We start from the raw sequence: 57,671 nt of genomic DNA on the forward strand, positions 1-57,671 counted from the left end.
TCGCCCGCCGCAGGGCGGCTATGAGCGGTCACGAATACTGCGCGTCCAGCGCATCCCATTCGGGCTTGTCGACGAGCCGCTGCCGTTCAGCGAAGCCGATCACCAGGTTGTCCTCCTCGGTGACCCGGCCGCGGTCACGCAACGCGGTGAGCGCGTTCTGCATGCCGAAGACCGCGCCCTGCAGGGCGGCGTTGGCGTAGAGCACGATCCCGTAGCCGACCTCCGCGAGTTCCGCCGCCGACACCATCGGCGTCTTGCCGCCGATGACGAGGTTGGCGATCAGCGGCTGGTCGACCAGGCCTGGCAGGCGGATGACCTGCTCACGGTCGGTGAGCGCCTCGATGAAGAGGATGTCGGCGCCCGCTTCGCCGAACGCGCGTGCGCGCTCCACCGCTGCCTCGAAGCCGTACACCGCTGCCGCGTCGGTGCGGGCCATGATCAGCAACTTGTCGTCCTGCCGGGCATCGACCGCGGCCTTGATCTTGTTGACCGCCTCCTGGGTGTCGATGACCGCCTTGCCGTCGAAGTGCCCGCACCGTTTCGGGCTCACCTGGTCCTCGAACTGGATGCAGTCGGCGCCGGCACGCTCCAGCACCCGGACCGTGTGCCGCACGTTCAGCGCGTTGCCGAAACCGGTGTCGGCGTCGACCAGCAGCGGCAGGTCCACCGCGTCACGAATGCGTGCCGTGTGGTCGGCGATCTCGGCCAGGCCCATGAAGCCTTGGTCGGGCAGGCCAAGTGACATGTTCGTCACGCCCGCGCCGGTGATGTATGACGCCCGGAAGCCGAGGTCCTGGATCACCTTCGCGGACAACGGGTTGAACGAACCCGGCACGACGACTCCGGCGCGCTCGTCGACGAGCGCGCGAAGCTGTTGCTTGGTCGATGCCGGCATCACTTCTCCTTCGGCCCGAAGTCGTTGTCAGCGGTCACATACAGGTCGACATACTCGTGGACCGGCATCGCGACGAGGCGGTCGTGGTCCAGCGAGATGTCGGCGATCTCCTGCTGCCGGCCCTCGTCGAAGCGACGGGCTAGGTTGCGCCGGAACTTCGCCTCCAGCAGCGGCAGGCCCTCCTCGCGGCGACGCCGGTGCCCGATCGGGTATTCGACGACCTCCTCGTCCAGCGCGGTGCCGTCGGTGAACTTCACGGTGAGCGCGTTGGCGATGCTGCGCTTCTCCGGGTCGTGGTAGTCCTTGGTGAACTGCGGGTCCTCGACACAGTGGATCTTGGCGCGCAGCGAGTCGATCCGCGGGTCGGCGGCGACACCGTCCTCGTAGTCGGCGGCAGTCAGCCGGCCGAAGATCAGCGGCACGGCCACCATGTACTGGATGCAGTGGTCGCGGTCCGCCGGATTGTTCAGCGGGCCCTGCTTGTCGATGATCCGGATGCACGCCTCGTGCGTGCGGATGGTGACGTCCTCGATGTCGTCGATCGTCTTGCCCGCGGCGGCGATCCGGTCGCGCAGCGTGTGCGCGGCCTCGACCGCGGTCTGGCTGTGGAACTCCGCCGGGTAGCTGATCTTGAAGAGCACGTTCTCGGCGACATAGGAACCGTAGGGCCGCTGGAAGGTGAACGGCTTGCCACCGAAGCTGACGTCGTAGAAGCCCCACGTCGGCGCGGTGAGCACCGTCGGGTAGCCCATCTCACCGGTCTGGGCGATCAGGGCGAGCTTGACCGCGCGGCTGCACGCGTCCCCGGCGGCCCAGCTCTTGCGGCTGCCGGCGTTGGGTGCGTGCCGGTAGGTGCGCAGCGACTGCCCGTCCACGAACGCCTGCGAGACGGCCGCGAGGGTCTGGTCCCGGGTGAGGCCGAGCAGGGTCGACACGACGGCGGTGCTGGCGACCTTCACCAGGATGACGTGGTCGAGACCGACTGCGTTGAAAGAGTTTTCGAGTGCGATGACGCCCTGGATCTCGTGCGCTTTCACGATGCCTTCGATGACCGCCTGCATGGTGAGCGGCTCCTCGCCACGGGCCACGCGCTCGCGGGAGATCCAGTCGGCGACGGTGAGGATGGCGCCTGAGTTGTCGCTCGGGTGACCCCACTCGGCGGCCAGCCAGGTGTCGTTGAAGTCGAGCCAGCGCACCAGGGCACCGTTGTCGAACGCCGCCTGCACCGGGTCGAGCACGTAGTTGGTGCCGATGACGCGGGCGCCGTTCGGCACGACCGTGCCGGGCACGATCGGGCCGAGCAGCTTTGTCGCTGCAGGGTATTCGAGCGCTTCGAGGCCGCAGCCGAGCGCGTCGATCAGGATGTTGCGCGCGGTGGTCAGAGCCAGCTCGGAGTCGATCCGGTAGTCGCGCACGTAGTCGACGATGTCGACGAGGACGTCGTCCCAGGCACGGCCGCCGGTCGCGGACTTCGTGGTGGTGTCAGTTTCATTACTGGACAAGGTGTTTCGCCATTCGTGTGGGTGGGTGGAGTGAAGTGCTGGTATGACGCGAGACGACGACCAGCCCGGTTGCGGCGCGCTGCGAGCCTGCGAGCAGAAGCCGCGGCCGGGTTGCGAGGAGTCGAGCCAGGATCGACTCAGCGCTCGTCGAGGGGGACGAACTGCTGGTTCTCCGGGCCGATGTAGGTGGCGCTCGGGCGGATGATCTTGTTGTCGGCGCGCTGCTCCAGCACGTGCGCCGCCCAGCCGGTGGTGCGGGCGATCACGAAGAGCGGGGTGAACATGTCGGTCGGCACGCCCATCGCCTTGTAGCTGACGGCACTGAACCAGTCGGCGTTCGGGAACATCTTCTTGGCGTCGTCCATGACCGACTCGATGCGCTCGGCGACGGCGAAGAGGTTCTCGTCGCCGGTGCCCTCGGTCAGTTCCTTGGCGACCTGCTTGATGATCTTGTTGCGCGGGTCGGAGATCGTGTAGACGGGGTGCCCGAAGCCGATGACGACTTCCTTGTTCTCCACGCGCCGGCGGATGTCGGCTTCGGCCTCGTCCGGGCTGGCGTAGCGCTGTTGGATGGTCAGGGCGACCTCGTTCGCGCCGCCGTGCTTCGGGCCGCGCAGGGCGCCGATCGCGCCGGTGATCGCGGAATACATGTCCGAGCCGGTGCCGGCGATGACGCGCGCGGTGAAGGTCGAGGCGTTGAACTCGTGCTCGGCATACAGGTTGAGGGAGATGTTCATGGCGCGTACCTGCTCCGCGCTCGGCTCGGTGCCGTGCAGCAGGTGCAGGAAGTGGGCGCCGATCGAGTCGTCGTCGGTCTCCACGTCGATGGCGCGGCCGTTGTGCGACCAGTGGTACCAGTAGAGGAGCATCGAGCCGAGGCTGGCGATCAGCCGGTCGGCGATGTCGCGGGCGTCGGCGTCGCCCCGGTCTTCCTTCTCGGGCAGTGCGCTGCCGAGCACGGACACGCCGGTGCGCATCACGTCCATCGGGTGGCTGGCCGCGGGCAGGGCTTCCAGGGCATCGCGCACGGCGAGTGGCAGGCCGCGCTTGGCCTTCAGGTTTGCCTTGTACGCCGTCAGCTCCGCCGCCGTCGGAAGCTTTCCGTGGATCAGCAGGTAGGCGACCTCTTCGAAGGACGCGCCTTCGGCGAGATCGTTGATGTCGTAACCGCGGTAGTGCAGATCGTTGCCGTTCTGACCGACGGTGCACAGTGCGGTGTTGCCCGCGGGCGTTCCCGAGAGGGCGACGGACTTCTTCACCTTCGGCTTGTTGTCGGTTTCACTCATTGCGGCTCCTTGGTGGATCGAAAAGTGGGATGTTCACAACATAAGCAATGATCGGTTGCCGCTGAAGCCGCAGGACTGTGCGAATTTCGGACAGTTTGCGGTGCTGGTTTGCGAAGTTTGCGAAGATTGCCGGGTGGCAGCAGGAGAGTACGCCGGGTTCGTGGTGCGCCGGGCCCGCGAGGAGGCCGGTATGACGGGCGCGGCGCTGGCGCGGCGCTGCGCGATCTCGCCGAGTTATCTCAGCCAGATCGAGCACAACGCGCGGGTGCTGACTCCTGCAGTGCGGGCGCGCATCGCCCGCGAGCTGGGAGTGGAGGCGCAGCAGCTGACGGTCGACCCCAAGGCGCGCACCGCGGCGGCGCTGGTGGACAGCTTTGCCGAACATGCGGAGCTGGCGGCGCTGTCGCTGGCGGAGGTGCACCTGGTCGCCGACCAGTTGCCCGGCGTCGCGTCGGCGTTGCTGAAGCTCGCGAACGGACGGCACGCGGACCGGGAGCGGATCGAGGCGCTGGAGGTCCGTCTCGGCGGCGACCGTGGTGAGGACATCGGTCCACAGATGCCGTTCGAGGCGGTGCGCGACTTCATCGCGATGCACCGCAACTACTTCGACACGCTGGACCGGGGCGCGGAGGAACTGGCCGATGCGCTGTCGCTGCGTCCCCGCAGTCGTTACGAGCAACTGCGAAACTACCTGCGGTCGTTGAAGGTCGAGGTAGTCGAAGGATCCCGCACGGCGGTCGGCGGTCAGCGGCGCTACGACCCCCAGGCGCGGATGGTGCATGTGGCCACCGAGTTGCGTCCGGCTCAGAAGGCGTTCCAGCTCGCCGGGCAGATCGCGTTGCTGACGATGAACGAGCAGATCTCGGCATACCTGCGCACTTCGCCATACACCGACGACGTCACGACCCGGCTGACGCGCATCGGCCTGGCGAACTACTTCGCCGGCGCATTGCTGCTCCCGTACGGCGAGGTCCTCGCGGCCGCGCGCCGGGTCCGCTACGACTTGGAGATCCTTTCCGCGGAGTTCGACGTCGGCTTCGAGACGGTCTGCCATCGGCTGAATACTCTTCAGCGGCCTGATAATTCGGGCATCCCGTTCGCGCTGGTGCGCGTGGACCGGGCCGGCAACATCTCCAAGCGGCAGTCTGCGACACCGTTCCATTTCTCGCGCACGGGCGGCACCTGCCCGCTGTGGACGGTGTATGACGCGTTCACCCGCCCGGGGCAGGTCCTGCGGCAGATCGCGGAGATGCCCGACGGCCGCGCTCACCTATGGGTCGCCCGGACGGTGACCAGCGGTGCGGTCGGCTTCCGAGCGCCGGAGAAGACCTTCGCCGTCGGGTTGGGCTGTGACCTCTCCTACGCTCCGCAGACGGTGTATGCCGCGGGCCTCGACCTGGAGGACCGCACCCTGCGCGCGAAGATCGGGATGGGCTGCCGGGTGTGCGAGCGCCCCGCGTGCCCGCAGCGTGCCGTGCCGTTCGCGGGGCGAACCTTGCAGGTCGACGAGAACCGCGGCCAGCTCTATCCCTACATGCACGAGCCGGACGAGGAGTGACGCGTCCCGCGATCATCCGCCGGACTCCGGAAGACCGTCCCAGGTCGCCGAGCGGACAGTAGTTGTCGCGAGCCGCGCGCCCTCGTGACAACTACTGTCCTTTCGATGACGGGTCAGAAGGAGACGGCGTCGCGCTGGAGGGGGCCGGTCATGCAGTGGCCTCCGCCGCGGCCACGGCCGAGTTCCGCGCCACGTCACCCGGGCGACCGTGAACGCACGCCTCGACAAGATCACCGAGTCGGGTGTCATCGTCGGCTTCACGGTGCGGGTGCGCGACCCTGCAGGCGTCACCGCCGTGCGGGCGATCATGCTCGTGGGCGTCGAAGGCCGGAACACTCGCGAGGTGCTCCGCAGCCTGCGCGGCATCCCCGAGATCGCGGCGCTGCACACCACCAACGGCCACTGGGATGTCGTGTCCGAGCTGAGTCGCGAGAATCGTGCCGCGCTCGATCGGGCGCTCAGTATCGTGCGCGGCATCTCGGGTATCCGCGCCAGCGAAACCAGCATCCTGCTCAGCACCGCCACGTCGTGAGACCGCTACCGCAGGTGCTGTAGCCAGTCGTTGTAGGCGCGCAACTCGGCGTCGCCGGTCCTGGACTCGGTGCGGTCGTGCCGCTGTGCCGCGTTCTTGCTGCTGGCCGCCCACGCGACAGCGAGAGCCAGGACGAGCGCCAGGTTGGGCAGCTCCGTGAAACCCCAGGCGAGGCCGCCACCGAGCTGCTGGTCGTGCACCGGCGAGATGTGCCAGTTCGCCGGTGGGTGGGCGAAGGTACGGGTGAGCAGTGTCGTCATACCCATGACCACGACACCGAAGAAGGCGTGGAACGGCACGGGGAGGAAGGCTTCCAGCAGCCGGATCGCCGGGCCTTGCCGGTGTGGCGACGGGTCCAGGCCGAGGATCGGCCAGAACAGCAAGTAGCCGATCAGCACGAAGTGCACCAGCATCAGGTCGTGGCCGATCCAATTGCCCATCAGCCAGTCGAACACGGGGGTGAAGTAGAGCCCGTAGAGCGTGAGCACGAACACCGGGAGGGTGAAGGCCGGGGAGGTGACGACGGCCGCGAAACGGCTGTTGAGCAGGCGGACCAGGTGGCGATGGGTCCGGGAGCGAGCCGGTATGGCGCGCAGCGCGAGGGTCGTCGGCCGGCCGAGCAGGAGCGGCAGCGGAGTCACCATGTTCAGCGTCATGTGCTGCGCCATGTGCACGCTGAACAGTTCCATCCCATAGCCGTTGACTCCGGTGGCGACCATCAGGATGAACGACACGATCCCGACGGCGAACCAGATGACTCGGCCGACCGGCCACTTGTCGCCGCGTCGCCACAGCCGGACGACGCCCCACCCGTAGAGGAGGGCGGCCACCAGAGCCAGCATCAGCAGGATCGGGATCGGCTGCGGATGCCACTCCGCCAGTCGCGCCGGCGTGGGCGGCGCTGACGGCATCCACATCGGCCCGGTCATGTGGAACATCGGGTGAGTGTGAGGGTCGTTCATTGCTGCAGCGACCCGATGACGGTCTCGGCCGGCGCCTCAACGACGCCGGTGATGTTCGCGGAGTCGGGCTGTCGATCCATGCACCCGAGATTTCCACGGATAGCTGAGTCGTACCTGTCCGGCCACCGATTCGGTAGCGAGGGTGCGACGATGGAGCCGTGAACGCCTCGCCCGCGGTGACCATCCTGGACGGCGGCTTGTCCACCGCTCTGGAACAGCAGGGCGCGCAACTCGGCGGTGCACTGTGGACCGCGCGGCTGCTGTGTGACGCTCCCGAGCATATTGCGCGGGCGCACCGCGCCTTCTTCCGCGCGGGCGCACAGGTCGCGACGGCCGCGACATACCAGGCCAGCGAGAGCGGATTCCGGACCGCCGGGTACGACGCGGAGCAGGCGCGGCGGCTGATCACCCGGGGCGTCCGGCTGGCCGTCGAGGCGCGGGACGAATTCGCGACGGAGGTGCCGGGGCTCTTGGTGGCAGCGTCCGTCGGACCGTATGGCGCGGTGCGCGGCGACGGCTCGGAGTATCGGGGACGATATGGCGTCTCCCGCGCCCAGTTGCGCGACTTCCACGGTCCGCGACTCGAACTGCTTGCCGCCGCTGGCCCGGACCTGTTCGCGGTCGAGACGATTCCGGACGTCGACGAGGCTGTGGTCCTGGTCGAGTTGCTGGGCGAGATCGGCATACCGGCCTGGTTCTCCTACTCGGTGCGTGGCGAGCGGACGTGTGCCGGCCAGCCCCTGGCCGAGGCGTATGCCGCGCTGGCGGGCTGCGCGCCGTTGATCGCAGCCGGGGTCAACTGCTCGGACCAGCGCGACGTCCTCGCGGCGGTCGAGGCTGCGGTGGCGGCGACCGGGTTGCAGGCAGTCGCCTACCCCAATCACGGTGGCGTCTGGGACGACGTCACCAAGACGTGGTCCGGCGCCGCTGCCCTCGACTTCGGCCTGGTCGACGCCTGGATCGCTGCCGGCGCGAGATTCGTCGGCGGCTGCTGCGGGCTTGGCCCGTCGAACATCCAGGCGCTGGCGCAGGGTCTGTCGGGCCGGCCGTAACCCTCGACGGTCGAAGGTTGCGTATGCCGGGAGGCGTCATACGTGACGCAAACCTCGACAGTCGAAGGTTGCGTATGTCGCGGGGTCGTTAGGTTGATGCCATTCGAACGCTTTCGAGAAGGGCATCGGTCAGTGGTGGATCGCGCGGAGAACACGGACTGGCTGCTCGAGCGCCCCGAGATCGACCCCGCTCTCGCCCTGGCGATCGCGCGAGTCTCCTTCGGGATCACCGGCGAGCTGACGGAGCTGGGCAGTCAGCAGGACCGCAACTTCCTAGTGACTCCTGCGGATGGACCCCGGATCCTGCTCAAGGTGAACCATCCGTCCGTCTCCGGCACGACGATTTCCCTGCAGCGCGCGGTGTCGGACCGGCTGCGCGATCGCGGCATCGCCACTCCTCGGATCCTCTCGACGGAGCACGGCGCCCGAAGCGTGGCGATCGAGGGTCCCTGGCCGGCGCCAGCGATTGCGTGCGCCTTCGAAGTGGTCGAGGGACAGACGCTGGTCGAAGCCGGAGCGATCGACGGCGCGTTGGCCGAGGAACTCGGTGCGCTCGCCAGCCGCGTCGTCGGGGCCTTCAGCGACCTGGACCACGAAGGCGCTGACCGGGCGCTTCAGTGGGACCTGACGCGCGCCGGTGAGGTGGTCGCCTCGCTGGTGAGCGACCTGCCCGGCAAACGGCGACGTGCCTGCATGGATGCGACGAAGGACGCGATGGACCATCTGGCGGCGCTCGGCGACAGCCTGCCGCGGCAGATCATCCACGGCGATCTGACCAGCGACAACGTCATGCGCGACGGCGACGGGACGCACTGGGTGATCGACCTGGGTGACGCCATCCGATCGTGGCGCGTGGCGGAACTCGCGGTGCTGGCAGCCGATGTGCTCGGACGGACCGGCGATCTGGCGATGGTCAGCCGGGTCGTGCGCGGTTTCGTGGCCCAGACCGCGCTGACCGAGGACGAGCTCGACGCCGTCTGGCCGCTGGTCGTGCTGCGGGGCGCGGTGCTCGCGGTCAGTGGGTGGAGCCAGCTGCGCATCGACCCAGGCAACGCGTACGCACGCGAGCGGATCGAGCACGAGTGGGAGGTTTTCCGGCGAGCGGTCGAATACGACCGGCACGAAGTGACCGCTCAGCTGCGACTCGCCGCCGGTCGGCCGCACCGCCGCGGACTGACCTACGCGCCGGTCCTGGCAGCCGCCGCAGAGGTCGTCGACCTCGGAGTGTGCAGCGCACTGTTGGACCGTGGCCGGTGGACGGCGCCCTCGGCCGAAACGGAACTCGCGCGGGACGCCCTCGCCCGCGCGTCCGTTGCGGCAACGCGGTTCGGGGAAACCCGGTTGACCAGGGTGTCCACGGGCGTCGGATCTCCTGCCCCGACGCGTGCCCGGTGCGTCGAATTGTGGACCCGCCCTGGTATGACGGTGCACGCTCCGTATGCGGCAGCGATCCGGTCCGGCGACGGATGCGTCGAGTTGACCGACTGCGGCGTCATATTGCGGATCGAAGGCGTCGACCCACGTGGTGGCCTGGGGGAGAGCGTCTCGCACGGTGAGGTCATCGGCCGGGTCGCGGTCGCCGGCTCCGGGCTGGGGCGGCTCAGGGTGTCGCGGCGCATGGGGTCGGCCGAAACCGGTCCGTTGTTCGCGCTCCCGGACGGGGAGTACGAGATCGAGGGAGCGGCCGATCCGTCCGTTCTCGTCGGCGTTCCGGCGGTGCCGGACCCGAGCCGGCAACTGCTGCGCGAACGCCGGCGCCGGGACCGTGCAATGGGTGGCGCCGCGGAGCGCTACTACGCCGACCCGCCGCAGATCGAACGTGGCTGGGGCGCCTTGCTGATCGACAGTCAGGGCCGCGCCTATCTCGACCTGGTCAACAACGTGACCGCGATCGGCCACTCGCACCCGCGGCTGGCGGAGGCCGTGAGCCGGCAGTTGCACCTGCTGAACACGAACTCGCGGTTCCTCTACCGGGCTTACGCCGATTTCACCGAGAGGCTGCTCGAGCACTCACCGGACCCCGCGCTCGACACGGTGATTCCGGTCAACAGCGGCTCGGAGGCGATCGATCTGGCGATCAAGCTCGTGCAGGTCGCCACGGGTCGGCGCGACGTGATCGCCGTGCGTGAGGCCTATCACGGCTGGACCATGGCTGCCGACTCGGTCAGCACCTCGGCGTTCGACAACCCGTCCGCGCTCGCGTCACGCCCGGACTGGGTCCATCTCGTGGATGCGCCCAACTCCTACCGTGGCCCGCATCGCGGCCCGGCCTCCGGGCCCGACTACGCACGCCAGGTCGCCGCGCTCTGCGACCGCCTCGCCGACGCCGGCCGCGCGCCAGCCGCATTCATCTGTGAACCCGTGCTGGGCAACGCCGGGGGCGTCATACCTCCGCGCGGTTATCTGGACGGCGCGTATCCCGCGGTCCGCGCGCACGGCGGGCTGGCGATCGCCGACGAGGTGCAGGTCGGGTATGGCCGGTTGGGCAGCGCGTTCTGGGGGTCGACGATGCAGGGTGTGGTGCCGGACGTCATCGCGGTCGCGAAGGCCGCGGGCAACGCCTTTCCGCTGGGTGCGGTCATCACTCGGCGGGAGATCGTCGATGCGTTGCGCAGGGAGGGCATGTTCTTCTCCTCCGCGGCCGGGGCACCGGCCGGCGCCGTCGCCGGGGCGACCGTGCTGGATGTGATTCGCGACGAGGGGCTACAGCAGAATGCCGCGTGCGTGGGCGCGCACCTCGCTGCCGGGTTGGATCGGCTGGCCGCCATACATCCGCTGCTCGGGACGGTGCACGGGTGCGGGCTGTATCAGGGGATCGAGCTCGTGCGCGACCACGAAACGCTCGAACCGGCGACGACGGAGACCGCGTGGATCTGCGAGCGGCTGCTCGGTCACGGGGTCATCGTGCAGCCCACGTCGGAGCGGCAGAACGTGCTGAAGGTGAAGCCGCCGCTGACCCTCACGATCGACGAGGCGGACATGTTCCTCGCTGCGCTCGACGCCACGTTGTCAGAGTTGCGCGACGCGACTGGGTGAATTCGCGCGCTGGTGACCCGGATCGCGCGTCGGGGCGCTGGTGAGCGCCCCTCGGGTGCGCCGAGTGGGCAGTCGTTGCTGCGAGCCTCGCGCTCTCGTGACGTCTACTGCCCACTCGGCGATTACGGCGATCTCGAAGAGAGCAACGGGGAAGGAAGGACGTCACGCAGCAGCCTCACGAGAGATCGAGGTTAGGTTGGTGGGATGCGAGCGGCTGTGCTGTCGGATGTTCATGGCAACGCCATCGCCTTGAGCGCTGTTGTCGAGGCTGCCCAGCGCGTGTGCGCAGAAGCTTTCTGGATCGTCGGCGACCTTGTGGCGAACGGCCCTCAACCGGTCGAGACGATCGCGATCGCAAAATCGCTTCCGAATCTGGCCATCGTGCGTGGCAACACCGATCGATACGTCCTGACCGGAGACTTGTCGGGGATGATTCCGCCGATAGATCAGCCTCGAACACCCGAGGAAGTCGAGGTGCTGGTGGCTGCGGCTTCGGCACATGCCTGGACGCGGGGTTGCCTCACGGCTGCGGGCCATTACGACTGGTTCGCGGCGTTGCCGCTCGAGGTCCGACGCTGTCTGCCGGACGGCACACGAGTGTTGCTGGTTCATGCCTCGCCGGGTCGTGATGACGGTCCCGGCCTGACGGTCGACACATCCGATCTCGATCTAGCGAAGCAAGGCTGGAACGACTGCGAGGCGGACCTGATCTTCGTGGGGCATACGCATATGCCGGCCGATCGCAGTTCGGGCAGTGTGCGCATGGTCAATGTCGGGAGCGTGAGTTTGCCGCCCCAGCCGCGTGGCGCCTGCTGGGTTCTGCTGGATGCTGACGAGTCCGGCTATTCCTTGACATGGCACGAGACCGACTATGACCGTGATGCAGTGCGAAGTGCCCTTGCCGGGTCACACCACCCGACCCCGGAATGGCTCGCTGGAAAGCTGAAGTTGGACGCGCCAACGCCCGTGCGTGGGTAGGTCGACCGGGTAATCGTTGAGGAGAGCCGGGCACAGGTTCCTGGCGTCGTCGCTGGGTGAGCTGCGGTGCCAGCGCGGCACTGGTGGATCCGATCGGTCGAGGCGCTCGCTGGCGGACCCGACCAGTCTTGGAGCGCCCGACGCCCGCATCGTTCACTCGTCGACTGCGGCCAGTCAGCGGTGGAGCATGTCGCTGTAACGATCCTTCCAATACCGGGCTTCTGACGCTCGTGCGCATAGGCCAGAATCACCGGTCTTCCGTCACTAAGGAAGTAGACGACGCGGAAGTGGAAGCGCGCCGTGCCCTTGCTGCGGACCATCGGCTCTCGGTTCCAGCCGGAAATCGCGGCCACCCATCCGGGCACTGCTCGATCGACTCGAGTGCGCTGGCGACCTCGTCGAACAACGCATGGCCGAGTCCGGGCTCGATCTGTTCGAACCGCTCCGCTGCGGCGAGCAGCTCGGCGCTCGCCTCGGGATGCTCTGGGTGTCTGTCGGTCACTGCCCAGACGCAGGGTACTTGGCAGCGAACCTGGCACGCGTGCTTTCGAACGACCCCAACTTGACGCGGCCACCGAGCACTTCGTTGAGACGACGGTCAACCTCGGCGTACCAGGCGGCATCGGCGTCTGTCGGCGAGACCTCGGTGGGGCCGTCGTGGAGGCTCAGTAACCCAGCGTGGATGACAGCAGCACGCTCGTCCGGAGAGAGCGCAAGCAGCGCCCGCTCAACTTCTGCGACTCCTAATGCCATACGCCGAGACTACGGCGATGCGCCGACAACGCCCGTAGAGCTCCGGAGACCTGAAGCGATTCGCGGTGGGTCGTGCCGGACCTGAGCTTCGGTCGCTGGTGACCGAGCCCACCCGGGCTTCCCAGGTTTGCGGCGAGTGGACAGTAGCTGCGGCGAGCCGGACGGCTCTCGCGAAATCTACTGTCCAGTCGGTGGGGAGCTCGCCGTGCTCAACGGCGCTTGGAGGCCGCGACTGCTGTACGGCGACTCCCAGGGTTGCCCAGCGAACTGATCGTCGCCATCTCGGCGGCCGTCATGCCCTGAGCGTCCTGGCTGGGCACGGAGCCGATCGGCGAGTATGTCCGGATGGATCCGGATGCCTTCGCCCTGTGGTCACCGACGGGATAGCGGCCACCAGGTCTCGCAATCACTTCACGACAAGCTCGGCTCCGGCCCGTCCACGGTGAATGGGCACCGCCGGCCGATGCCGAGTCGCAGCAGCTCTACGTCGCCCGCTTGGACCGTGCGTAGCAAGTGCCCATCCTGCTTCGGGAACTGCTTTGCGCCTCAGCTGTCCGGGACCACGATGACCCATCGGCCGTCGTCGCTGAGCCAGCGATCCAGGCGCAAGCCGGCCTCGTGCAGATCAGCGGTGAGCTGATGGTCGCTGAGCGGACAGGTCACGTAGGACTGTTGCCAGCGACGATCGCCGAAGATGTATGTCGCGACGGCCGAGACCAGTCCGGGATCCGGCCCAGGCCCAAGGCTCGTGTCGCAGGTGATGCCTGCGCCCAAGTCGGATCTGCCGGTGGCCGTCTGTGTCCACTCCGGTGTGAATCGTTGGAGGATGACGGCGCCGTCGCCTGCGACATGGTGCCGGCAGGTTGCCAGCAATCGTTGCCGTGCTGCGGTGTCGGGCACGTTCACCAGGTGCGACGCCAGCAGCACGACGTCGAAGGTTTCGTCCAGGCGGAGCTCTTCGATTGTTGAGAGGACGGCCGTGGCGCCGTGCACGTGGCCGAGCATCTCCGCCGACTCGTCGACCGCTGTCACGTGGTGCCCGGCCCGAACGAGGGGATGAGTCAGCCGTCCCGCGCCTGCGCCGAGGTCGAGCACAGTGCACCCGGGAGGGAGCGCTGAGCTGAGAAGCGCTGGGATTTCGCCGGGCGGCAATGCGGCCCACAACTCGACCGGGCAGCCGTCGGCGGTGATCGCTCCTGATCCGTTGCCGGTGACGTGCGGGTGGCGTCGTTCGTCTGCCATGTCGTGGTCAACCTCCGGCATAGGTGATGCAGTTCCGAACACCACGATCCATCCGATGGCCAGACTGAGTTTCGTGATCCGGACACTGACGCTCGGTAGGGCAGAAAGCGTCGGGTACCTCGGGTGCGAGCGCAAGCAACTCCCGCTCAACCTCGGGGACGTCTCACGCCATACGCCGAATCCACGACGAGGACATCGGGACCGTGTGATCCGGGTAGCAGCCAGCGGCCGTTGCGGCAGACTCTGAGCATGAGTCAGGACACGATGGCGGCTGCGAAGAATCACCTGCACCAGTGCCTTACCTGGGCGCGCGAGGAGGTCTTGCCGAAACTCGATGGGCTCGATGAGTACGACGTACGACGGCCGATGACGCCCACCGGCACCAACCTGTTGGGGCTGGTCAAGCACCTCGCGTTCTACGAGGCGTCGTATTTCGGCTTCGTCTTCGACCGGCCGTATCCCGAGCCGATTCCCGACGTGGACGAGAGCTTCCAGAATCGAGATTCGATGTGGGTGCGGCCGGAGGAGTCTCGTGACCAGGTGATCGACGACTACCGCAGCGCATGTCGCCACGCCGACCGCACGATCGAGGCGCTCGACGGCGATGCGGTGGGCCACGTGCCCTGGTGGGGACCGGACGCCATACCGCTGTTCAATGTGATGGCTCACATGCTGGGTGAAACGCGCCAGCACCTGGGGCATATGGACTTGATCCGGGAACAGCTCGATGGGTGTGTCGGATATGACGTATCGCCGTTATCCGATCGGCAACAAGTCGAATTCGCGGCGCAATGGCGTCGCACGGAGGAAGCTGCTCGGATCGCCGGCGGCCGTCCTGCGGTGCACGAGAATCCTCAGGTATGACGACAGGACCGCGCCAGGGTTGATCACGCTGGGCGTCGGCCGATAGCCAGCAGGTGCTGGCTCAGGTCCCGCAAGCCGGCAACATTCCCGAAGTGGCGCGCGAGAAGCATTGCCGCGGCGCGCAATTCATCGTCGTGAGTGCGCGCGACCTCCAGCGCCATACCGCCGGGGCCTTCCAGGCCATGCACCTCCACGTCCACCAACCCGCCGTCAGTGAGTTCCTCGGCCAGTTCCTCGGAGAGATGGAAGTGTCCCCCGGGAAACCCGTGTCCCAGGTGATCGGTGGCACCCGTCTCGAGCAGGTGCAGCCAATCAGCCGGGTATGGCGACCGCTGGACTTGCTCGGTTGCGACAGCGATCACGCTGCTGAACACGTGTGCCATTGTGCGTGAGATGGCCGCTGCGAAAACATGGCCGCCGGGCCGGACGACGCGCACCGCTTCGCGCAGTGCGCGTACGCGGTCGCCGCGGTCGATGAGGTGATAGAGCGGTCCGAGCAAGAGCACAGCGTCGGAAGTCGCGTCCTTCAAAGGCAGGTCGCGGGCATCGCCTACGAGCGCCGTGAATGTGCCGATCGCTGCTGCGGCGGCCACGTGTGACGGCACCGGGTCGATCAGCGTTACCGAGTCACCGCGAGCTGCCAGCGGAGCTGCGTGTATGCCGGTTGCGCCGCCTACGTCGATGATGCGTGAGCCAGGCGGAACGCGCTGTGTAATCAGCTCTTGAGTCCGCTCGAACTCCAGGACGCCCTGGTCGGATCGGCCGACCAGGCGGTCGTTCTCGTCGAACTGCTCGCCGTAGTAATCCATGATTCTGTCGTCGAGGGCGGACTGCAGGGATTCGTGGTCGGGCATGTCGTCATGATGCCGACGACATCACACTGAGTCGAGCGCATTGCCGACGTTCGATCTGCGATGCGAAGGGGGTGAGGCACTTCTGGCCGGCGTCTCGTCACGGTCTCTCGTAGGACGTGACGGTCCTCGGAGACGACGCCGGTCGGTCCTTGCGGGCCGACGATCGCGCGCTCCACGGCCCGACAGTTGCTGTGAGGTGCGCGCTCCAGTTTGTGGAACGTCTATCGGACCATCCCCAGGTGACGATTTGACCTTCGGGTGGGCCGAAGTCGGAACCTAGTCGGCATGGGAGATGACGAGGGCCTCACGGTCGGGCAATTCGCAAAGCTGACCGGATTGACGGCACACGCTCTGCGGCATTACGACGAAGTGCGTCTGCTCCAGCCCCGGGCCGTTGATCCGGTAACCGGGTATCGCCGGTACGGCCCCGACCAGATCGCGACCGCGCGATTGATCAAAGATCTTCGGTGGCTGGACATGCCGATCGTCCACGTCCGCGAGGTGATCGCCGATCCACAATCGACCGCCGCCCGGGCGGCGCTCACGTCCCACGCCGACAGCTTGCGCCGACAACACGAGCACCTGTCAAGGCAACTACGCCAAACCACCCGGTACGCCACTCAAGGAGTCGACATGCCAGCCCTCACCACCAGCCTCACGCCGGTTCAGATCAAGATCGCAGTGCAGGACCCCGAAGCAGCGCGCACCTTCTATAGCAACGCGTTCGGCCTGACAGAGAGCACGATCCGGCACACCGATGATGCCGACTACGCGGGTTATCAATTCGGCGACTACGGCCAGCCCGGCTTCTTCCTGATCTTCTTCCTCGGCCCGGCCGCCTTCGACCAGCCCGGACGCAGCACGCTGGGTTTCACCGTGCCGGACCTCGACGCCGCCCATCGCCAAGCGCTCAGTGCGGGAGCCACCGAAGCGGTCGGCATCAACACACCCCAAGGCATGCCACGTAACAGCGCAGTCACCGATCCCGACGGCAACTGGATCTGGCTCTACCAGGGCTGACGACGCCGCGTCTCGATCACCGATCGTCTATCGAGACTGCGACGCCTTGTCGAGCCGGGCCAATGACGGCCAATGACGATCTCCGCTCGAAGGGGTTCATGTGTCGTGCTGGATCGCGTGCCGTTCGGCCCGGCGCGCCTTGCCGAGTCGAGCTCGGTCCGGATTCGTTGCCCAAAAGTCGATGGCGTCCTGACCAGCCGCGAACCAACTGGGCTGCTCGTCTTGTAGCCGAGAGATCGTGTGCCCGGCACTGCGTTCTTCGGAAGGCAGGGTCACCCTTCATATCCCTCCGCGAGCGGGCCAGGTCACGAGGCTTCCCACCGTGTACGTGCACCGCCGCCAAAGCGCATGCCTTCGAAATCATCATCGAGCCCCCGATGAAGGACCCGGACCTTCATGCAGGAGGAAATCAGCGACATCGCAGACCCGCACGAACTCGTCATCAGTGCAGGCCAGAACCCAGTCAGTCACGGTGGGCTCATGAAACCGGCAGAGGGCTGCGGCCACGAGCTGTCGAGGGCTCCAGAACACATACCAAACATACGACGCGTGAAGCCCGTCGAGCTCTGAAACCGCTCCTCTCGATCGGGCGGAGCACCCACCACACGATCGGTCTTCGGGACGTGGTCCGTATGCCTGTCAAAGGCGGCGTTTGGCAGACCATTCCGCGTCCTTCCACAGCACCGGCATCGCGCCCACTGCGGCGAACTTCAAACCGGGGTCGTTCGATTGCACGAGGCAGACGATCCTGTTGCCGATGAGGAGTGCGCGGTGCATTGGCGTCGCGTGGAGGAGGCTGCGCCGCGGATCGCCGGCGGCCGTCCCGCGTTTCCGCAGAGATGACGACAGGACCGCGCCAGGGTTGATCACGCTGGGCGTCGGCCGATAGCTGACAGGTGCTGGCTCAGACCCGCAGCCGGGCAGCATCCTGGAGCCGTTAAAGTCCGATCATGAGCACAGGACAGCTCGGCACCGGCAGCGCGGAAATGGACCACCAGTACGGCACCCCGGAGCGCTTGCAGACCAGGGCAAGCTTCTGGGCGCCGAGCCCTCCAGGCGAGTCGCCCCAGGACGTCGCGATCAAGGTCCTGAGAGAGGCGAACGTCCACAAGGTCCTCGAGATCGGTTGCGGTCGTGGCGATTTCGCAAGCCGCATGCGAGATGAACTCGGCGCCGACGTGCTCGCGACCGACCGGTCCGAGGCGATGGTGGAGGCGACGAGGAGCCGCGGGCTCGTTGCTCAAGTCATCGACGCGACTGAATTGCCTTACGAGGACGCCAGTTTCGACGCTGTGGTGGCGATGTGGATGCTCTATCACGTGCCGGACCTTGACCGGACGCTCGGCGAGGTCCGCCGCGTCCTCACCCCCGGCGGGGTCTTCGTGTCGGTCACCAATGGGCGTGAGCACACCGCCGACCTCCTCCGGGAGGTCGGGCTCCCTCTCGCCGAAACGCAGTTCATGACCGAGAACGGCGAAGAGGTGCTGCGCCGGCATTTCGACGATGTCGCCCGGACGATCGCCAACGGCAAGGCGGTTGCCGATCACGCGACCGCTCGCGCTTACCTCTCGACGTTCGTGCCCGAAGTGGCCGACCAACTGCCCGTGTATGACGGCGAGCGCACCTTTACCGGTAGCAGTGCGGTGTTCGTCGCCCGCTGAGCAAGGAGCGTTTGTGGCGACAGTTCAGGGTGCGCCGGGGGGTGCGCAAGACGACCGGGGGAGCGACGCACAATGATGAGATTTGGGGCTAGTGCTGGAGCCGGTGACAGGAGTCGAACCCGCGACATCTTCATTACAAGTGAAGCGCTCTACCAACTGAGCTACACCGGCATACCCGCGGATGCCGCGAGCCGCCTCATGCTACCGGCGGGGTGGGCGTAGCGCCGAATCCGCGTCCGGCCGCCATACGGGCACGACGCCGGGCCGTTGGTCCCTGTGCTCCACGTCGGGGGAGTGTTCACTGATCAAGGCAGCTCCGTCCGGAGCTGCCGCCAATCACCAGCACTCACCCGGAAGGCGCTCCCGTGCCACGCCGCACTCATCGACCCGACCCTCGTCGCGCTGGCGCCGCCGGCGTATGACGACCTGGGAACCCGAGGTCGACCGGTCGCGTATACGGACCGCCGAACCGGGCGCCGACAGCGGTGGCGGCGCTGCTCGTCGCGACAGCACTCGCTGGCTTCCGGCGGCGCCAGATCGACTGACGCGGCGGTCAGTCCTGCCCGACGACGGCGAGGGTATGGCGCGCGATCGCCAGCTCCTCGTTCGTCGGGACGACCAGCACGGTCACCGCGGAGTCGTCGGTCGAGATCCGCCGGGCCCCACGCTCGGCGCATTCGTTGCGGGCCGAATCCAGCCGAATGCCAAGGAATTCCAGACCCGCGACCGCCCGCGACCGCACCGGCGCACTGTTCTCGCCGACGCCCGCGGTGAAGGTGAGCACGTCGAGTCCGCCGAGCACGGCGGCATAGGCACCGACATACTTCCGCAGCCGGTGCCCGACCACGTCGAGCGCCAGCAATGCCGCCTCGTCGCCGCTTTCGGCAGCCGCGCAGACGTCGCGCATGTCGCTGCGGCCGGTCAGCCCGAGCAGCCCGGAACGCCTGCTGATCAGGTGGTCCAGCGCATCGACGTCGTAGTCACCAGTGCGGGCGAGCTGCAGCAGGATGCCCGGATCCAGGTCGCCGGCGCGGGTGCCCATCACCAGTCCTTCGAGGGGCGTCATACCCATCGAGGTGTCGACCGGCCGGCCGCCGGCGATCGCCGACGCGGACGCACCGTTGCCGAGATGCAGCACGATCTGACGCAGCTCGGCGAGGTCTCGCCCGAGGAACCGAGCAGCCTGCGCGGAGACGAATTCGTTTGAGGTGCCGTGGAATCCGTATCGCTGGATGCCCGCGTCGGCGGCGACCTGACGGTCGATCGCATAGGTCGCTGCCGTTTCCGGCAGGTCGGCGAAGAAGCCGGTGTCGAACACTGCGACCTGCGGTGTCCCGGGGAACTCCTCGATCGCCGCGCGGATCCCCGCCACGTTGGCCGGGTTGTGCAGCGGGGCAAGCGCGGACACCGACGCGATCTGCGCGATGACTCGGTCATCGATGCGCACAGGGCGGGTGAGGTCCCGGCCGCCGTGCACCACCCGATGACCGATCGCAACCGGAGGCTCGCCGTCGAGGTCGAAGCCGAGGTGTGCGAGCTGATCGCGGAGTATGCCGAGTGCCGTTGCGACAGCGGGGGTTTGGGCGTGGCCAGCGCTGTCCACTCGGCCATCGGCGGTGCGGTCGCCCACCGTTACCCGGAACGTCGCGTCGTCGCTGCCGAGCCGTTCGACCAGGGCCTGCGCCTCGACGACGCCGCTGTCGGCGCGGACCACTTGCAGCTTGAGCGACGAGGATCCGGCGTTGAGCACGAGAACCCGGTCGGTCACGCGTTCTCCGGTCCGCTGACCACGTCGAGTTCGCCGTGCCCGGACGGGTCTTCGTGGGGGCGGTCCGGCTGGATCGGCAGTACGACGACGGGGCACACCGCCATCCGCGAGCAGTAGTCGCTCGTCGACCCCAATGCGGTGTGCCGCATCGAGCCGACGCTGTGACTGCCCACCACGAGCAGGCTCGCGTCCTCCGACCTACGGACGAGAACGTCTGCGGGAGAGCCGTTTTCGACCTGTCCAGAGATCAGCGGCTCAGGTGTCACGCAGGCGGTGACGTCGCGCAGGACTCGCTGCTGCAGCTCCTGTGCCGCGGCAGCATCCGACGGGCCGGTAGGCGAGTCCGGCTGCCACACCGTGACGGCCTCGATCGCGCAGCCACGCAACCGGGCCTCGTCGATCGCCCACCGGATCGCCCGCAGCGACGTGGGGGAGCCGTCGACGCCGACCAGGATGATGTCCTTGTCGTGCGTTGCGGTCGTCATGACACGCTCCCTTCAAGTTCAGTGTCTGCGGCATTCCACGTCCAATCCTGCACCTCGGGCAGATCCTCGCCGTGTGCGCGGGTCCACTCCTTGGCGCGCCGCCGGGCGTCGACCATCTGCTGCCGGAGTTCGGCCGCACGGGAACCGAGCGAGGGCACCCGGTCGATCACATCCATCACCAGGTGGAAGCGATCCATGTCGTTCATCATCACCATGTCGAACGGCGTCGTGGTGGTGCCCGCCTCGCGGTAGCCACGCACGTGCAGGTTGTCGTGATTGGTGCGCCGGTAGGTGAGCCGGTGGATCAGCCAGGGGTAGCCGTGGTAGGCGAAGACCACCGGCCGGTCGGTGGTGAAGAGGGCGTCGAAGTCGCGGCCGGTGAGTCCGTGCGGGTGCTGTGTCTCGTCCTGCAGCCGCATCAGGTCGACGACGTTGATCATGCGGATCCGCAACTGTGGCAAGTGCTTTCGCAGGATCAAGATGGCCGCCAGAACTTCCAGCGTGGGGACGTCACCGGCGGCTGCGAGGACCACGTCGGGGTCGCCCTCGTCGTTCGACGCCCAGTCCCAGATGCCCAGTCCGCGGGCGCAGTGATCATCTGCCTGGTCCCCGGTGAGCCAGTCGAACTCGGGCTGCTTTCCGGCGACCACGACATTGATGTAGTGGCGGCTCTCCAGGCAGTGCTTCATCGTGGACAGCAGGGTATTGGTGTCCGGCGGCAGGTAGACCCGGACGATCTCGGACTTCTTGTTGACCACGTGATCGATGAATCCCGGGTCTTGGTGCGAGAAACCGTTGTGGTCCTGGCGCCATACATGCGAGGTCAGCAGGTAGTTCAGCGACGACACCGGCGGCCGCCAGTCGATGCTGCGCGTGGTGTGCAACCACTTCGCGTGCTGGTTGACCATGGAGTCGACGATGTGGATGAACGCCTCGTAACACGAGAACAATCCGTGCCGGCCGGTGAGCAGATAGCCCTCCAGCCAGCCCTGGCAGGTGTGCTCGGAGAGCATCTCGACCACGCGCCCGGTGTGCGCGAGGTGTTCGTCGATCGGCCGGATCTCCGCGCCGAAGACCTTGTCCGTCACCTGGTAAACCGCGTCCAGCCGGTTCGACGCCGTCTCGTCCGGCCCGAAGAGGCGGAACGAGTCCGGGTTGTCGCGGACGACATCGATCAGCATGCGGCCGAACTCGCGAGTGGCCTCGTGGACGGTAGCGCCGGGCGACGGGACGCTCACGGCATACGAACGGAAATCCTTGATGCGCAACGGTTTACGGAGTAACCCACCGTTGGCGTGGGGATTGGCGCTCATTCGCCGGGTCCCGATCGGCGCCAGCGCCGCGATCTCCTCGCGCACCCGCCCGTCCTCGTCGAAAAGCTCGCGGGGCCGGTAGGACTCCATCCACTCCTGCAACTGCCGGCGGTGGGTGTCGTTGTCGCGCGTGCCGGCCAGCGGCACCTGGTGCGCGCGCCAGGTCCCCTCGACCGGGACGCCGTCGACTTCACGCGGCCCGGTCCAGCCCTTCGGGGTGACCAGCAGGATCATCGGCCAGGTGGGCCGGTGGTATGGCGCGCCGCTGCGCGCCTCCTGCTGGATCGCGGTGATCAGGTCGTGGGCCCGATCCATCGCTGCAGCCATCTGCTGATGCACGTCGAACGGGTCGTCGCCTTCCACGACGATGACCTCGTGCCCGAATCCCTCCAGCAGCTTGGTCAGCTCTTCACGCGAAATCCTCGCTGGCACAGTGGGGTTGGCGATCTTGAAGCCATTGAGGTGCAATATCGGCAGGACCGCGCCGTCGTGCACCGGGTCGACGAACTTGTTGGCGTGCCACGAGGTCGCCAGCGGTCCGGTCTCGAACTCTCCGTCGCCGACGACGGCGGCGACCACCAGGTCAGGGTTGTCCATCGCGGCGCCGTAGGCGTGCGACAGCACGTACCCGAGTTCGCCTCCTTCGTGGATCGACCCGGGTGTTTCCGGAGCGACGTGGCTCGGGATGCCGCCGGGGAAGGAGAACTGGCGGAACAGCGACCGCATCCCGTCGCGGTCCCGGCTGATCCGGGGGTAGACCTCGCTGTAGGTGCCGTCCAGGTATGCCGAGGCGACCGCGGCGGGACCGCCGTGACCGGGCCCGGCGAGGAAGATCGCGTTGACGTCGCGTTCGCGGATCAGTCTGTTGAGGTGTGCATAGATCAGGTTCAGGCCGGGCGTGGTGCCCCAGTGGCCGAGTAGCCGTGGCTTGATGTCGTCGCGGCGCAGCTCGCGTTCAAGCAGCGGGTTGTCCATGAGGTAGATCTGGCCGACAGCGAGATAGTTGGCCGCACGGAACCAGGAGTCGATGCCGGAGATTTCGTCAGCGGTCAGCGTCATACGACGAGTCTCTACCCGCGAGACGGCCCGCGCCAGGGACCATGGTCACCCCGGTGCGCTTGAATGTATGACGTGACGATGCACGCAGACGACTACCAGGCAAGCCGCGGCCGCTACGACTCGATGAGCTACCGCCGTTGCGGCACAAGCGGATTGGACCTGCCGGCGATTTCGCTAGGCCTCTGGCACAACTTCGGCGACGACGTCCCGCTCGACCGGCAGCGCGCCATCCTGCGTCGCGCCTTCGATTGCGGCGTGACGCACTTCGACCTGGCCAACAACTACGGCCCGCCATACGGCTCGGCGGAGCGCAACTTCGGCGCCATCTTCGCGCAGGACTTCCGGCGCTACCGCGACGAGCTCATCCTGTCGACGAAGGCCGGCTACGACATGTGGCCGGGTCCCTACGGCCAGGGTGGCGGCTCCCGGAAATACCTGCTCGCTTCGCTGGACCAGTCCCTGCAGCGCATGGGCGTCGATTACGTCGACATCTTCTACAGTCACCGGTTCGACGAGACGACGCCGTTGGAGGAGACGCTCGGCGCCCTCGACACCGCGGTCCGGCAGGGCAAGGCACTGTATGTCGGGATCTCGTCATACAGCGGGCAGCGCACGCGGGAGGCCATCGAGATCCTGCGCAGGCTCGGCACTCCGCTGCTGATCCACCAGCCGTCCTACTCGATGCTGAACCGCTGGGTCGAGGATGACCTGCTCGACGTGCTGGGCGTGAACGGCGTTGGCTGCATTGCGTTTTCACCGTTGGCTCAGGGGATGCTCACCGACAAGTACCTCAAGGGCGTGCCGGAGGGTTCGCGCGCCGCGCAGGGCAAGTCCCTGGACCCGAAGCTGCTCACGGAGGACGCGCTCAAGCACGTTCGGGCGCTCAACCGGATCGCGAAGACCCGCGGACAATCGCTGGCCCAGCTCGCGCTCGCGTGGGTGCTGCGCGACGCGCGCGTCACCTCCGCGTTGATCGGTGCCTCCAGCGTGCAGCAACTCGAGGGCAGCCTCGGCGCCCTCGACAACCTCGACTTCGCCGACGACGAGTTGAAGAAGATCGACCGCCACGCCGTCGAGGCGGGCATCAACTTGTGGGCGAGGTCGTCCGCGGGCTGACCGCCGAGGCGGCGTGGCACGTCATACCCGGCCGTAACCCTCGACGGTCGAAGGTTGCGTACACCGGGGGCGCCATACCGCCGCGCCCGCTACGCCCGCCGAAGGACCGCTGGACCGATCCTGAGTGTCAGCCGTGCACATCGCCGAATCCCTTGACACCCAAATGTTGAAGTGCTTGCATTCCTTTGGTCGAAAGTGAACGAATTTGTTTGATTCTCGACACTTCAACTCCTTGGGCAGCAATGCCGTTCATCGGAAGGCCACATCATGGTCGAGTCAGCAGACACTCCTTCGAACACTGGACCCGGCGCCCAGGGCATCGCCCGACGCCTCGGCCTCGGTGCCCCGGTCACCCGGCGCGGCGCGCTCGCGGGCGCGGCGGCGATCGCCGGCGCCGGCTTCCTCAGCGCGTGCGGGACAAAGGGCAGCGGCGGCGGAGGAAAGAGTGCCGCCCCGACCGGCGCCGACAAGAAGTCCGGCGGCGGCAACTCGGTCACCTTCGGGTCCAACTACTCCGACCCGGCCCCGAAAGAGGCGTTCGCGTCGCTGATCTCCGCCGCGGAGGCCAAGACCGGGGTCAAGGTGACGATCAACACCGTCGACCACAACACCTTCCAGAACAACATCAATTCCTACCTGCAAGGCACCCCGAACGACCTGTTCACCTGGTTCGCCGGATACCGGCTGCAGACCTTCGCCTCCAAGGGTCTGATCGACCAGATCGACGACGTCTGGGACACGATCGGCAGCGGCTTCCCCGACCCGATCAAGGCCCTGTCCAAGGGTGCCGACGGGCATTACTACCTGGTGCCGATCTACAACTACCCCTGGGTCGTCTTCCAGAACATGACGGTCTTCGACAAGCACGGCTACGAGGTCCCGAAGGACTGGGACTCGCTGATCACGTTGTGCAAGAAGATCAAGGGCGACGGGCTCATTCCGTTCGCGTTCGCGCAGAAGGACGGCTGGCCCGCGCTGGGCACGTTCGACATCCTCAACCTGCGGATCAACGGCTTCGAGTTCCACATGCAGCTGTGCCAGCACAAGGTGCCGTGGACCGACTCACGCCTCACCGCGGTCTTCGACCACTGGCGGGAGTTGCTGCCCTACTGCCAGACCGGTGCCACCGGCCGCATCTGGCAGGACGCCGCGAAGACGCTGGAGAGCGGGCAGGCGGCGATGATGTTCCAGGGCACCAACCAGGTCGCCGCGCAGTATGTCGCGGACAAGGCCGACCTGAAGGCCCTCGACTTCTTCGTCTACCCGGAGATCAACCCCACCTGGGCCCAGGACTTCATGGACGCTCCGGCGGACGGTTTCTGTATCTCGGCCAAGGCGAAGAACGTCACCGCTGCCAAGAAACTGCTCGAATACATCGGGACGGGTGACGCCGAGGCGGCATACCTGAAGTACGACCAGTGGGACGTTGCCGTGGCCTCCGATGCGAAGGTGCCGAGCTACAACGCCATCCAGAAGAAGTCGGTGGACGTCATCAGTAAGTGCAAGTCGGTCGCGCAGTTCCTCGACCGTGACAGCGACGGTGGGTTCGCCGACAACACAGTCGCTGCCGCGTTCGACAGCTTCATCAACAACCCGACCGCGGGTGAGGCCAAGTCGATCATGAAGAGTCTCGAAGCCCAGGCGAAGACCGTCTTCACGTCATGACGCACAGCGACGTGCGCGCGGCTCCGGCAGCAAAATCGCCGGGGCCGCCGCGCCGCCGACGGAGGCGTCTACGGGCGTTCTCCCGGCGCGACAAAGTGCTGATGGCGGTGATGCTCGGCATCCCGCTGCTCGCCGACGTGTGCTTCATCTGGCTGCCGGCAGTAGCCACGGTCGGGCTGTCCTTCACCACCTGGGACAACCTCGGCGGCTTCAGCTCGATCAAGAACAACGGCCTGGGCAACTATAAGTTCGCCGCGCAGGTCGACCCGCAGTTCTGGCCGGCGATCTGGCACAACGTGCTGTGGCTGCTGGTGTTCGTCTGCATCGCCACGCCGCTCGGCATGCTCTTCGCGGTGCTGATCGACCGCAACATCCGCGGCAGCCGGATCTACCAGAGTGTGCTGTTCCTGCCGGTGATGTTGTCCCTGGCACTGATCGGCATCATCTGGGAGCTGATCTACTCCCAGAACTTCGGCCTGCTCAACACGATCCTCGGACGAACCGGGAACACCAACGCCATCGACTGGCTCGGCAACCCGCACCTGAACCTGTGGGCGGTGCTCGTCGAGGCCAGCTGGCGGCAGGCCGGCTATGTGATGGTGCTCTATCTGGCCGGACTGAAGGCCGTCGACCCGACATTGCGGGAAGCGGCCGCACTGGACGGCGCCGGCGCCTGGACGACGTTCTGGCGGGTCATTTTCCCGGTGATGCGCCCGATCAACGTCGTCATCCTGGTCATCACCGTGATCGAGTCGCTGCGCGCCTACGACTTGGTCTACATCACGTCCAAGGGTGCGGTGCTGCCTGGCCTGGAGCTGCTGTCGATGCTCGTCACCGAATGGATCATGGGCCAGACCCAGCGCATCGGTTACGGATCCGCGCTGGCGACGGTGTTGCTGCTGGTCTCCCTGGTGCCCATCTGCATCTTCTTGTGGACCAACTTCCGGAAGGAGCGGACCCGATGACCGCCACCGCAAAAGTGTCGGCGCCCCCCGGGGTCGGTGCCCGGACTCCCGCGGGACGAATCGCCGCAACGGCGTTCATGATCGTGATGACCGTGTTGTGGATCCTGCCCATCGTCTTCGCGATCTACGTGGCGTTGCGGCCGATGGCGAGCACCGCCAAGTATGGCTACGTCTCGCTGCCGCACGGCGGGCTGACGTTCCACAACTTCAGCTCCGCCTGGTCGCAGGGCGACATGGTCCACTACTTCCTCAATACGGTCTACATCGTGGTGCCGGCGGTGATCGTCACCCTGGTGCTGGCATCGGCGGTCGCGTTCGTGCTGTCCCGGCTGCGGACCTGGTGGAGCGTGGCGCTGCTGATCCTCTTCACAGCAGGCAATCTGCTGCCGCCGCAGGCGATCATCACCCCGCTCTACTGGATCTACACCCAGCTCGTCGTGCCCGGGTGGATGAGCTCGTCCGGCACGCTCTACAACACCTACCTCGGGCTGATCATCATCAATGTCACCTTCCAGTTGGGCTTCTGCGTCTTCGTGCTGCGCAACTTCATGGCGAGCATCCCCGAGGAGATGTACGAAGCCGCTCGGGTCGACGGTGCGAGCGTATTCACCCAGTGGTGGCGGCTGACGCTGCCGATGTGCCGCCCGGCGCTCGCCGCACTGGGAACCCTGCTGACGACGTGGATCTACAACGACTTCTTCTGGGCGACGGTGCTGATGAGTTCGGGCAGCAAACGCCCGATCACCTCTGCCCTCAACGATTTGCAAGGGCAGTTCGTCAGCAACCAGAACCAGATCGCGGCCGCGGCGCTCCTCGCCGCGATCCCGACCCTGGTCGTCTACCTGGTGCTGCAACGGCAGTTCATCGCCGGGCTCTCGCTCGGCTCCACCAAGGCCTGACCTTCCTGGCCCGGCCGGTTCGACAGGAGAGCCATGAACTCTTGCTCCCGAGTTGCCGACGTCACCGGGATCTGCCACCTTTCCGGGGCCGTGGGTGCCGAAGGCAGCCGAGTCCAGTGGGTTCGCCGTGACCTCCTGAGATGTCCCCTCAACGCCGGCCACGCGTCCGCCACTGCTGACGCGGATGCGCGGCCGGTCCCCATTTTCCCCGTCAGGCAACAGAATTGGACAACGTGACCATGCTCTTTCCCGGGTGTGCCGGAACGAATCTCTGCTTCGACGAGCCCGTGGCGGGCGAGCCGCTCCCGCTGCTCAGGCCGGTGGTGTGGGGGCACGGAGCTGCAGCTGGGGACGGGCTGTCGCCGCGTCCCGGCCGTCCGTTGCTGATCGAGGGCTGGCGCCCCGATGTCGTGCGCCCGGGCTTGGCCGGGCATCGCGTCGTCGCGGACTCCGGGTCGGGGTTTGCGGCCGGCCGTTCGTGGACCACGAAGTTTCTGCTCTCGTCGATCTCGCGGACCGATCGTGTTCTCACGATGAGCGCCGAGGATCGCGACGCCGGTCTCGGGTTGGAGACCGAGGTGGAGTCGTTGCTGGGCGGCGCCATACGCATCCGGCATACGGTGACCAATCGCGCGCCCGGCCACTACCTGCTGGACGAACTGTCGGTGAGCGTGCCGATCGCTGACGATCTCACCGAGGTGCTCGACTTCACCGGGCGGCACGGCGGCGAGCGATCACCGCAGCGGCACCACGTTGCCGATGGTGTGTGGCTGAGGGAGTCGCGCGCCGGCAAGCCGGGCTGCGGCTCGGCGACGATGCTGGTCGCGGGGACTTCTGGTTTTGGCTTCGCGCACGGCGACCTGGTGGGGCTGGCCGTGGCGTGGGGCGGCAATTCGCGCATCGGCATCCAGCGTGGACCGCAAGGTGTTGCAGCACTTTTCGGCGGTGAGCTGTTGCAGCCTGGTGAGGTCGTGCTCGGCGAGGGCGAGAGTTATCGCACTCCGTGGGTGTTCGTCGTCGCTGCGGGCGACGGGCTCGACGGCGTGGCCGGTGCACTGCACGACTGGCAGCGTTCGCTGCCGGCGCACCCGGGCCCGCAGCCGGCGACGCTGAACGTGTGGGAGGCGGTCTATTTCGATCACCGGCTGGAGAAGCTCGAGGAACTCGCCCGCCTCGCGGCCCGGGTCGGGATGGAACGCTTCGTGCTCGACGACGGCTGGTTCCATCTGCGGCGAGGGGACCACGCCGGCCTCGGTGACTGGTGGGTCGACGATCAGGTGTGGCCCGAGGGCCTGCGCCCGCTGGCCGACACCGTGCACGGATTCGGCATGGCGTTCGGGCTCTGGTTCGAGCCGGAGATGGTCAACCCCGACTCCGACCTGTTCCGGGCGCACCCGGAGTGGGTGCTGCAGCCGGCCGGGCGATTGCCGGCGGAGCAGCGCCGTCAGCAAGTGCTGGATCTGACACAGGACGCTGCCTGGCGGTGGGTCCGCGACCGCATAGATGCCGTATTGACAGAGGCATCAGTCGATTTCGTGAAGTGGGACCACAATCGCGATCTGCTGGAGGCTGGCAGCACTGCCGCCAGGGGAGCCCCGGCATACCACGCCCAGAACGTGGCCTATCTGCGTCTGCTCGACGACCTGCGGGAGCGGCATCCGCAGATCGCCTGGGAGTCGTGCGCGAGCGGTGGCGGCCGGATCGACCTCGGCACGATCGAGCACGTGCAGCGGTTCTGGACCTCGGATATGACGGATGCGCTTGCCCGGCAACGGATCCAGCGGTGGACGGTGCAGCTGATCGCTCCCGAATACCTCGGCGCGCACATTTCGGCGCCGGGGTCGCATCAGACGGGCCGGCATTTCGATCTCGATTTCCGGGCCGGCACAGCGCTTTTCGGATCATTCGGCATCGAGTGGGACCTCACCGCAGCGACGGAGGAAGACCTGGACCGGATCGCCGAGTGGACGCGGATCTACCGTGCGCATCGCGCGTTGCTGCAGGGCGGCCGGACCTTCCGCTGTGATCTGCCGGGCGCGGAGGTGCATGGCTACGGCGTCGTCGCGCCCGACGGTGGGGCGGCGATCCTGGCACTGGCCCAGCTCGACGAGAGCGTCGCCAATCGCGGTGTGACACTGCGGATTCCGGGTCTGCGGCCGGACGCGTCATACCGGGTCTCGTGGCTGGGTCCGGTGGACCTCGCCGCAGGTTCGGGTACGCCGGCACTCGACCCGGCCGGACCGCTGGGCGATCACCCGATCTCCGGCGCAGCCCTGGCGGAGACCGGTCTGTGGCTGCCCCGGCGCAAGCCGGAGACGATCACCGTCATGCATATCGCCGTTGCGGAGCCCGAGTAGAGGCATGCCTCCGAGCGGTGTGAGACGACGACCAGCACGGTGCCGGTGCTCCGCGAGCTTGCGAGCGGGAGCCGGCGCTGGGCTGCGAGGAGTCGAGCCAGATAGCTCAGCGAGGAGGCATGCGGAGCGCGCCGTCCAGGCGGATGACTTCACCGTTGAGCATGGGGTTGTCGACGATGTGCGCGACGAGCGACGCGTATTCGTCGGGGCGACCAAGCCGGGAGGGGTGGGGGACCTGGGCTTCGAGCACGGACTTCACGTCGTTCGGGAGACCGGCGAGCATCGGGGTCTCGAAGGTGCCGGGCGCGATGGTGACGACGCGAATTCCCTTGTCCGCCAGGTCTCGTGCGGCGCTGAGGGTCAGTCCGACGATGCCGGCCTTGGACGCCGCGTAGGCCGCCTGGCCGATCTGCCCGTCATACGCGGCGATCGACGCCGTCATCGTGATGACGCCTCGGTCGTCGTCGACGGGCTCGTTGCCGGCCATCCGCTCGGCGGCCAGCCGCACCACGTTGAAGGTGCCGATGAGGTTGATCTGCACGACCTTGCTGAACGCGTCGAGCGGCAGCACGCCGCGCTTGCTGAGGATGCGACCGGGGGTGGCGACTCCTGCACAGTTGACGACGATGCGCAGCGTGCCCAGCTCGGCAGCCGTGTCGAGAGCGGTCTGCACCTGCGCCTCGTCAGTGACATCAGCGGCGGCGAATCTTGCTCTGTCGCCGATGGATTCGGCGACGTCGGCGCCCTTGGAGGTCGGCAGGTCGAGGATGACGACGGCCGCACCCTGCGCCGCGATCTTGCGTGCGGTGGCCTCGCCGAGGCCGGAGCCGGCCCCTGTGACCAGGGCGACGGTGCTCGAGTCGATGTTCATCGGGTGGTGCCCTTTCCGTTGCTGATGTCCTTGAGCAGGTGTCGTGAGATCACCAGGCGTTGGATCTGGTTCGTGCCTTCGAAGATCTGGGTCACCTTCGCCTCGCGCAGGAAGCGCTCGGCCGGGAAGTCGGTGGTGTAGCCGGCGCCGCCGAGGACCTGCACGGCGTCGGTCGTCACCCGCATCGCGGCGTCGGTGGCAACGAGTTTGGCCACTGCGGCCTGCTTGGCGAACGGGCGTCCCGCGTCCTTGAGGCGGGCGGCGAGCAGGTAGGTCGCGCGGGCCGCGGTGACCGCCGCCTCCATGTCGGCGAGCAGGAAGGCCAAGCCCTCGAACTCGCCGATGGCGCGCCCGAATTGCGTGCGCTCCGAGGCGTATGCCGCGGCGACGTCGAGCGCGGACTGTGCCAGGCCGGTCGCAGCTGCCGCGATGCCGAGCCGGCCGGCGTCGAGTGCGGCCAAGGCGATCGGCATACCGTCACCGCGCATGCCGATCATCCGGTCGGCGGCGACCGGGACCTTGTCGAAGTGAACCTCGGCGACAGGATCGCCGGCGAGGCCCATCTTGCGCTCGGGTGCGCCGAAGCTGAGTCCGGGCGCGTCTGCCGGCACCACGAAGCACGAGACGCCCTTGCTGCCGGCGTCGTCGGTGCGGGCGAACGTCGTGTAGTAGTCGGCGTGCGCGGCGTGGGAGATCCAGCTCTTGGTGCCGGACAGCGTCGCGGTGCCGTCGTCGGCGAGCACCGCGCGCGTCCGCATCGCCGCAACATCGGAGCCGGCTTCGCGCTCGGAAAGGCAGTAGCCGCCTAGGGTTTCGCCGCCGAGCATGTCCGGAAGCAAGGCGGCGCGTTGCGCTGGGGTGCCGAAGTGCTCGACGGGGTATGCCGTGAGGGAGTGCACCGAAACTCCGACGGCGACGCTCATCCAGGCTGCGGCGATCTCTTCGACGACCTGCAGATAGACCTCGTAGGGCTGACCGCCACCGCCGACCTCCTCGGGGTAGGCCAGTGACAGCAGACCCGCCCGCCCGAGGACACGGAAGACCTCGCGTGGCGGGGTGCCGGCACGCTCGGCCTCGTCGACACGAGGGGCAAGTTCGCGTGCGGCAATCTCGCGGGTGAGCTCGATCAGGTCCGCAGCATCGGCCGTGGGAAGGATGCGTTCGACCGGCATGCCACCGAGCGTAATCCGGATCACAGAGACCACCCAACCGGGGTTGGATACAGGAATATTTACGGCATATGATGTCAAGAACGAAAGATCTTCAAGCATTGGCGAAGGATGTGACGGAAATGGGCGTCTTCCCGAAGGTGGTCGTCGAGCAGGCCCACAGCAGTGCCTGGGCACTTCGGCGCGATGTCGCCGCGACGATGAACCCGGCGAACCCGGCGGATTCGTCGTTGGAGCAGGCCGCGGAGACCCTTCGCGCGCGCGGATTCGACGTTGTCGGTCATCAGGACGGGCTCCTGGACGCAGCCGCGCTCGACGGTGCCGATGTCCTCGTCATCGACCACCCCTCCGACACCCACGCCGAGCGCGTCACCGGCGACCTGCCCCCGGTCCTCGAGCCGGCCGAGCTGGACACCGTCGTCGAATTCGTCGAGCAGGGAGGCGGACTCGTCGTTCTCGCCGAGTGCGACCAGGACACCTACGGCAACAACGTCAACGAGCTGCTCGCCCGCTTCGGCCTGCACATCACGAGCACCACAGTGCACGAATCCCTCGAGGGCGGTCGCCGGTTCCACGACAACGCGACCTGGGTGCTCGCCGAGGTCGAGGGCGGCCTCGGGCAGGGCCTGCTCGCCGGCGTCGACGAACTGTGCTTCTACCGCGCCGGCGTCATCGACGTCAGTGGTGCACCCGACGCGCAGGTGCTGGCGCGCACCAGTTCCACGGCATACCCCGCTCGGGAGCCGCTCGCCGTCGCGCTGCCGTATGGCGCGGGCCGCGTCGTCGTGCTCGCCGACTCCGACCTCGTCGGGGATGACTCGATCCACGAGCTCGACCACCGCCGCTTCTGGACCAACCTGGTGACCTGGGCAGCTGCCGCTCGCAAGCCCCGCACCACCGTGACCTCGATCGGTTCCGGTGTCGAGCGCAGCCCCGAGTGGCTGGCGCTGAAGGCGGCCGTGGAGGAGCTGCGGCTGATGCAGGCCAAGGATGGCTCCATTGACGCGGCCGAGCACGACCATGCTCGCGCTGCCGCCCTGGTCGAGGAGATGAAAACCCAGATCGCCGGGTTGGCACCGCGATTCCCGCATGACGCCGACTACCTCGCTCAGCTTCCCCTCGACCTGACCACGTGGGTCGACGGCGGTTTCGCCAAGCCCGACTTCCTCGACTCGCTGATGAAGTTCCGTCCCGACCTGTGCCGGCGGGATGGCATCGAGCACCTCGTCGTCTTCCCGATGTATACCCAGAACGGCAACCTCGACCGGGTCTTCGAGGCGATTCTGCTGTCGGTGCAGTGGCCGGACTGGCTGGCCAAGGTCGAGGAGACCTACGACAACAAGATGTTCCTCGCGGTCAACTTCATCGACTTCACCCCGGGCTACGACACCAACTCTGCGGTGCTCTTCCCAGAAACCGTTGCGGTCCGCGAGGTTCCGAAGTTCAGCTGGGGTGCGATCTTCTGCGACCGCGAAGGCGCGCGCTTCCGCCGGGTGGTCTCGGCGGCGTCCGAGCTTCTCTCGCTGCAGCTGCCGCCGGACGCTGAGCGACTGGTCGCCTCCCAAGAGCTCGCGCAGTCGACCTTCGCGATGTGGGACATGATCCACGACCGCACGCACAGCCACGGCGACCTGCCGTTCGACCCGTTCATGATCAAGCAGCGGATGCCGTTCTGGATGTACGCGCTCGAAGAGCTGCGCTGCGACCTCAACACCTTCCGCCAGGCGGTCAAGCTCGAGGACGAGGGTCAGCCCTACGCCCGATCCGTCCAGCTGGCAATCCTTTTCGACCGGCTCTTCCGCTTCCCGATCACGGGTGACCGGGTGCGCAACTACGACGGCCTCGGCGGGCAGCTGATGTTCGCCTACTTGCACAAGGCCGGAGCGCTGCACTGGACCGACAACCGGTTGTCGTTCGACTGGCGCCGGGTGCCCGAGGTCGTCGTCGACCTGTGCGGACGCGTCGAGGAGCTCTACCGCACCGGCATCGACCGGTCGAAGGTCGGGCACTGGCTGGCGGCATACGAATTCGTGACGACGTATGTCGCCCCGAGCCCGGCCTCCGCCTGGGCGAAGGGCCCGCAGGCCTTGCCGCTGGACGGGCCGGTCAAGGCGCTGGTCGACCTCGTCCAGCCGGACGAGTTCCCGCTCAACGTGTTCTACGAGGCGCTGCGCAAGAAGATGGCCGACGTGATCGCGTCCACCTCCGGCATCACCGCGGCCACCCCCGACGCCGCATGACGGATCTCTCTGGATCCGTCGTCGTCGTCACCGGCGCGGCCGGTGATCAGGGCAAGCCCACGGCAGCCGCGTTCGCGGCGGCCGGGGCAACCGTTGTCGCCGCCGGCCGAGATGCAGCCCGGCTGGCCGAGGTCGTCGCACTCGACCCGGAGCACATCGTCGCCTCGGTCGTGGACCTGAGCAACGAGTCGGCGACCCAGGAATGGGCCCGCATGCTCCTCGCCGAGCACGGCCGGGTCGACGGTCTGATGCATCTGGTCGGCGGCTGGCGTGGCGGCAAGGGCATCGTCGAGAGCGACCTGGGCGACTGGGACTTCCTGCACCTCAACCTGATTCGCACCCTGCAGCACGCGACGCGGGCGCTGCACGATCCGTTGCTGCAATCGCCGCACGGTCGTGCCGCGATCATCTCGACCAGCGGATTGAACAAGCCCCGGGCGACCAACGCGGCATATCTGACGGCGAAAGCAGGCGCCGAGATGTGGCTGCGCGCGGTAGCCGACTCCTTCGCCGGCAGCGACGCGGCTGCCGCCATCGGCCGGATCATGGCGCTGGTGACCCCGCAGATGCAGGCCGCGAAACCGGACGGCTACCAGAGGTTCACCCCGGTCGAGACGATCGCCGACTGGCTCGTCGGGCTCTATGACCGGCCCGCCGTCGACGTGAACGGCGTGATTGAGACCATTAACCGGTGAGCGACTCCCAGACATTCCCCGCGCCCCTGCACGACCCGGCCGCGCGTGGCTTCGCCAGCGACAACTACTCCGGTGTGCACCCCGAGGTGCTGGCGGCGATCGTGCGCGCCAACGGCGGCCACCAGGTGTCGTATGGCGAGGACGACTACACCGCACACCTGCAGGACATCTTCGCCGAACACTTCGGCCTGGGCGTGCAGGCATTCCCCGTCTTCAACGGCACCGGCGCGAATGTCGTTGCCCTGCAGTCGGTTACCGAACGCTGGGAGTCGGTCGTCTGCACCACCACCGCGCACATTCACGTCGACGAATGCGCGGCACCGGAGCGAATGGGCGGCCTGAAGCTGATGACCGTCGCGACCCCGGACGGCAAGCTGACGCCGGAGCTGATCGACACCGTGCCACTGCGCCGAGGCGACGAACACCACGCGCAGCCACGCGTCGTCTCGATCACCCAGACCACCGAGCTGGGCACGGCATACACCGTGGCGGAGATCCGGGCGATCGCCGAGCACGTGCACGAGCGTGACATGGTGCTGCACGTCGACGGCTCACGACTGTCGAATGCGGCTGCGAGCCTTGGAGTTTCGTTCCGTGAGATGGTCACGGACACGGGTGTCGACATCGTCTCATTCGGCGGCACGAAGAACGGTTTGATGGTCGGTGAAGCGGTGCTGGTGCTCAATCCCGACGTGGTGTCGGGCATGAAGTACCTGCGCAAGCAATCCATGCAGCTCGCCTCGAAGATGCGCTTCATTTCGGCGCAGCTGATCGCGCTGCTCACGGGTGACCTCTACCTGCGCAACGCCGGGCACGCCAACGCGATGGCGCAGCGGCTGGCCGACGGTGTGCGGGACCTGCCCGGGCTGACGATCCCGTTGCCGGTGCAAGCCAACGGCGTTTTCCCGATCCTCCCGCGCGAGGTGTCGCTGCGGCTGATGGAGCAGTTCCGCTTCTACTTCTGGGACGAGGCGGCCGGTCAAGTGCGCTGGATGTGCTCGTTCGACACCACCGAGTCGGATGTCGACGCCTTCATCGCCGCCGTCCGCGCGGAGCTGAACTGATCGGAGTTCAGCCGATCGGTCGCCGCACTGTCCTCGGGATCGTGCGGAATTGCGTCGTCCACCGAAACTGGTGACAGCTCAGGGCGTTTCGCGAGCCGGTGGTCACCTGAACTCTGGTGTTTGAGCCGCCGCTCGATCCACGGAGCCAGGTGGGTGCGTGCCCACGCGGCATGACCTTGTGCAGCTTCGAGGCGGGTGAGAGGCGGGGCCGGCGGAAGCGGGACTGCCCAGTCGCGGTCGCCGTCGCGCAGACCGAGCGTCCACGCAGCCTGCGCGGCGACGCGCTGGTGGCCGAGTGTCGACAGATGCAACCGGTCCGGACCCCACATCCGCACGTCGCGCAGCGACCGCAGCGTCCACGTGTCGAGAACGAAGGCGTCGTGCCGCGCCGCGATGCCCCAGACGTTCGCGGTGTGGATGGCGACCCGGCGGCCGATCACCTTCAGGAACGGCGCCCAGGTCGGATCGCAACTCGTCGCCATCAGCACGTCGGCCCCGGTCTCGCGGATCCGCACGACCGCACGCTCCAGGTCGTCGGCAAGGGCGTCTAGGTCGGCCTGGGGACGCAGGCAGTCGTTGCCGCCGGCGACGATGCTGACCAGGTCGGGCTGCAGCGCGAGTGCGTCGTCGAGCTGGCGGCCGGTCACGTCGGCGAGCAGCTTGCCGCGAATCGCGAGGTTCGCGTAGCCGAATTCCATGTGCTGCGAATCATTTTCGCGCGCGAGAAAGGCGGCGAGCCGGTCGGCCCAGCCGACATACGCATCGTCGTCGGTCGGCGAGGCATCGACCATTCCCTCGGTGAACGAGTCGCCGATGGCGACGTAGCGCTGCCAGCGGCGCGGTTGCGGCCTCACGGCAGGGTCCAGTCGATCGGGTCCGCGCCCTGCTCGGTGAGTAACTGGTTGGCCCGGCTGAACGGGCGCGAACCGAAGAAGCCCGAGTGTGCGGACAGCGGGGACGGGTGCGGGCTGGTCACGTAGGGGACCTGCCCGAGGTGCTCGGCCAGCCCACGTGCGTCGCGTCCCCACAGGATCGCCACGAGTGGACCGCCGCGCGCGACGAGACCGCCGATGGCGGCCGCGGTGACGTGCTCCCAGCCCTTCCCGCGGTGGCTGGCCGGAGCGCCCGAGCGGACGGTGAGGACCCTGTTGAGGAGCAACACGCCACGGTCCGCCCACGGCGACAGGTCGCCGTTCGTGGGACGCGGACACCCGATGTCGTTCGTCAGCTCCTGGTAGATGTTCTGCAGGCTCCGGGGGATGGGCGTGACATCGGGTGCGACCGCGAAGGACAGGCCGATCGCATGGCCGGGCGTGGGGTAGGGATCCTGGCCGACGATCAGCACACGTACGTCCTCCAACGGCCGCTCGAATGCCCGCAGCACCTTGTTCCCGCTGGGCAGATAGCCGTGTCCCGCAGCGATTTCCGTGCGCAGGAACGCGCCGCAGCCGGCGATCTTGTCCTGCACCGGCTCGAGCACCGGCAGCCAGGAGGGGTGCACGAGTTCCGGGAGGGGGCGCACCGTCATACCGACAACCTAACCAAGCCTCGCCGGACGCCGGACTGAGGGAGGCAGGGGAGCGCTGGCGAACCTACACTTTGCGGGTGCACCGTTACACAGAGGAGACCGAGCAGCTCGGTCACGCGATTCTGAAGTATGCCGCCGACCGGCTGGCGCTCGACCCCGTCCCACTCGACTTCAGCCGGTCCGTCGAAGAGCTGGACGCTGTTGCGGGCGGCGCGATCTCGCCCGACGGCATCGGTGGCCAGGCGGCGCTGAAGCTCTTTGAGGACGAGCTCGCGCTCGCCTGCCTGTCGATCGACCATCCACGGTATTTGTCGTTCATCCCGTGCGCGCCCACCCGCGAGGCGGCGATGTTCGACCTGGTCGTCGGGGCGTCTTCGATCTACGCCGGTTCGTGGCTGGAGGGCGCGGGTGCGGTGTATGCCGAGAACCAGGCGTTGCGGTGGATCGCCGATCTCGTCGGCCTGCCAGACGGCGCAGGAGGCGGCTTCGTGCAGGGCGGCACGATCGGAAACCTGTCCGCACTCGTCACGGCACGGGTCACCGCACGGGCCAACGCATCCCGGAACCCCAGCAGTTCCAGGCCGTTCCGGGTGGCAGCGACCGCCGGATCCCATTCGTCGATCGCGTCGGCGTGCGAAGTGATGGACGCCGAGCTGGTGCCCGTGCCCGTCGACGATCAGCTGCGACTGACCGGCGACGCGCTGCGCCAGGTGCTGCTGCGCGAGGGCCCGGAGACGTTCTTCGCCGTCGTCGCGACCGCCGGCACCACCAACCTGGGGATCATCGACGACCTGGAGTCGGTGGCAGCCGTGTGCCAGGAGTTCGGCATCTGGTTCCACGTCGACGGCGCGTATGGCGGTGCCGGTCTCGCCGCGCCCAGCGTGCGCGGGCGCTATCGCGGTGTCGAGCAATGCGACTCGTTCATCGTCGACCCGCACAAGTGGCTCTTCGCCCCCTTCGACTGCTGCGCCCTTCTCTACCGTGAGCCGGCGCTGGCGCGCGCCGCACATACACAGCACGCGTCATACCTCGACGTGCTCAATGAGACGCCCGACTGGAATCCGACCGATTACTCCGTCGGTCTGACCCGTCGGGCTCGAGGGCTGCCGTTCTGGTTCTCCCTGGTCGCCAACGGCACGGGCGCCTACACCGCGGCGATCGAGCACACCCTGGACGTGGCCCGGTTCGCCACCGACCAGATCAGGCACCGCCCGGAGTTCGAGCTGGTTCGTGAGCCGGATCTGACCGTGGTCGCCTTTCGGCGGCTCGGCTGGGATGCCACGGACTATCAGCGCTGGTCCGACGGCCTGCTGCAACGGCAGGAAGGCTTCGTCGTGCCGAGCTCGCACGACGGGGAGACCATCGCGCGATTCGCGATCGTCAATCCGAGAACCACGACGGACGACATCGTGGCGATCCTGGACTCGATGGTCTGAGCGGCTGCTCCACCACATCAGTCACACGCGTCACGACATGCCGTGCGCGGTGCTTGCCGGAATGACATCCGTGTGATTCTGCGCCTATCATCGGAGGCGGACAACCGGCACACCACGTGAAGGGATCGCATTTATGGGCGCCGCCGAGCAGCAGGTGATGCCGCCGAACGACGGCGAACTCAGCGAACGTGACGCCGCGATCCTTTCGTTCGAGCGCAACTGGTGGAAGCTGCAGGGCGCCAAGGAGCAAGCGATCCGCGAGACGTTCGATATGAGTTCGACCCGCTACTACCAGGTGCTCAACGCCGTCATCGACACTCCCGCGGCGCTTCGGCACGACCCGATGCTGGTCAAGCGCTTGCAGCGGCTGCGGGCCGGCCGGATGCGGCAGCGCACCGCGCGCCGGCTCGGCTTCGACGTCGAGTAGGGCGCGGTCGGCGCCCCTGCGGCATGCGCAACCTTCGACGGTCGAGGTTTACGCGCGCACCTGGGGAGCCCAAGTCACCCCCGCTGCCGCCGCAACTCACTGCGGGCCAGCGACGCGATGTGCACCTCGTCAGGGCCGTCGGCGAAACGCAGGGTGCGGATGCCGGCATACGCCTTCGCGAGCGGGAAGTCCTGCGACAAGCCTGCGGCGCCGTGCAGCTGGATCGCCTTGTCGAGGATCCACTGCACGGTCTCCGGGGTGACGATCTTGATCGCCTGGATCTCCGAGTGCGCGCCCTTGTTGCCGACCGTGTCCATCAGCCAGGCGGTCTTCAGCACCAGCAGCCGGAGCTGCTCGATGCGCACCCGCGACTGTGCGATCCAGTCGCGGACGACACCCTGATCGGCCAGTGGCCGGCCGAACGAGACGCGCGAGTCGGCGCGCTCGCACATCAGCTCGATCGCCCTCTCCGCCAAGCCGATTGAGCGCATGCAGTGGTGGATGCGACCCGGCCCGAGCCGCGCCTGCGCGATCGCGAAGCCCATCCCCTCGCCCGCGATCAGGTTGCCAGCCGGCACCCGCACGTCGTGGAACTCCAGCTCCGCGTGGCCGCCGTGATCGTGGTCGTCATACCCGAAGACCTCCATGCCACGCTTGACGATCAGGCCGGGGGTGTCGCGCGGGACCAAAATCTGTGACTGCTGCCGGTGGCGTTCGGCGCTCGGGTCGGTCTTGCCCATGACGATGAAGATCCTGGCCTCGGGATTCATCGCACCGGTGATCCACCACTTGCGCCCGTTGATGACGTAGTCGCCACCATCGCGCTCGATCCGCATCGAGATGTTGGTGGCGTCGGACGAGGCGACGTCGGGCTCCGTCATGGCAAACGACGAGCGAATCTCGCCACGCAGCAATGGTTTCAGCCATTGTTCTTGCTGCTGCGGGCTGCCGAACTCGTTCAGCACCTCCATGTTGCCGGTGTCCGGTGCGGCACAGTTGAACACGGCCGGGGCGAGGAATGAGCGGCCGGTGATCTCGGCCAGCGGCGCATATTGCAGGTTGGTCAGGCCGGCGCCCTTGTCGCCGGGCAGGAAGAGGTTCCACAGCCCGGCCGTCTTCGCCTTCTCCTTCAGCTCCTCGAAGACCGGCACCGTGCTCCATGCCCACGGATCGTCCAGTGCGCTCAACTGTTCCTCGAAGACCTGCTCGGCGGGCGTGATTTCAGCGTCGAGAAAGTCACGCACCCGGGCACGCAGGTCTTCCGTCGTCTGGTCGAACTCGAAATCCATTGTTGCGTCAGCCTTTCGACATGTTGCCGTAGTTGTGTATGACGGCCAGCCCCGCTGCGAGCAGTGGCTCAGTGGCGGCCCCGATGTCCTCGAAACCGGCTCCGACGGTCTGGCCCCGCAGATGCCGGAAGTAGATACCCTCCAGGATTGCGGCGAGCTTGTAGTAGGCAAGCGCTTCGTGAAAGGCGAGGTGGCTGACGTCGCGACCGGATCGTGCTGAGTAGCGCTGCACGATCTCGTCACGGGACGGATGCCCGTTCGCACGGGACACCGTCGACACCGCCGTCGGCGCGACATCCGCCAACGCCTGGTAGACCAGCATCAGCGCGACGTCGGCGAGGGGATCGCCCAATGTCGCCATTTCCCAGTCGAGTACGGCGCTGACGCGGTCGCTGTCGTCGATCAGGGTGTTGTCCATGCGGTAGTCGCCGTGCACGATCGTCGGCGCACCGGATGCCGGTATGGCGGCAGCGAGTCGCCGGTGCAGCTCGTCCTCCCCGGCAAGCTCGCGCGACTTCGAGGCCGTCATCTGCTGCCGCCAGCGGTGTACCTGACGCTCCAGATATCCCTCGGGCCGGCCGAAGTCGCTCAGCCCCACCTCGGCCGGGTCGACCGCGTGCAGTGCGACCAGCGTGTCGGTGACGGCGTCTGCAATAGCCCGAACTCGTTGCGATCCAAGGAGGTTCAGCTGGTCAGCGGACCGGTATGGCGTGCCCGCGACGCGTTCCATGACATAGAACGGTGCGCCGATCACCGTGTCGTCCGTGCACGCTGCATACATCCGGGGAACCGGCACGGCGGTGTCGGCGAGCGCGGCCATCACCCGGTGCTCCCGCGTCATGTCGTGTGCGGTGGCGAGCACGTGCCCGAGCGGTGGCCGGCGCACCACGACCTCGCGTCCGCCGCCCGCCACGACGTAGGTGAGGTTGGACTTGCCGCCGACGATCAGCTCGGCGCTCAGTTTCCCAGAGACCAGTCCGGGGCAGTCTGCATCCAGAAACCGTTGCAGCGCTTGCAGATCCAGCCCCGGCGGTGAGTCCGGCATCACACGCCGCCGCCGAGCAGCGCGCCACCGTCGACCGTGAGAGTCTGGCCGGTCATCCAGCCGGCGTCGTCGGAGAGCAGGAATGCCACGACTCCGCCGATGTCGTCGGGGACCCCGAGCCGCTTCAAGGCGTATGGCGCGGCCACCTCGTCCTCGCGGCCGTCATACAGGGCCTTGGCGAAGTCGGTCTTCACGATCGCGGGGGCGACGGCATTGACCCGGATGCCGGGGCCGAGCTCGACCGCGAGCTCCTCCGTCAGATGGATGAGCGCGGCCTTGCTGACGCCATACATCGCGATGCCCGGCGCCGGCCGCAGTCCCGCGATCGAGGCGACGTTGACGATCGCGCCACCGTGCTCGCCCTGCCACGCGGCGCGAACCTTCTGCACCCAGGACAGAGCCCCGATCACGTTGACTTCCATGATCTTTCGGGCAATCGCGGGATCGATCTCCATCAGTGGACCGAACGCCGGGTTGATGCCCGTGTTGTTCACGAGGAAGTCTGCGCTGCCATATGTCGACAACGCGTGGGCGATCACCTCGTCCTGATGGTCCGGATCGTCGGCGCCACCCGCGACATACGTGGCCCGCTCGCCGAGTCCCGCAGCTGCGGCAGCGAGTGACTCCTCCTTGCGCGCGGTGATGACGACGTTCGCGCCGTCCGCGATCAGGTGCTGTGCGATGGCGAGGCCGATGCCGCGGCTGGCCCCGGTCACGATTGCGGTCTTTCCGGCCAGGCCGTTCATGCGCGACTCCTGTCGTCGATGGGCAACTGCCGAACTACAGTAGGCGCTAAGCAAGCGCTTAGTCACTAGCTGGAGGCGTGATGCCCGGACCACTGGACGGCGTGCGTGCTGTCGAGCTCGCGGCGATCGGTCCTGCGCCATTCGCCGGAATGCTCCTGGCCGACCTCGGCGCCGAGGTGATCCACGTGGCGCGCGCGTCCGGGACCAGCGATGTTCCCGGGTCCGGCGCGGCGCATCGGGTGCTGCTGCGCGGTCGCCGTGTCATCCACGTGGACCTCAAACACCCGGCGGGAGCGGACGTGGTGCGTGACCTGGCCGCGGGTGCGGACGTCTTCCTCGAAGGATTCCGGCCCGGTGTCGCGGAGCGACTCGGTGTCGGTCCGGACGAGTTGCTCGCGGTGAACTCCCGGCTGGTCTATGGCCGGATGACGGGCTGGGGTCAGGACGGGCCGCGCGCCGGAGAAGCCGGTCACGATCTGGGCTACCTCGCGCTGTCCGGTGCGCTGGCTCCCTGCGTCGGCGATGGCGGTCGGCCGGTCGCGCCGCTGAACATGCTCGGTGACTTCGGCGGCGGCGCGATGCTGCTCGTGATCGGCGTGGTGAGTGCACTGTTCGCGGCGCAGCAGTCGGGGGAGGGGCAGGTCGTGGACGCTGCCGTCCTCGACGGCGCCGCACTGCTGACCGCGATGCACCAGGGCATGCTCGCCGGTGGCCTGTGGGAGGCGCCGCCCGGCGGCAACCTCTTCGACGGCGGCGCACCCTTCTATCGGGTCTACCGCACCGCGGACGACCGGTGGCTGTCCGTCGCCGCGATCGAGCCGAAGTTCTACGCCGCGCTGCTCGACGGGCTCGGGCTGCCGATCGATCCGGCAGGGCAGCACGACCGCACGCGGTGGCCGGCACTGCGCGACACGTTCGCCGCGCGCATCGCGACTCGCGCGCGCGACGAGTGGGTGGACCTCTTTGCTGGCACGGACGCATGCGTGGTGCCGGTGCTCGAGCCGGAGGAGGCGGCGTCGGACCCGCACCTGGCCGAGCGAGGCGTGTATGTCGACACCGGCGTCATACGGCACCCGGCGCCTGCGCCGCGGTTCAGCGCGACTCCGACCGAACTGCCCACCGAGTCGGCCGTCGACGAAACCGCCGCTGTGCTGGGGGAATGCGGTTACACGGCGTCCGACATACGGCGTCTCGCCGATGCCGGGGTGATCGCCACATCTCGCGAGTGACGGCTTCCTCGCCGAGCGACGGCGAGATTGCACCGTCACTCGGCGAATTCGCCGTCAGTCGGCGCGCGCTGGGCATACCCGAAACCGCGCTGCGAGTTTCCGTAGCCAGCCCCGATCGAGCGGCCCGCTCATGCAATGAGCGGACCAGATATGGGATCGAAGTCTGGTCCGTTCGTGCGGTATGTGGTCCTCTCAACCGGGGTGAGTGTGTATGGCGCGACGGCCTCGCCATACCGGCCGCACTGTGCATGCGGCCCGTGATGGTTGGATCGACGCATGGATCCAGCCGCACCCGCGAGCCCTCGCACGTTGCTGATCACCGGCACCGTCGGCGCGGGCAAGACCACCACGGCATACGCGGTCGGTGACCTGCTGCGTGCGCGCGAGTTGCCGCATGCCGTCATCGATCTGGACGAGTTGCACCGGCTGTGGCCGGCGCCGGGCGTCCGCCGAGCAGCGGTGAGATCTCGCCGTCGCTCGGCGAGGAAGCCGTCATTCGCGGGGTTCGGGACGGGGTGGCGGCGCGAGTGGCGAGCGTCGCGTTTGCACTCGCCGGGGGAGAGTGCCAATAATGGCTTTAGCACTCTCCTGGGGAGAGTGATAGTTCGGATGTATGGCGAGGGCCGGGCTCGCGGGACTCAGACAGTGACCGCGGACCGACCCGTCCGTCGCGGGCGCCATACGACTGACAGCTCAGACAACACGTGAGGATTGGACCGAATATGGCCAAGACCATTGCATTCGACGAGGAGGCCCGGCGCGGGCTCGAGCGGGGCATGAACACCCTTGCCGACGCCGTCAAGGTCACCCTCGGCCCGAAGGGCCGCAACGTCGTGCTGGAGAAGAAGTGGGGCGCGCCCACGATCACCAACGACGGTGTCAGCATCGCCAAGGAGATCGAGCTCGACGAGCCGTACGAGAAGATCGGCGCCGAGCTCGTCAAGGAAGTTGCCAAGAAGACCGACGACGTGGCCGGTGACGGCACCACCACGGCGACCGTGCTGGCTCAGGCGATGGTGAAGGAAGGCCTGCGCAACGTTGCCGCGGGCGCCAACCCGATGGCCCTCAAGCGGGGCATCGAGGCAGCTGTTGCCGCGGTGTCCGAGGAGCTGACCAAGGCGTCCAAGGAGATCGACACCAAGGAGCAGATCGCCGCGGTTGCCGCGATCTCGGCCGGTGGCGACCAGGGCGTCGGTGACCTCATCGCCGAGGCCATGGACAAGGTCGGCAAGGAAGGCGTCATCACTGTCGAGGAGAGCAACACCTTCGGTCTGGAGCTGGAGCTCACCGAGGGCATGCGCTTCGACAAGGGTTACATCTCCGGTTACTTCGTGACCGACACCGAGCGGATGGAGACGGTCCTGGAGGACCCCTACATCCTGATCGTGAACTCCAAGATCTCCTCGATCAAGGACCTGCTGCCGCTGCTGGAGAAGGTCATGCAGTCCGGCAAGCCGCTGGCGATCATCGCCGAGGATGTCGAGGGCGAGGCCCTGTCGACCCTGGTGGTCAACAAGATCCGCGGCACGTTCAAGTCGGTTGCGCTGAAGGCTCCGGGCTTCGGTGACCGTCGCAAGGCCATGCTGGGCGACATCGCGATCCTGACCGGCGGCCAGGTCATCTCCGAGGAGGTCGGCCTCAAGCTCGACACCGCGGAGCTGGACCTGCTGGGCAAGGCCCGCAAGGTCGTCGTGACCAAGGACGAGACGACCATCGTCGAGGGGGCCGGCGACGCCGACCAGATCGCCGGCCGCGTCAGCCAGATCCGCGCCGAGATCGAGAACTCCGACTCCGACTACGACCGCGAGAAGCTGCAGGAGCGCCTGGCCAAGCTGGCCGGCGGTGTTGCGGTCATCAAGGTCGGCGCCGCCACCGAGGTGGAGCTGAAGGAGCGCAAGCACCGCATCGAGGACGCCGTCCGCGCCGCCAAGGCTTCGGTCGAAGAGGGCATCGTCGCCGGTGGTGGCGTTGCGCTGCTGCAGGCCGCCACGGGTGCGTTCGAGTCCCTCGGGCTCGAGGGTGACGAGGCCACCGGCGCGAACATCGTGCAGGTTGCTTCCGAGGCTCCGCTGAAGCAGATCGCTGCCAACGCGGGTCTGGAGCCGGGCGTCGTCGCCGCCAAGGTGCGTTCGTTGCCCGTCGGTGAGGGCCTCAACGCCGCCACCGGCGAGTATGTCGACATGCTCGCGGCTGGCATCCCCGACCCGACCAAGGTGACCCGCTCGGCGCTGCAGAACGCCGGCTCGATCGCCGCACTGTTCCTCACCACCGAGGCCGTCATCGCCGACAAGCCGGAGAAGGCCCCGGCCGCGCCGGCCGACCCGAGCGGTGGCATGGGGGACATGGGCTTCTGAGTCCACCCCACGAAGTTTCTCCTCCGCTTCGCTCCCCCGAATACTTCGCGGGGGCCCCGGAGGGGAAGCACGCAACGGAGGTTGGCGACGTAGCGACGAAGCCCGGGGTCCCCGCGAAGTATCGAAGCGACGAAGGAGCGGAGAACTTCGTGGGGTGGGGCGAAGGAGCGAAGTCGCCGGCCGTAGTGGAGTGCGAGGAAGAAGCCCAGTAGACAGGGCTTCTAGTCCACCCCGCGAAACCCGGAAAGTCGCGCGAACGCGGGTTTTCCGGCACACATCGCGGAGCGGCCGCTCACCCTGTGGGTGGGCGGCCGTTCCGTGTTGGTGACATGCATGTTCGGGGTGCACAATCTGCGCTTGTGACTACACCGAAAATCCCGATGTGAGGACGCCAAGAGCGGAGCAGCTGCACCGCGCCGGGTTCTGGACACTTGCAGTCGGCGCGATGGGCGTCGTGTTCGGGGACATCGGCACCAGCCCGCTTTATTCGCTGCAAACCGTCTTCTCCATCGATCACAACCGGGTGCACTCGACGCCCGGCGACGTCTACGGCGTGATCTCGCTGGTGTTCTGGTCGGTCACGATCGTGGTGAGCATCAAGTATGTCGGGCTGATCCTGCGTGCCGACAACGACGGCGAGGGCGGCATCATGGCGCTCGCAGCGCTCGTGCGCAGGCACGTCCCGACGGGCGGCAAGCGATTCGGCCTGGTCATGCTGCTCGGCGTGCTCGGCGCTTCGCTGTTCTACGGCGACAGCGTCATCACGCCGGCGATCTCGGTGATGTCCGCGATCGAGGGCCTGGAAGTGCCCGCGCCGGATCTCGCGGAATGGGTGGTGCCGCTGGGTGCGGTCATCATCACGGCGCTCTTCCTCGTGCAGCGCTTCGGGACCGCTGTTGTCGGCCGCTTCTTCGGGCCGGTCATGATCTTGTGGTTCGTGGTGATCGGCGCGCTCGGTCTCGGCAAGATCATCCCGAATCCTGATGTCATCAAAGGCCTTTCGCCGACGTATGCCGTGGCGTTCCTCCTCGACCGGCCGTTCGTCGCGTTCGTCGCGATGGGTGCGGTGGTGCTGTCGATCACCGGCGCCGAGGCCCTGTATGCCGACATGGGGCACTTCGGCAAGGCACCCATCCGGCGGTCGTGGTTCGCGCTGGTGTTCCCGTGCCTCACCCTCAACTACCTCGGTCAGGGCGCGCTGATCCTGCAGCACCCGACCGACGTCCGCAACCCGTTCTTCCTGCTCGCTCCCTCGTGGTTGCAGTGGCCGCTGGTGGTGCTCGCGACAGCGGCCACGGTGATCGCCTCGCAGGCGGTCATCTCGGGCGCCTACTCGGTCTCGCGGCAAGCCGAACGGCTCGGTTACCTGCCGAGGCTGACGGTGCGGCACACCTCGCAGAGCGAGGGTGGCCAGATCTACCTTCCGGCGGTCAACTGGATCCTCTTCGCGGGCGTCATGCTGCTGCTGCTGACTTTCCGGTCCTCGGCGAAGCTGGCCACGGCATACGGCCTCGCGGTCACCGGCACGTTCCTGCTGACCACGACCCTCTTCCTGCTGTATGCCGATGCGGCATGGCACTGGTCACGCCGCCGCCTGGTGCTGTTCGGGCTGCTTTTCGGATTGCTCGAGATCATCTACTTCGCCGCGAACACCACCAAGATCGTTCACGGTGGCTGGCTGCCGGTGCTGATCGCGATCATCGTCGCAACCGGCATGATCACCTGGCGTCGCGGCGGCCGGGTCGTGACGCAGCGCAGGACCGAAAAGGAAGGCCCGCTGGGCGGATTCGTCGACTGGCTGGACCAGTGTCAGCCGACGCGAGTGCCGGGAACCGCCGTGTTCCTGCACCCCGACGTGCCGACCGTCCCGCTCGCGCTGCGTGAAAACGCCGCCGTCAACCAGGTGCTGCACGAACACGTGGTGATCGTGTCCGCCATCTCGCACAACGTGCCGCACGTCGGCCGGCGCGACCGCGTCGAAATCGAGATGATCGGACGCAAGGAGGACAACATCACCCGGCTGCGGGTGCACTTCGGGTTCCAGGACGACCAGGACATCCCGCGTGCTCTGCGGGTCGCGCGCAAGCGCGGCGTGGACGTCGACCCGGATGACGCCTACTACTTCTTGTCCCGGATCACCCTGCATCGCGGACCCGATCCGTTCATGTGGACCTGGCGCAAGCGCCTCTTCCTCGCGATGGCGCACAACGCCGCCAACCCGACGGACTACTACCGCCTCCCGGAAGCGCGCACCGTCGTCATGGGCGCCCAGGTCAAGTTCTAGCGACCCCACGAAGTGTGGCTCTCCCGCTTCGCTCGCCGCCAGAGCATTCCTACTCGTTGGTAACATCGCCGGACACCCCCAACGCGAAGGCGGCGTCACTGTGGCATTCGACCGGCTCCTGGCACCGATCGAGATCGGCGGCCTGACGCTGCCCAATCGCGTCGTGATGGGCTCGATGCACACCGGCTTCGAGGATCGCAGCAAGGACTTCGGCAAGCTCGCGGCATACCTCGCCGAGCGGGCCAGTGGCGGTGCCGGGCTGATCGTGACCGGTGGCTTCGCCCCGAATGTCGAAGGGTGGCTGCTGCCGGCCGGGTCACTGATCTCGACGCGGCGGGCGGCGCGCAAGCACCTCGTCATCACCGACGCGGTTCATGCGGAGGGCGGGCGAATCCTGTTGCAGGTGCTGCATGCCGGACGCTACGGTTACCAGCCCTTCATCCGGTCCGCGAGCAGCAGGAGGTCACCGATCACGCCGTTCCGGCCGCGAGCCTTATCCGCGCGAGGGGTCGAGCGCACCATCGGTTCATTTGTGCGCGCGGCCCGGCTCGCCGAGCTTGCGGGGTATGACGGCGTCGAGATCATGGGCTCAGAGGGATACCTGATCAACCAGTTCCTCGCGGCCCGCACGAACGATCGCACGGATGCGTGGGGCGGCACCGCGCTCACCCGGATGCGCTTCCCCCGGGAGATCATCCGCCGGGTCCGCGACGCCGTGGATGATGCCTTCCTGGTCAGCTACCGCATCTCCCTGCTGGATCTGGTCGAGGACGGGCAGACCTGGGACGAAGTGGTGACCCTCGCGCAGTTGCTACAGGAGGCGGGTGCCTCGATGTTCGGCACCGGCATCGGCTGGCACGAGGCACGTGTCCCCACCATCGTCACGTCGGTGCCGCGGGCAGCCTTCGTGGACTGGACGGCTCGGCTCAAGGCAGCTGTCGACATACCGGTCGTCGCCACGAACCGGATCAACACCCCGCAGGTCGCCGCGGACATCCTGGCGAACGGGCAGGCGGACCTGGTGCAGCTGGCCCGCCCGCTGCTGGCCGACCCGGACTTCCTGCGCAAGGCCGCCGCCGGCCGTGCCGACGAGATCAACACCTGCATCGCGTGCAACCAGGCGTGCCTGGACAACACGTTCGCGCACAAGGTGGCCAGTTGCCTGGTCAACCCCCGCGCGGGGCGGGAGACCAGCCTGGTGCTGCGGCCGGTGCCGCCGCACCGGCAACGCCGGATCGCCGTCGTCGGCGCGGGCCCGGCGGGGCTCGCCGCCGCGGTGTCCAGCGCCGAACGCGGGCACCAGGTCACGCTTTTCGAGCGTGATGCCGAGCTGGGCGGTCAGTTCCGCCTCGCGATGCGAGTGCCGGGCAAAGAGGAGTATGCCGAGATGTTGCGCTACTACCGGAGGCGAACGGAGACCCTCGGCGTCGACGTGCGGCTCGGCGTGATCGCCGACGAGACGACGCTGCGCGGTTTCAGTGACGTGATCGTCGCGACCGGTGTGCGACCGCGCATGCCCGACATCCCCGGCATCGATCACCCGAGTGTCGTCCCGTATGACGCACTGCTGCGCGGTGACGTCATCGCCGGACGTCGGGTCGCGGTGATCGGCGCCGGCGGCATCGGGTATGACGTCAGCGAGTTCCTCACGCGGCACTCCGCGCCGGCAGACTGGCGGGCCCACTGGGGCGTGACCGACGACCCGACGGCGCCCGGTGGTCTGGCCACGAAGCAGCCGGCCGAGCCGCTGCGGCAGGTGTTCCTGCTGCAGCGCAAGCCCGCACCGCTGGGCAAGGGGCTCGGCAAGACCACCGGCTGGGTGCACCGCGCCGCGTTGCGGGACGCCGGCGTCGAGTTGATCGGCTCTGCGTCATACGACCGCATCGATGAGGACGGACTGCACCTCACTCTCGGGCCCGGGGGCAAGGCCAGTCATCGACTGCTCGCCGTCGACACCATCGTGATCTGCGCGGGGCAGGAGTCGGTGCGAGACCTGGTGCGGGACGATGACGCCGCGCGGCACGTGATCGGCGGCGCCGACCGGGCCGCTGAACTGGACGCCAAGCGCGCGATTGCGCAGGCCACGGAGCTGGCCGCGCGGCTCTGAGCCGGGGGCTGGGCGGCGCTCGGCCGCCCAGCCGTCGCGTCAGCCGTTCGGCGTGAACGCCTTGACCACATCCGCCTCCACCTGGGCGTAGGCGGTGCCGGCCGAGCCGACCGCGACACCGATCTCGGCGAGTGCGGTGCGCACCTTGGTCTGGGCCTTGGACCACTCCTCGTTCAGCGCGGCGTACTGGTTGGCGCCCTTGCCGGTCCAGGTCGCCTGGAGGGTCGTCAGCTTGCCCTTCATCCGCTGCATGAGCAGGTCGATGTCCTCGGCCATCGCACCGATGTCGGTGCTGTGGGTGCTCAGTTCGGCGCTGCTGACCGAGTATCCGTCGTGGGGTGTGTGCATGTCTGCCTCCCGTTAGGCGTCCGCCGGGTGCGAACGTGTCGTGCCGACGGTAGGCGGAGCGGGTCGATCCCCGCAGAAGTTATCCACAGGGGCCGGCCGCGGGCACACTAGCAGTGGTCCGTCAGCTCGGCGGGGAGCGGCTCCGAATGGACGACGGTGAGTGCCGAAACCGCCCGGGTGAGAACGACATACAGCCTTCGCAGGCCAGTCCGCGCATCCGGTTCGGCGGCGGCGATGGCGGCCGGTTCGACCACCAGGACCCGGTCGAACTCCAGGCCTTTGGCGACCGTCGCCGGCACGACCTGCACCCGGTGGTCGGCATCGTCGCCGGAGTCGGTGTCCAGCCGGCCGTGTTCGACACCGCTGTCCTGCAACGCCGCCGAGACACGATTGCACATCGCGTCGGGAGCGATCACGCCCACGGACCCTTCACCGGCCAGCGCCGCTCGAACGGCTGCCACCACCTCGGGGAGCAGCTGGGCACCACCCGCCGGCACGAGGGTCAGCTCGCCAGGGTTGTCGCGCACGCTCACCGGTGCACCGAGGCCGGGAGCCATGCTCGGCAGCAGCCGTGCAGCGAAGTCGATGACCGACGCCGGCACCCGGAAACCACGATCGAGCACCTCCAGATGGTGCTCCGGCTTGCCGAGGTGCGCCATCGCGTCCGCCCAGCTGTCGGTCGCCCACGGCGTGGTGCCCTGCGCGATGTCGCCGAGCACGGTGACCGAACCCGTCGAGCAGCGCCGGCCGACGGCACGCAACTGCATGGGGGACAGGTCCTGCGCCTCGTCGAGCACCACGTGCCCGAGGCTGCCGGTGCGGTCGAGCAGGTCGTGCAACTCGTCGAGCAGGGTGAGGTCGGCGACACTCCAGCGAGCGCTGCCCTTGCTACGAGGAGGTCTGTCCCACAACAGGATTCGCTGCTCGTCCGGATCCAGCACATCGGCCGCCGCGGCGTCCAGCCGTTCGGGGGACGACCACAACTCGAACAGCACCTGCGCCGGATCGACGGCGGGCCAGATCGACGCGGCATATTTCTTCACCGGCGCGCTGCGCGCAATCGAGTCCTGCACCCGGTCGTCCGGCGAGTCGCCGGCGCGCTCCATGCGCAGCAGCACGGCGTGTGCCAGGCGCCGTGGCAGCATCGAGCGCGCGGCACCGAATCGCACGCCGCGGCCGGTCAGTTCGTCAACGATCTCCTGCACTTCGTATGCCGGCACCCGCCACTTGCGGGAGCCGCGCGGGACGACCAGCGCCTCCGTGGGCGTGCCGACCCGAGCCCACAGCGCTCGACGCAACACCTGCGCCATACGCGAATCGCCTTTGAGGAGTGCAGCTTCCGTGCTGTCGACCGCACGCACCCGCCCGTGCGCCACCAGGTCGGCTGCGGTCGAGTGCTCCACCCGGACCTCGCCCAGCGCGGGCAGCACCGCACTGATGTGATCCAGGAACGCGCGGTTCGGGCCGACCACCAGCACGCCGGTGCGCTCCAGTCGGTCGCGATGGGTGTAGAGCAACCAAGCGGCACGGTGCAGCCCGACGGCCGTTTTGCCGGTGCCGGGCGCGCCCTGCACGCACACGGAGACGTCGATGCCGGAGCGGACGATCTCGTCCTGCTCCGGCTGGATGGTGGCGACGATGTCGCGCATGGGCCCGGTCCGGGGGCGCTCGATCTCACCGGCGAGGATGGCACTGGAGTGGTCGGATTCCGCTGCAGTCAGCAGGTTTTCATCCTCGATTGCGTTGATCTGGCCGTGGTCGATGCCGAACCGCCGACGGCGTACGATGCCCATCGGTTCGGTGCGCGAGGCACGGTAGAAGGCGGTCGAGACCGGCGCTCGCCAGTCGAGTACGACGGGGTCGCCCTCGGCATTGCTGACGTGGCGGCGGCCGATGTAGCTCACCGCATGCGGTTCGGTCTCGTCGCGGTGCTCGTCCGGCAGTGGCTGCTGGTGGTCCAGTCGCCCGAAGAAGAGGGTGGTGTGCGGGTCGTCCTGCAACGATGCGACCCGCCGCGCGAGAGTGATCGCCAGTTCGTATGCCGAGTCGCCGTCGCTGGCCCGGGTGGGATCGAGCGATTCGGCGCGCTCGCGCATCCGGGCGAGATCGGCGCGTGCGGCCGCAAGGTAGGCGCGTTCTGCTGCGAGGTCGGGGCTGGTCAGCATGGAACTCCCAGGGTTGACGGTTCACCGAGCGGGGTACTTCTCCGCCGAGAGGGGTACTTCTCCGGCCCGATCCGCCGGTTCGTTGTACCCCGCTCGGTGCGGATGTACCCCGCTCGGCAAGAGGGCTGGCGGAAGACAGCGCCCGGGGCATGACGAAAGGGGCGCCTCGTCCGGCGGTATTGGTGGGGAAGAGGGAGTATATCCGCTCAATTCCTGCCACCCCGCCGTCCGAGGCGCCCCTCGCGAGATCCGGCCCCGTCACAAGCCGGATCCACCCCGTCAGGACCATCCGGGCACGGAGGAAGGGAGAGTTGCCCAGGGGTCCTTCGTCGCGGCCTACCCAGACGATGCCTCGCCCAGGGTGACCGTGACGTTCTGCTGCTGGCCATCGCGCACGATGGTCAGCGTGACCTTGTCTCCGACATTGTGGGCGCGGACGTAGGCGATCAGTGAGGACGCCGGTGGGCTGCCCAACTGCTGTCCGTCGAACTTGGTGACGACGTCACCAGCCTTCAGTCCGGCCTGCGCCGCCGGAGAACCGCTGTTCACTTTGTCGATCTTCGCGCCCTGCACGGAGGCGTTGTCCAGCGTGACTGTCGCCGGGTTGTTGTCGACTTCCACCCCGATCTGCGGATGCTTGACCGAGCCGGTTCGCATCAGCTGTCCCGTGATGTTCTGGACGACGCTCACGGGGATAGCAAACCCGATTCCGATGTTGCCGGACTGGGAAGAACCTGACGATTGCCCGAGAGTGGCGATCGAGGAGTTGATGCCGATGAGCTTTCCGGACCCGCTGACGAGCGCTCCGCCGGAGTTGCCGGGGTTGATCGCGGCACTGGTCTGGATCGCGTTGGTGGTGGAGGTGTTGTTCTGGGCTGACTGGGTTCCGCCACCGAACGGGTTCTGGTCGTTGCCGCCGCTCTGGCTCTCCTGCCGGGTGGTCACCGGCCGGTTGAGCGCGCTGACGATGCCGGTGGTCACGGTGCCGGCGAGACCGAGCGGGTTGCCGACTGCCATGACCGGCTGCCCGACGACGAGCTTGCTGTCGTCACCCATCGTGATCGGGTGCAGATCGGCCGGTGGCTTCTCGATCTTGATCACGGCCAGATCGGTGCTCGGGTCGGTGCCGACCACCTTGGCGTCGTAGGTGCGGCCGTCGTTGAGCGTCACCGTCACCTTGGGGTTCTTGCCCGCGCCGGCAACCACGTGGTTGTTGGTCACGATGTTGCCGGCCTGGTCGAGGATGACGCCCGATCCTTCGTCGCCGGAGCTGCCCGCGATGACGGTGATCGACACGACGCTCGGGCTCACCTTTGCGGCCGTTGCCGACCAGTTGATGGAGCCCGAGTCCGCGAAGTCGGCTGGGTTCGCCTGCACCACGGTGGTGTGCGAACCCCCGCTTGCTGCCGTGCCGTTGCTGTCCCGGGTGAGTGCGTAGGTGCCCCCGCTGGCCAGGATCGCCGCGAGCACGGCGGCCACCGGCACCGCGGCCCAGCGCTTGCTCTTCCCGGGTCCGCTGCCGCCACCTGTCGGCCCGGAGCCGTAGGGCTGGCTGGAGTATGACGGTGCGCCATACCCGGGGCCGCCCGCACCGGGTCCGCCCGCGCCGCCGGTGGTGGGCGGCGGGGCGTACGGGTTCTGCGGAGCGGCACCGGCATACATCGGCGGCTGGTAACCCGGGCCGGCGCCGTACTGCGGCGGCTGCTGACCAGGCCTGCCCGGCTGCTGCGCCTGCGGCTGCTGCGGTGCCGCGCCGTATGCCGGCCGCGGATGTGCCGGCAGTTGCGCAGTGTGGTCGTCGGTGCCGTAGATGCGTCCGGTGTTCTCGGTGTCCTGTGGTTCGCGTCGCCCCTGGCCGTCCTGGTCAGGCTGCTCAAACGACATTGGTGATACCCCTCGTGATGATCCGGTCTGCGCTATGACGGCTTGTCTGAAACCCACTCAACGGTGTGCGGCTGTCGCCATACTTCATCATGCCTGTGGGCTTCCTGTGCGCTCTGCGGAGACGGTTTCGTCGGCCGAATCGTCGGGAGTGCCAGCCGGTGCGGGCATCGCGGGCATCGTCGCGACGAAGGTGGCGCCACCTCCAGGAGTGTCCTGCACCTCGACCTGTCCCTTGTGTGCCTGCACGATCGCGGTCACGATGGCTAGCCCGAGACCGCTGCCGCCGCGCTCGCTGTTGCGCGATGCGTCCGCGCGATAGAAGCGTTCGAAGATGCGCCGACGCAATTCGGCCGGCACGCCGTCGCCGTGGTCCACCACTCGCAACTCCGCGGTGCCGTTCCGGGCGCCGACCGTCACCTCGATCGGCGTCCCGTTCGGCGTGTAGCTGATCGCATTGGCGACCAGGTTGGTGACCACTTGTCGCAGTCCGGCGTCGTCGCCGAGCACCATCGTCGGCTCGACCGCGCCGGTCAGGCCACGCAGCCGCACGTCCCGTGAGTGGTCGATGGCCTTTGCGTCCTGCACCGCGTCGGCCGCGAGAACGGTCAGGTCGACCGGTGCGTGCGGCTTCTCGATGTTGTCCTTGTGGCGGCGCTCGAGCCGGGTCAGCAGCAAGAGGTCGTCGACCATTTCCGCCATGCGGGTCGCTTCGTCCTCGATACGGCCCAGCGCCGACCGCACGTCCTCGGGCCGGGAGACCGCGCCCTGCCGGAAGAGTTCGGCATACCCGCGCACGGTGGCGAGGGGGGTGCGCAGCTCGTGCGATGCGTCGGCCACGAATTGGCGCATCCGCTCCTCGGATGCCCGCCGGACGGCAAAGGAGTCCTCGATGCGGGCCAGCATGACATTCAGTGACTTGCTGAGACTGCCGATCTCGTCCTGCGCACCGGGAGAGGGGACGCGCTGGGTGAGATCCCCGCCGGCGATCTTCTTGGCGGTGTCCTCGATCTCGTGCAGCGGGCGCAGCGCACGTCGTACGGCGTACCAGCCGAGGACGGCACAGGCGACCAGCGCAATCATGCCGACCAGGAACATCACCAGCTCGAGGTGTTCGATGACCTCGTCGGTGTGGTCCATGGACACCGCGACGGCGTAGACGTAGGTGACGCCGTCGTCGGATCCCGTGCCTGCCACGACATGCCAGCTGTTCCCGCTGCCCTGGGACGCCACGGTGAAGATGCGGCCGCTGACTACGCGGGGATCGGTGCTGGTCAGGCTGGGGATCGAGGGCAGGTCACCGGGCGACGAGTTGTTGCCCGGGTCGGTCATCAGGCTGTATTCCTTGCCGTTGGTCGTCTGTAGCTCGACGGCATAGGTGTTGGTCGGCACGTAGGCGAACGCGCGTTGCTCGGTCGCGTGGTTGGCGATCGCGCCGTCGACCAGATGTGTGCTGGCGGCGCGCAATTCGGCATCCTGCCGGGCGGTCATGTAGCTGCGTACCTGCGCGGTGACGGCCGCTCCCGTCGCGATCAGCGCGATGGCGAGCAGGCTCAGCAGCAACACAGTCAGTCGCAACCGAAGGGGCATGGCCGACAACTCGTGCCGGACACGCCCGTGGACGGATCGTGGTGCGGTCGTCACTCTCTCGGAGCGCGCAACACGTATCCGACACCACGTTTGGTGTGGATCAGCGGAGCGACGTCGCCGACATCGATCTTGCGCCGCAGGTAGGAGATGTAGCTCTCGACGATGCCCGCCTCGCCCCGGAAGTCGTAGTCCCAGACGTGGTCGAGGATCTGGGCCTTGGACAGCACGCGGCCCGGGTTGAGCATGAGGTAGCGCAGCAGCTTGAACTCGGTGGGCGACACCTCGATCACCTGTCCGGCACGCCGGACTTCGTGGGAGTCCTCGTCGAGTTCGAGATCAGCGACCTGCACGGTGGCACGGGAGTCGTCCTCGACGTGCGTGCGCCGCAGCACGGCGCGGATGCGGGCGACGACCTCTTCCAAGCTGAACGGTTTGGTGACGTAGTCGTCACCGCCGACCGTCAGGCCCTTGACCTTGTCCTCGACGGCGTCGCGGGCAGTCAGGAACACGATCGGCAGGTCGATGCCGTTGCCCCGCAGCCGGCGGGTGACGGTGAACCCGTCCATGTCCGGCAGCATCACGTCGAGCACCGCTAGGTCGAGCGGGTGCTCGCCCGCGACGGTGAGTGCTTCGTTGCCATTGGCGGCGGTGTGCACCTCGAAGCCGGCGAACTTCAGGCTCGTCGCGAGCAACTCGCGGATGTTGGTTTCGTCCTCGACCACGAGGAGGCGTGCTTCCGGAGAACTCATGGATTTACTGTGACCGCTTTCACTGGGAACTTCCTGGGAATCACATGATACGACTCCGCGATTTTGATGGGGAGCGGAGGTGACCTTGCCGACGCCTCGCAGTGCCCCGATCGACAACGGTGCATACCCGCATTTCACGGGCGGGAGATTCGGGTGTCCGTCCGGCAGGAACGGCGAAGTAGTTAGCTTGGCTAATGAGCTATGCTAAGCAGTTGTGACTCCCGTGGAACGCCGAAGACTTGCCGCCGACCTGCGGTCCGTGTGCATGCGCGTCAGTCGCCGCGTGCGGTTCTCCGGCGGTGGGCTGCTTCCCCCGCACCAGGTGTCGGTGCTGGCCAAGCTCGACCAGCAGGTCCGCACGCCGCGCGAGCTGGCGCAGATCGAATGCGTCAGCGCTCCGTCCATGACCCGGACCGTGAACGCGCTCGTGGAGCAGGGTTTCGTCGGCCGGGAGCCGGACCCGGACGACGGCCGCCAAGTGCGGCTGCAACTGACCCCGGAGGGTCGCAAGAAACTGACCGGCATCCGCCGTTCGCGGGACGAATGGGTCCATGCGCGGATGGCTGATCTCACCGAAGAGGAGTGCGAGGTAGTGCGGCAGGCAGTCGACATCCTGGAGCGGGTGGTGTCCA

The 57,671-nt window shown here is 67.5% G+C and carries 46 protein-coding genes, 1 tRNA gene and 1 pseudogene (1 of these 48 only partly in view); 24 read left to right on the forward strand and 24 right to left on the reverse strand.

Annotated elements, in window-relative coordinates; genetic code table 11:
• Window positions 1-28: 28 nt before the first annotated feature.
• The 3 genes from EFY87_RS05955 to prpC all read right to left on the reverse strand — a co-directional run bounded on the left by EFY87_RS05955 (window position 29) and on the right by prpC (window position 3,683).
• Window positions 29-895, reverse strand: coding sequence for an isocitrate lyase/PEP mutase family protein (locus EFY87_RS05955; protein ID WP_123270557.1), 867 nt, complete (start codon window positions 893-895; stop codon window positions 29-31).
• Complete coding sequence (locus EFY87_RS05960; RefSeq protein ID WP_123270558.1) at window positions 895-2,397, reverse strand: bifunctional 2-methylcitrate dehydratase/aconitate hydratase; 1,503 nt, start codon at window positions 2,395-2,397, stop codon at window positions 895-897. The genes EFY87_RS05955 and EFY87_RS05960 overlap by 1 nt, the downstream gene beginning before the upstream one ends.
• A 137-nt stretch (window positions 2,398-2,534) precedes the next feature.
• A complete protein-coding gene (gene prpC / locus EFY87_RS05965) occupies window positions 2,535-3,683 on the reverse strand; it encodes a bifunctional 2-methylcitrate synthase/citrate synthase (RefSeq protein WP_123270559.1) in 1,149 nt (382 codons plus the stop codon).
• 133 nt (window positions 3,684-3,816) lie between these two features.
• Here prpC and EFY87_RS05970 point away from each other — a divergent pair, with 133 nt between their 5' ends.
• The gene (locus EFY87_RS05970; protein WP_123270560.1) at window positions 3,817-5,241 is read left to right on the forward strand and encodes a helix-turn-helix domain-containing protein; all 1,425 of its coding nucleotides are present in this window, start codon (window positions 3,817-3,819) and stop codon (window positions 5,239-5,241) included.
• Window positions 5,242-5,449: 208 nt separating this feature from the next.
• Window positions 5,450-5,773, forward strand: coding sequence for an Lrp/AsnC family transcriptional regulator (locus EFY87_RS05975; RefSeq protein WP_123270561.1), 324 nt, complete (start codon window positions 5,450-5,452; stop codon window positions 5,771-5,773).
• Between the two features lie 5 nt (window positions 5,774-5,778).
• Here EFY87_RS05975 and EFY87_RS05980 read toward each other — a convergent pair whose 3' ends face one another.
• The gene (locus EFY87_RS05980; RefSeq protein WP_123270562.1) at window positions 5,779-6,711 is read right to left on the reverse strand and encodes a cytochrome c oxidase assembly protein; all 933 of its coding nucleotides are present in this window, start codon (window positions 6,709-6,711) and stop codon (window positions 5,779-5,781) included.
• 182 nt (window positions 6,712-6,893) lie between these two features.
• Here EFY87_RS05980 and mmuM point away from each other — a divergent pair, with 182 nt between their 5' ends.
• From mmuM to EFY87_RS05995, 3 genes are all read left to right on the forward strand, one after another.
• On the forward strand, window positions 6,894-7,787 hold the full coding sequence (gene mmuM, locus EFY87_RS05985; RefSeq protein WP_220093532.1) for a homocysteine S-methyltransferase: 894 nt from the start codon (window positions 6,894-6,896) through the stop codon (window positions 7,785-7,787).
• A gap of 132 nt (window positions 7,788-7,919) precedes the next feature.
• Window positions 7,920-10,823 (forward strand): aminotransferase, encoded by a 2,904-nt coding sequence (locus EFY87_RS05990; protein WP_245988498.1) that lies wholly within the window; start codon window positions 7,920-7,922, stop codon window positions 10,821-10,823.
• Between the two features lie 204 nt (window positions 10,824-11,027).
• Window positions 11,028-11,801, forward strand: a complete 774-nt coding sequence (locus EFY87_RS05995; RefSeq protein ID WP_123270564.1) for a metallophosphoesterase family protein — start codon at window positions 11,028-11,030, stop codon at window positions 11,799-11,801.
• A 498-nt stretch (window positions 11,802-12,299) separates the two neighbouring features.
• Here EFY87_RS05995 and EFY87_RS06000 read toward each other — a convergent pair whose 3' ends face one another.
• A complete protein-coding gene (locus EFY87_RS06000) occupies window positions 12,300-12,554 on the reverse strand; it encodes an addiction module protein (RefSeq protein WP_123270565.1) in 255 nt (84 codons plus the stop codon).
• Between the two features lie 546 nt (window positions 12,555-13,100).
• Window positions 13,101-13,796: a class I SAM-dependent methyltransferase gene (locus EFY87_RS06005; protein ID WP_158607526.1), complete on the reverse strand. Its 696-nt coding sequence runs from the start codon at window positions 13,794-13,796 to the stop codon at window positions 13,101-13,103.
• 264 nt (window positions 13,797-14,060) lie between these two features.
• Here EFY87_RS06005 and EFY87_RS06010 point away from each other — a divergent pair, with 264 nt between their 5' ends.
• On the forward strand, window positions 14,061-14,660 hold the full coding sequence (locus EFY87_RS06010) for a DinB family protein (RefSeq protein WP_123270723.1): 600 nt from the start codon (window positions 14,061-14,063) through the stop codon (window positions 14,658-14,660).
• Window positions 14,661-14,683: 23 nt separating this feature from the next.
• Here EFY87_RS06010 and EFY87_RS06015 read toward each other — a convergent pair whose 3' ends face one another.
• Complete coding sequence (locus EFY87_RS06015) at window positions 14,684-15,514, reverse strand: class I SAM-dependent methyltransferase (protein ID WP_123270567.1); 831 nt, start codon at window positions 15,512-15,514, stop codon at window positions 14,684-14,686.
• A gap of 285 nt (window positions 15,515-15,799) precedes the next feature.
• On the opposite strand from EFY87_RS06015, the pseudogene EFY87_RS20840 reads away from it, so the two are divergent.
• Window positions 15,800-15,964 (forward strand): annotated as a pseudogene (locus EFY87_RS20840) (MerR family DNA-binding transcriptional regulator); the annotation flags it as partial.
• Between the two features lie 183 nt (window positions 15,965-16,147).
• Window positions 16,148-16,534 carry a VOC family protein gene (locus EFY87_RS20845; protein ID WP_245988510.1) on the forward strand — a complete coding sequence of 129 codons (387 nt, stop codon included), beginning with the start codon at window positions 16,148-16,150 and terminating at the stop codon, window positions 16,532-16,534.
• Between the two features lie 639 nt (window positions 16,535-17,173).
• Here the strand turns inward: EFY87_RS20845 and EFY87_RS20510 are convergent.
• Window positions 17,174-17,404: a hypothetical protein gene (locus EFY87_RS20510; RefSeq protein ID WP_181445453.1), complete on the reverse strand. Its 231-nt coding sequence runs from the start codon at window positions 17,402-17,404 to the stop codon at window positions 17,174-17,176.
• A gap of 80 nt (window positions 17,405-17,484) precedes the next feature.
• Between EFY87_RS20510 and EFY87_RS06030 the strand changes: the two genes are divergently transcribed.
• On the forward strand, window positions 17,485-18,195 hold the full coding sequence (locus tag EFY87_RS06030) for a class I SAM-dependent methyltransferase (RefSeq protein WP_123270569.1): 711 nt from the start codon (window positions 17,485-17,487) through the stop codon (window positions 18,193-18,195).
• 95 nt (window positions 18,196-18,290) lie between these two features.
• On the opposite strand, the gene EFY87_RS06035 is transcribed toward EFY87_RS06030, so the two are convergent.
• The 4 genes from EFY87_RS06035 to EFY87_RS06050 all read right to left on the reverse strand — a co-directional run bounded on the left by EFY87_RS06035 (window position 18,291) and on the right by EFY87_RS06050 (window position 22,856).
• A tRNA-Thr gene (locus EFY87_RS06035) sits at window positions 18,291-18,366 on the reverse strand.
• A gap of 382 nt (window positions 18,367-18,748) precedes the next feature.
• Complete coding sequence (locus tag EFY87_RS06040; RefSeq protein WP_123270570.1) at window positions 18,749-19,963, reverse strand: acetate/propionate family kinase; 1,215 nt, start codon at window positions 19,961-19,963, stop codon at window positions 18,749-18,751.
• Window positions 19,960-20,448: a universal stress protein gene (locus EFY87_RS06045; RefSeq protein WP_123270571.1), complete on the reverse strand. Its 489-nt coding sequence runs from the start codon at window positions 20,446-20,448 to the stop codon at window positions 19,960-19,962. Before EFY87_RS06045 ends, EFY87_RS06040 begins: the two co-directional genes overlap by 4 nt.
• Window positions 20,445-22,856, reverse strand: a complete 2,412-nt coding sequence (locus tag EFY87_RS06050) for a phosphoketolase family protein (protein WP_281276175.1) — start codon at window positions 22,854-22,856, stop codon at window positions 20,445-20,447. Before EFY87_RS06050 ends, EFY87_RS06045 begins: the two co-directional genes overlap by 4 nt.
• Window positions 22,857-22,883: 27 nt before the next feature.
• Here EFY87_RS06050 and mgrA point away from each other — a divergent pair, with 27 nt between their 5' ends.
• From mgrA to EFY87_RS06075, 5 genes are all read left to right on the forward strand, one after another.
• Window positions 22,884-23,936, forward strand: a complete 1,053-nt coding sequence (gene mgrA, locus EFY87_RS06055) for an L-glyceraldehyde 3-phosphate reductase (RefSeq protein WP_123270573.1) — start codon at window positions 22,884-22,886, stop codon at window positions 23,934-23,936.
• A 267-nt stretch (window positions 23,937-24,203) separates the two neighbouring features.
• Entirely contained in the window at window positions 24,204-25,601 is a 1,398-nt protein-coding gene (locus EFY87_RS06060; RefSeq protein WP_181445454.1) for an ABC transporter substrate-binding protein, read from the forward strand.
• On the forward strand, window positions 25,598-26,566 hold the full coding sequence (locus tag EFY87_RS06065; RefSeq protein ID WP_123270574.1) for a carbohydrate ABC transporter permease: 969 nt from the start codon (window positions 25,598-25,600) through the stop codon (window positions 26,564-26,566). The genes EFY87_RS06060 and EFY87_RS06065 overlap by 4 nt, the downstream gene beginning before the upstream one ends.
• On the forward strand, window positions 26,563-27,465 hold the full coding sequence (locus tag EFY87_RS06070; RefSeq protein WP_123270575.1) for a carbohydrate ABC transporter permease: 903 nt from the start codon (window positions 26,563-26,565) through the stop codon (window positions 27,463-27,465). The genes EFY87_RS06065 and EFY87_RS06070 overlap by 4 nt, the downstream gene beginning before the upstream one ends.
• A 239-nt stretch (window positions 27,466-27,704) precedes the next feature.
• Window positions 27,705-29,822, forward strand: a complete 2,118-nt coding sequence (locus tag EFY87_RS06075) for an alpha-galactosidase (RefSeq protein WP_245988511.1) — start codon at window positions 27,705-27,707, stop codon at window positions 29,820-29,822.
• A 106-nt stretch (window positions 29,823-29,928) separates the two neighbouring features.
• Here EFY87_RS06075 and EFY87_RS06080 read toward each other — a convergent pair whose 3' ends face one another.
• Both EFY87_RS06080 and EFY87_RS06085 read right to left on the reverse strand, forming a co-directional pair.
• The gene (locus tag EFY87_RS06080) at window positions 29,929-30,693 is read right to left on the reverse strand and encodes an SDR family NAD(P)-dependent oxidoreductase (RefSeq protein WP_123270577.1); all 765 of its coding nucleotides are present in this window, start codon (window positions 30,691-30,693) and stop codon (window positions 29,929-29,931) included.
• Complete coding sequence (locus tag EFY87_RS06085) at window positions 30,690-31,865, reverse strand: acyl-CoA dehydrogenase family protein (protein WP_123270578.1); 1,176 nt, start codon at window positions 31,863-31,865, stop codon at window positions 30,690-30,692. Before EFY87_RS06085 ends, EFY87_RS06080 begins: the two co-directional genes overlap by 4 nt.
• Before the next feature lie 119 nt (window positions 31,866-31,984).
• Here EFY87_RS06085 and EFY87_RS21250 point away from each other — a divergent pair, with 119 nt between their 5' ends.
• Genes EFY87_RS21250 through EFY87_RS06100 form a run of 3 tightly spaced genes read left to right on the forward strand, consistent with a single transcriptional unit; the run spans window position 31,985 to window position 35,861 of the window.
• Window positions 31,985-34,102: a DUF6421 family protein gene (locus tag EFY87_RS21250; RefSeq protein ID WP_123270579.1), complete on the forward strand. Its 2,118-nt coding sequence runs from the start codon at window positions 31,985-31,987 to the stop codon at window positions 34,100-34,102.
• Complete coding sequence (locus EFY87_RS06095) at window positions 34,099-34,797, forward strand: SDR family NAD(P)-dependent oxidoreductase (protein ID WP_123270580.1); 699 nt, start codon at window positions 34,099-34,101, stop codon at window positions 34,795-34,797. The genes EFY87_RS21250 and EFY87_RS06095 overlap by 4 nt, the downstream gene beginning before the upstream one ends.
• Window positions 34,794-35,861, forward strand: coding sequence for a threonine aldolase family protein (locus tag EFY87_RS06100; protein ID WP_123270581.1), 1,068 nt, complete (start codon window positions 34,794-34,796; stop codon window positions 35,859-35,861). The genes EFY87_RS06095 and EFY87_RS06100 overlap by 4 nt, the downstream gene beginning before the upstream one ends.
• Here EFY87_RS06100 and EFY87_RS06105 read toward each other — a convergent pair.
• A complete protein-coding gene (locus EFY87_RS06105; protein WP_342769102.1) occupies window positions 35,777-36,715 on the reverse strand; it encodes an SGNH/GDSL hydrolase family protein in 939 nt (312 codons plus the stop codon). The two genes, EFY87_RS06100 and EFY87_RS06105, sit on opposite strands and share 85 nt — an antisense overlap.
• Window positions 36,712-37,389, reverse strand: coding sequence for a uracil-DNA glycosylase (locus tag EFY87_RS06110; RefSeq protein WP_123270582.1), 678 nt, complete (start codon window positions 37,387-37,389; stop codon window positions 36,712-36,714). Before EFY87_RS06110 ends, EFY87_RS06105 begins: the two co-directional genes overlap by 4 nt.
• A gap of 77 nt (window positions 37,390-37,466) precedes the next feature.
• Between EFY87_RS06110 and EFY87_RS06115 the strand changes: the two genes are divergently transcribed.
• Both EFY87_RS06115 and EFY87_RS06120 read left to right on the forward strand, forming a co-directional pair.
• Window positions 37,467-38,825, forward strand: coding sequence for a pyridoxal phosphate-dependent decarboxylase family protein (locus EFY87_RS06115; RefSeq protein WP_181445455.1), 1,359 nt, complete (start codon window positions 37,467-37,469; stop codon window positions 38,823-38,825).
• 133 nt (window positions 38,826-38,958) lie between these two features.
• Window positions 38,959-39,252 (forward strand): DUF3263 domain-containing protein, encoded by a 294-nt coding sequence (locus EFY87_RS06120; protein ID WP_123270584.1) that lies wholly within the window; start codon window positions 38,959-38,961, stop codon window positions 39,250-39,252.
• A 74-nt stretch (window positions 39,253-39,326) separates the two neighbouring features.
• Here EFY87_RS06120 and EFY87_RS06125 read toward each other — a convergent pair whose 3' ends face one another.
• From EFY87_RS06125 to EFY87_RS06135, 3 genes are read right to left on the reverse strand one after another with little or no spacing between them, the layout of a single operon-like run.
• Entirely contained in the window at window positions 39,327-40,541 is a 1,215-nt protein-coding gene (locus EFY87_RS06125) for an acyl-CoA dehydrogenase family protein (protein WP_123270585.1), read from the reverse strand.
• Between the two features lie 7 nt (window positions 40,542-40,548).
• On the reverse strand, window positions 40,549-41,586 hold the full coding sequence (locus EFY87_RS06130; protein ID WP_123270586.1) for a phosphotransferase family protein: 1,038 nt from the start codon (window positions 41,584-41,586) through the stop codon (window positions 40,549-40,551).
• Window positions 41,586-42,332, reverse strand: a complete 747-nt coding sequence (locus EFY87_RS06135; RefSeq protein ID WP_123270587.1) for an SDR family oxidoreductase — start codon at window positions 42,330-42,332, stop codon at window positions 41,586-41,588. The genes EFY87_RS06130 and EFY87_RS06135 overlap by 1 nt, the downstream gene beginning before the upstream one ends.
• A gap of 80 nt (window positions 42,333-42,412) precedes the next feature.
• Here EFY87_RS06135 and EFY87_RS06140 point away from each other — a divergent pair, with 80 nt between their 5' ends.
• The 4 genes from EFY87_RS06140 (at window position 42,413) to EFY87_RS06155 (ending at window position 50,306) form a co-directional block, all read left to right on the forward strand.
• Entirely contained in the window at window positions 42,413-43,561 is a 1,149-nt protein-coding gene (locus tag EFY87_RS06140) for a CaiB/BaiF CoA transferase family protein (RefSeq protein WP_123270588.1), read from the forward strand.
• A 722-nt stretch (window positions 43,562-44,283) separates the two neighbouring features.
• Window positions 44,284-45,915 carry a chaperonin GroEL gene (gene groL / locus EFY87_RS06145; RefSeq protein WP_123270589.1) on the forward strand — a complete coding sequence of 544 codons (1,632 nt, stop codon included), beginning with the start codon at window positions 44,284-44,286 and terminating at the stop codon, window positions 45,913-45,915.
• A 382-nt stretch (window positions 45,916-46,297) separates the two neighbouring features.
• Window positions 46,298-48,199: a potassium transporter Kup gene (locus EFY87_RS06150; RefSeq protein WP_245988499.1), complete on the forward strand. Its 1,902-nt coding sequence runs from the start codon at window positions 46,298-46,300 to the stop codon at window positions 48,197-48,199.
• A gap of 100 nt (window positions 48,200-48,299) precedes the next feature.
• Entirely contained in the window at window positions 48,300-50,306 is a 2,007-nt protein-coding gene (locus tag EFY87_RS06155) for an NADPH-dependent 2,4-dienoyl-CoA reductase (protein WP_123270591.1), read from the forward strand.
• 39 nt (window positions 50,307-50,345) lie between these two features.
• Here EFY87_RS06155 and EFY87_RS06160 read toward each other — a convergent pair whose 3' ends face one another.
• From EFY87_RS06160 to EFY87_RS06180, 5 genes are all read right to left on the reverse strand, one after another.
• Window positions 50,346-50,654 (reverse strand): WXG100 family type VII secretion target, encoded by a 309-nt coding sequence (locus EFY87_RS06160; protein WP_123270592.1) that lies wholly within the window; start codon window positions 50,652-50,654, stop codon window positions 50,346-50,348.
• Window positions 50,655-50,761: 107 nt separating this feature from the next.
• A complete protein-coding gene (locus EFY87_RS06165; RefSeq protein WP_123270593.1) occupies window positions 50,762-52,819 on the reverse strand; it encodes a HelD family protein in 2,058 nt (685 codons plus the stop codon).
• A gap of 336 nt (window positions 52,820-53,155) precedes the next feature.
• Window positions 53,156-54,703, reverse strand: a complete 1,548-nt coding sequence (locus EFY87_RS06170) for a S1C family serine protease (protein ID WP_245988500.1) — start codon at window positions 54,701-54,703, stop codon at window positions 53,156-53,158.
• An 87-nt stretch (window positions 54,704-54,790) separates the two neighbouring features.
• Window positions 54,791-56,290, reverse strand: coding sequence for a sensor histidine kinase (locus EFY87_RS06175; RefSeq protein WP_123270594.1), 1,500 nt, complete (start codon window positions 56,288-56,290; stop codon window positions 54,791-54,793).
• Window positions 56,291-56,340: 50 nt separating this feature from the next.
• Window positions 56,341-57,039, reverse strand: coding sequence for a response regulator transcription factor (locus EFY87_RS06180; protein WP_123270595.1), 699 nt, complete (start codon window positions 57,037-57,039; stop codon window positions 56,341-56,343).
• A gap of 214 nt (window positions 57,040-57,253) precedes the next feature.
• Here EFY87_RS06180 and EFY87_RS06185 point away from each other — a divergent pair, with 214 nt between their 5' ends.
• Window positions 57,254-57,671, forward strand: the 5' portion of a protein-coding gene (locus tag EFY87_RS06185; RefSeq protein WP_245988501.1) for a MarR family winged helix-turn-helix transcriptional regulator. 8 nt of this gene lie beyond the right edge of the window; only the first 418 of its 426 coding nucleotides appear in the window; it begins with the start codon at window positions 57,254-57,256; its stop codon lies beyond the right edge, outside the window.

Origin of the sequence: Flexivirga caeni (assembly GCF_003724155.1) — a bacterium.
GTDB lineage: Bacteria > Actinomycetota > Actinomycetes > Actinomycetales > Dermatophilaceae > Flexivirga > Flexivirga caeni.

Bases quoted from the DNA above. Each gene is read 5' to 3' on its own strand.
- EFY87_RS05955 (WP_123270557.1), bottom strand. From the start codon at position 895: ATGCCGGCATCGACCAAGCAACAGCTTCGCGCGCTCGTCGACGAGCGC.
- prpC (WP_123270559.1), bottom strand. From the start codon at position 3,683: ATGAGTGAAACCGACAACAAGCCGAAGGTGAAGAAGTCCGTCGCCCTC.
- EFY87_RS05980 (WP_123270562.1), bottom strand. From the start codon at position 6,711: ATGTTCCACATGACCGGGCCGATGTGGATGCCGTCAGCGCCGCCCACG.
- EFY87_RS05995 (WP_123270564.1), top strand. From the start codon at position 11,028: ATGCGAGCGGCTGTGCTGTCGGATGTTCATGGCAACGCCATCGCCTTG.
- EFY87_RS06000 (WP_123270565.1), bottom strand. From the start codon at position 12,554: ATGGCATTAGGAGTCGCAGAAGTTGAGCGGGCGCTGCTTGCGCTCTCT.
- EFY87_RS06005 (WP_158607526.1), bottom strand. From the start codon at position 13,796: ATGGCAGACGAACGACGCCACCCGCACGTCACCGGCAACGGATCAGGA.
- EFY87_RS06010 (WP_123270723.1), top strand. From the start codon at position 14,061: ATGGCGGCTGCGAAGAATCACCTGCACCAGTGCCTTACCTGGGCGCGC.
- EFY87_RS06015 (WP_123270567.1), bottom strand. From the start codon at position 15,514: ATGCCCGACCACGAATCCCTGCAGTCCGCCCTCGACGACAGAATCATG.
- EFY87_RS20845 (WP_245988510.1), top strand. From the start codon at position 16,148: ATGCCAGCCCTCACCACCAGCCTCACGCCGGTTCAGATCAAGATCGCA.
- EFY87_RS06030 (WP_123270569.1), top strand. From the start codon at position 17,485: ATGAGCACAGGACAGCTCGGCACCGGCAGCGCGGAAATGGACCACCAG.
- EFY87_RS06045 (WP_123270571.1), bottom strand. From the start codon at position 20,448: ATGACGACCGCAACGCACGACAAGGACATCATCCTGGTCGGCGTCGAC.
- mgrA (WP_123270573.1), top strand. From the start codon at position 22,884: ATGTATGACGTGACGATGCACGCAGACGACTACCAGGCAAGCCGCGGC.
- EFY87_RS06060 (WP_181445454.1), top strand. From the start codon at position 24,204: ATGGTCGAGTCAGCAGACACTCCTTCGAACACTGGACCCGGCGCCCAG.
- EFY87_RS06065 (WP_123270574.1), top strand. From the start codon at position 25,598: ATGACGCACAGCGACGTGCGCGCGGCTCCGGCAGCAAAATCGCCGGGG.
- EFY87_RS06070 (WP_123270575.1), top strand. From the start codon at position 26,563: ATGACCGCCACCGCAAAAGTGTCGGCGCCCCCCGGGGTCGGTGCCCGG.
- EFY87_RS06075 (WP_245988511.1), top strand. From the start codon at position 27,705: ATGCTCTTTCCCGGGTGTGCCGGAACGAATCTCTGCTTCGACGAGCCC.
- EFY87_RS06080 (WP_123270577.1), bottom strand. From the start codon at position 30,693: ATGAACATCGACTCGAGCACCGTCGCCCTGGTCACAGGGGCCGGCTCC.
- EFY87_RS06085 (WP_123270578.1), bottom strand. From the start codon at position 31,865: ATGCCGGTCGAACGCATCCTTCCCACGGCCGATGCTGCGGACCTGATC.
- EFY87_RS21250 (WP_123270579.1), top strand. From the start codon at position 31,985: ATGGGCGTCTTCCCGAAGGTGGTCGTCGAGCAGGCCCACAGCAGTGCC.
- EFY87_RS06095 (WP_123270580.1), top strand. From the start codon at position 34,099: ATGACGGATCTCTCTGGATCCGTCGTCGTCGTCACCGGCGCGGCCGGT.
- EFY87_RS06110 (WP_123270582.1), bottom strand. From the start codon at position 37,389: ATGACGGTGCGCCCCCTCCCGGAACTCGTGCACCCCTCCTGGCTGCCG.
- EFY87_RS06120 (WP_123270584.1), top strand. From the start codon at position 38,959: ATGGGCGCCGCCGAGCAGCAGGTGATGCCGCCGAACGACGGCGAACTC.
- EFY87_RS06125 (WP_123270585.1), bottom strand. From the start codon at position 40,541: ATGGATTTCGAGTTCGACCAGACGACGGAAGACCTGCGTGCCCGGGTG.
- EFY87_RS06130 (WP_123270586.1), bottom strand. From the start codon at position 41,586: ATGCCGGACTCACCGCCGGGGCTGGATCTGCAAGCGCTGCAACGGTTT.
- EFY87_RS06135 (WP_123270587.1), bottom strand. From the start codon at position 42,332: ATGAACGGCCTGGCCGGAAAGACCGCAATCGTGACCGGGGCCAGCCGC.
- EFY87_RS06140 (WP_123270588.1), top strand. From the start codon at position 42,413: ATGCCCGGACCACTGGACGGCGTGCGTGCTGTCGAGCTCGCGGCGATC.
- groL (WP_123270589.1), top strand. From the start codon at position 44,284: ATGGCCAAGACCATTGCATTCGACGAGGAGGCCCGGCGCGGGCTCGAG.
- EFY87_RS06160 (WP_123270592.1), bottom strand. From the start codon at position 50,654: ATGCACACACCCCACGACGGATACTCGGTCAGCAGCGCCGAACTGAGC.
- EFY87_RS06165 (WP_123270593.1), bottom strand. From the start codon at position 52,819: ATGCTGACCAGCCCCGACCTCGCAGCAGAACGCGCCTACCTTGCGGCC.
- EFY87_RS06170 (WP_245988500.1), bottom strand. From the start codon at position 54,703: ATGTCGTTTGAGCAGCCTGACCAGGACGGCCAGGGGCGACGCGAACCA.
- EFY87_RS06175 (WP_123270594.1), bottom strand. From the start codon at position 56,290: ATGCCCCTTCGGTTGCGACTGACTGTGTTGCTGCTGAGCCTGCTCGCC.
- EFY87_RS06180 (WP_123270595.1), bottom strand. From the start codon at position 57,039: ATGAGTTCTCCGGAAGCACGCCTCCTCGTGGTCGAGGACGAAACCAAC.